This is a genomic window from Paenibacillus brevis (assembly GCF_018919145.1).
GTDB classification, from domain to species: Bacteria; Bacillota; Bacilli; order Paenibacillales; family Paenibacillaceae; genus Fontibacillus; species Fontibacillus brevis.
Genome location: NZ_JAHLQJ010000002.1, coordinates 115,344 through 173,014 on the forward strand (window position 1 = coordinate 115,344; position 57,671 = coordinate 173,014).

At 49.5% G+C, this 57,671-nt stretch carries 41 protein-coding genes (2 of these 41 cut by a window edge); 25 read left to right on the forward strand and 16 right to left on the reverse strand.

The features are described 5' to 3' along the window. Positions 1-262 carry the 5' portion of a hypothetical protein gene (locus KQJ23_RS02765; RefSeq protein WP_216477156.1) on the reverse strand. 191 nt of this gene lie to the left of the window's left edge, so 262 of the gene's 453 nt are visible here — the first part of the coding sequence; it begins with the start codon at positions 260-262; the stop codon falls past the left edge of the window. 214 nt (positions 263-476) lie between these two features. Between KQJ23_RS02765 and KQJ23_RS02770 the strand changes: the two genes are divergently transcribed. Next, a complete protein-coding gene (locus KQJ23_RS02770; RefSeq protein ID WP_216477157.1) occupies positions 477-1,892 on the forward strand; it encodes a hypothetical protein in 1,416 nt (471 codons plus the stop codon). 76 nt (positions 1,893-1,968) lie between these two features. On the opposite strand, the gene mgrA is transcribed toward KQJ23_RS02770, so the two are convergent. Further along, on the reverse strand, positions 1,969-2,958 hold the full coding sequence (mgrA, locus tag KQJ23_RS02775) for an L-glyceraldehyde 3-phosphate reductase (protein ID WP_216477158.1): 990 nt from the start codon (positions 2,956-2,958) through the stop codon (positions 1,969-1,971). A gap of 122 nt (positions 2,959-3,080) precedes the next feature. Continuing rightward, positions 3,081-3,959, reverse strand: a complete 879-nt coding sequence (locus KQJ23_RS02780) for an AraC family transcriptional regulator (RefSeq protein WP_249529461.1) — start codon at positions 3,957-3,959, stop codon at positions 3,081-3,083. A gap of 141 nt (positions 3,960-4,100) precedes the next feature. On the opposite strand from KQJ23_RS02780, the gene KQJ23_RS02785 reads away from it, so the two are divergent. After that, positions 4,101-5,363: an acyltransferase family protein gene (locus KQJ23_RS02785; protein WP_249529462.1), complete on the forward strand. Its 1,263-nt coding sequence runs from the start codon at positions 4,101-4,103 to the stop codon at positions 5,361-5,363. Positions 5,364-5,413: 50 nt separating this feature from the next. Continuing rightward, positions 5,414-6,154 (forward strand): Bax inhibitor-1/YccA family protein, encoded by a 741-nt coding sequence (locus KQJ23_RS02790; protein WP_216477357.1) that lies wholly within the window; start codon positions 5,414-5,416, stop codon positions 6,152-6,154. Positions 6,155-6,284: 130 nt separating this feature from the next. Here the strand turns inward: KQJ23_RS02790 and KQJ23_RS02795 are convergent, their stop codons facing one another. The 3 genes from KQJ23_RS02795 to KQJ23_RS02805 are packed head-to-tail and all read right to left on the reverse strand — an operon-like array spanning position 6,285 to position 8,102. After that, a complete protein-coding gene (locus KQJ23_RS02795; protein ID WP_216477159.1) occupies positions 6,285-6,926 on the reverse strand; it encodes a peroxiredoxin-like family protein in 642 nt (213 codons plus the stop codon). A 24-nt stretch (positions 6,927-6,950) separates the two neighbouring features. Further along, the gene (locus KQJ23_RS02800; RefSeq protein ID WP_216477160.1) at positions 6,951-7,463 is read right to left on the reverse strand and encodes a hypothetical protein; all 513 of its coding nucleotides are present in this window, start codon (positions 7,461-7,463) and stop codon (positions 6,951-6,953) included. Between the two features lie 57 nt (positions 7,464-7,520). Next, positions 7,521-8,102, reverse strand: coding sequence for a TetR/AcrR family transcriptional regulator (locus KQJ23_RS02805; RefSeq protein WP_216477161.1), 582 nt, complete (start codon positions 8,100-8,102; stop codon positions 7,521-7,523). Positions 8,103-8,514: 412 nt separating this feature from the next. Here KQJ23_RS02805 and rlmN point away from each other — a divergent pair, with 412 nt between their 5' ends. Beyond that, positions 8,515-9,594, forward strand: coding sequence for a dual-specificity RNA methyltransferase RlmN (gene rlmN, locus KQJ23_RS02810; protein WP_216477162.1), 1,080 nt, complete (start codon positions 8,515-8,517; stop codon positions 9,592-9,594). A 167-nt stretch (positions 9,595-9,761) separates the two neighbouring features. Next, complete coding sequence (locus KQJ23_RS02815; protein WP_216477163.1) at positions 9,762-11,300, forward strand: Ppx/GppA family phosphatase; 1,539 nt, start codon at positions 9,762-9,764, stop codon at positions 11,298-11,300. Here KQJ23_RS02815 and ppk1 read toward each other — a convergent pair. From ppk1 to KQJ23_RS02835, 4 genes are all read right to left on the reverse strand, one after another. Then, on the reverse strand, positions 11,242-13,371 hold the full coding sequence (gene ppk1 / locus KQJ23_RS02820) for a polyphosphate kinase 1 (protein WP_216477164.1): 2,130 nt from the start codon (positions 13,369-13,371) through the stop codon (positions 11,242-11,244). The genes KQJ23_RS02815 and ppk1 overlap by 59 nt on opposite strands. A 167-nt stretch (positions 13,372-13,538) precedes the next feature. Then, positions 13,539-15,401: a hypothetical protein gene (locus tag KQJ23_RS02825; protein WP_216477165.1), complete on the reverse strand. Its 1,863-nt coding sequence runs from the start codon at positions 15,399-15,401 to the stop codon at positions 13,539-13,541. Further along, on the reverse strand, positions 15,398-17,716 hold the full coding sequence (locus KQJ23_RS02830; protein WP_216477166.1) for a glycosyltransferase family 2 protein: 2,319 nt from the start codon (positions 17,714-17,716) through the stop codon (positions 15,398-15,400). The genes KQJ23_RS02825 and KQJ23_RS02830 overlap by 4 nt, the downstream gene beginning before the upstream one ends. Beyond that, positions 17,713-18,804: a bifunctional glycosyltransferase family 2/GtrA family protein gene (locus tag KQJ23_RS02835; protein WP_216477167.1), complete on the reverse strand. Its 1,092-nt coding sequence runs from the start codon at positions 18,802-18,804 to the stop codon at positions 17,713-17,715. Before KQJ23_RS02835 ends, KQJ23_RS02830 begins: the two co-directional genes overlap by 4 nt. A gap of 223 nt (positions 18,805-19,027) precedes the next feature. Here KQJ23_RS02835 and KQJ23_RS02840 point away from each other — a divergent pair, with 223 nt between their 5' ends. Together KQJ23_RS02840 and KQJ23_RS02845 are read left to right on the forward strand one after the other, a co-directional pair. Next, positions 19,028-20,281 carry a mechanosensitive ion channel family protein gene (locus tag KQJ23_RS02840; protein ID WP_216477168.1) on the forward strand — a complete coding sequence of 418 codons (1,254 nt, stop codon included), beginning with the start codon at positions 19,028-19,030 and terminating at the stop codon, positions 20,279-20,281. Positions 20,282-20,311: 30 nt separating this feature from the next. Beyond that, positions 20,312-22,222 carry a beta-N-acetylhexosaminidase gene (locus tag KQJ23_RS02845; RefSeq protein WP_216477169.1) on the forward strand — a complete coding sequence of 637 codons (1,911 nt, stop codon included), beginning with the start codon at positions 20,312-20,314 and terminating at the stop codon, positions 22,220-22,222. Between the two features lie 787 nt (positions 22,223-23,009). Here the strand turns inward: KQJ23_RS02845 and KQJ23_RS02850 are convergent. Beyond that, positions 23,010-24,272 carry an MFS transporter gene (locus tag KQJ23_RS02850; RefSeq protein WP_216477170.1) on the reverse strand — a complete coding sequence of 421 codons (1,263 nt, stop codon included), beginning with the start codon at positions 24,270-24,272 and terminating at the stop codon, positions 23,010-23,012. Positions 24,273-24,459: 187 nt separating this feature from the next. On the opposite strand from KQJ23_RS02850, the gene KQJ23_RS02855 reads away from it, so the two are divergent. From KQJ23_RS02855 to KQJ23_RS02880, 6 genes are all read left to right on the forward strand, one after another. After that, positions 24,460-27,024, forward strand: a complete 2,565-nt coding sequence (locus KQJ23_RS02855; RefSeq protein ID WP_216477171.1) for a DUF2339 domain-containing protein — start codon at positions 24,460-24,462, stop codon at positions 27,022-27,024. Between the two features lie 168 nt (positions 27,025-27,192). Beyond that, complete coding sequence (locus KQJ23_RS02860) at positions 27,193-29,397, forward strand: S41 family peptidase (protein WP_216477172.1); 2,205 nt, start codon at positions 27,193-27,195, stop codon at positions 29,395-29,397. A gap of 49 nt (positions 29,398-29,446) precedes the next feature. Then, a complete protein-coding gene (locus tag KQJ23_RS02865; protein WP_216477173.1) occupies positions 29,447-31,666 on the forward strand; it encodes a tetratricopeptide repeat protein in 2,220 nt (739 codons plus the stop codon). 152 nt (positions 31,667-31,818) lie between these two features. After that, the gene (locus KQJ23_RS02870) at positions 31,819-34,143 is read left to right on the forward strand and encodes an ATP-dependent DNA helicase (RefSeq protein WP_249529463.1); all 2,325 of its coding nucleotides are present in this window, start codon (positions 31,819-31,821) and stop codon (positions 34,141-34,143) included. Positions 34,144-34,243: 100 nt separating this feature from the next. Further along, entirely contained in the window at positions 34,244-34,687 is a 444-nt protein-coding gene (locus KQJ23_RS02875) for a MarR family winged helix-turn-helix transcriptional regulator (RefSeq protein WP_216477174.1), read from the forward strand. Positions 34,688-35,049: 362 nt separating this feature from the next. Further along, positions 35,050-35,655, forward strand: coding sequence for an alpha/beta hydrolase (locus tag KQJ23_RS02880; RefSeq protein WP_216477175.1), 606 nt, complete (start codon positions 35,050-35,052; stop codon positions 35,653-35,655). A gap of 60 nt (positions 35,656-35,715) precedes the next feature. Here the strand turns inward: KQJ23_RS02880 and KQJ23_RS02885 are convergent, their stop codons facing one another. Then, entirely contained in the window at positions 35,716-36,768 is a 1,053-nt protein-coding gene (locus tag KQJ23_RS02885) for an LLM class flavin-dependent oxidoreductase (RefSeq protein WP_216477176.1), read from the reverse strand. 307 nt (positions 36,769-37,075) lie between these two features. Between KQJ23_RS02885 and KQJ23_RS02890 the strand changes: the two genes are divergently transcribed. Both KQJ23_RS02890 and KQJ23_RS02895 read left to right on the forward strand, forming a co-directional pair. After that, positions 37,076-37,492 (forward strand): SRPBCC family protein, encoded by a 417-nt coding sequence (locus KQJ23_RS02890; RefSeq protein WP_216477177.1) that lies wholly within the window; start codon positions 37,076-37,078, stop codon positions 37,490-37,492. Positions 37,493-37,494: 2 nt separating this feature from the next. Next, positions 37,495-37,839, forward strand: a complete 345-nt coding sequence (locus KQJ23_RS02895; protein WP_216477178.1) for an ArsR/SmtB family transcription factor — start codon at positions 37,495-37,497, stop codon at positions 37,837-37,839. A gap of 281 nt (positions 37,840-38,120) precedes the next feature. Here KQJ23_RS02895 and KQJ23_RS02900 read toward each other — a convergent pair whose 3' ends face one another. Together KQJ23_RS02900 and KQJ23_RS02905 are read right to left on the reverse strand one after the other, a co-directional pair. Further along, complete coding sequence (locus KQJ23_RS02900; RefSeq protein WP_216477179.1) at positions 38,121-38,954, reverse strand: carbohydrate ABC transporter permease; 834 nt, start codon at positions 38,952-38,954, stop codon at positions 38,121-38,123. Then, positions 38,954-39,844, reverse strand: coding sequence for a carbohydrate ABC transporter permease (locus KQJ23_RS02905; protein WP_187375183.1), 891 nt, complete (start codon positions 39,842-39,844; stop codon positions 38,954-38,956). The genes KQJ23_RS02900 and KQJ23_RS02905 overlap by 1 nt, the downstream gene beginning before the upstream one ends. A 175-nt stretch (positions 39,845-40,019) precedes the next feature. Between KQJ23_RS02905 and KQJ23_RS02910 the strand changes: the two genes are divergently transcribed. From KQJ23_RS02910 to KQJ23_RS02935, 6 genes are all read left to right on the forward strand, one after another. Next, a complete protein-coding gene (locus tag KQJ23_RS02910) occupies positions 40,020-41,888 on the forward strand; it encodes a cache domain-containing sensor histidine kinase (RefSeq protein ID WP_216477180.1) in 1,869 nt (622 codons plus the stop codon). Continuing rightward, positions 41,866-43,518 (forward strand): response regulator, encoded by a 1,653-nt coding sequence (locus tag KQJ23_RS02915; protein WP_216477181.1) that lies wholly within the window; start codon positions 41,866-41,868, stop codon positions 43,516-43,518. Before KQJ23_RS02910 ends, KQJ23_RS02915 begins: the two co-directional genes overlap by 23 nt. 139 nt (positions 43,519-43,657) lie before the next feature. Then, positions 43,658-44,974 carry an ABC transporter substrate-binding protein gene (locus KQJ23_RS02920; RefSeq protein WP_216477182.1) on the forward strand — a complete coding sequence of 439 codons (1,317 nt, stop codon included), beginning with the start codon at positions 43,658-43,660 and terminating at the stop codon, positions 44,972-44,974. An 88-nt stretch (positions 44,975-45,062) separates the two neighbouring features. Beyond that, positions 45,063-47,180: a glycoside hydrolase family 36 protein gene (locus KQJ23_RS02925; RefSeq protein ID WP_216477183.1), complete on the forward strand. Its 2,118-nt coding sequence runs from the start codon at positions 45,063-45,065 to the stop codon at positions 47,178-47,180. 167 nt (positions 47,181-47,347) lie between these two features. Then, the gene (locus tag KQJ23_RS02930; RefSeq protein ID WP_216477184.1) at positions 47,348-48,637 is read left to right on the forward strand and encodes an NCS2 family permease; all 1,290 of its coding nucleotides are present in this window, start codon (positions 47,348-47,350) and stop codon (positions 48,635-48,637) included. A gap of 205 nt (positions 48,638-48,842) precedes the next feature. Next, a complete protein-coding gene (locus tag KQJ23_RS02935) occupies positions 48,843-49,376 on the forward strand; it encodes a hypothetical protein (protein ID WP_216477185.1) in 534 nt (177 codons plus the stop codon). Positions 49,377-49,923: 547 nt separating this feature from the next. On the opposite strand, the gene KQJ23_RS02940 is transcribed toward KQJ23_RS02935, so the two are convergent. Continuing rightward, entirely contained in the window at positions 49,924-50,652 is a 729-nt protein-coding gene (locus KQJ23_RS02940) for a GntR family transcriptional regulator (RefSeq protein ID WP_216477186.1), read from the reverse strand. Positions 50,653-50,786: 134 nt separating this feature from the next. Here KQJ23_RS02940 and KQJ23_RS02945 point away from each other — a divergent pair, with 134 nt between their 5' ends. The 4 genes from KQJ23_RS02945 (at position 50,787) to KQJ23_RS02960 (ending at position 57,458) form a co-directional block, all read left to right on the forward strand. After that, positions 50,787-52,517: a class I mannose-6-phosphate isomerase gene (locus KQJ23_RS02945; protein WP_216477187.1), complete on the forward strand. Its 1,731-nt coding sequence runs from the start codon at positions 50,787-50,789 to the stop codon at positions 52,515-52,517. Positions 52,518-52,532: 15 nt separating this feature from the next. Continuing rightward, positions 52,533-53,444, forward strand: coding sequence for an ROK family protein (locus KQJ23_RS02950; protein WP_283571146.1), 912 nt, complete (start codon positions 52,533-52,535; stop codon positions 53,442-53,444). Continuing rightward, positions 53,437-55,911 (forward strand): glycoside hydrolase family 38 N-terminal domain-containing protein, encoded by a 2,475-nt coding sequence (locus tag KQJ23_RS02955; RefSeq protein WP_216477189.1) that lies wholly within the window; start codon positions 53,437-53,439, stop codon positions 55,909-55,911. Before KQJ23_RS02950 ends, KQJ23_RS02955 begins: the two co-directional genes overlap by 8 nt. 152 nt (positions 55,912-56,063) lie before the next feature. Further along, the gene (locus tag KQJ23_RS02960; RefSeq protein WP_216477190.1) at positions 56,064-57,458 is read left to right on the forward strand and encodes a sensor domain-containing diguanylate cyclase; all 1,395 of its coding nucleotides are present in this window, start codon (positions 56,064-56,066) and stop codon (positions 57,456-57,458) included. Between the two features lie 80 nt (positions 57,459-57,538). On the opposite strand, the gene KQJ23_RS02965 is transcribed toward KQJ23_RS02960, so the two are convergent. Further along, positions 57,539-57,671 carry the 3' portion of a hypothetical protein gene (locus tag KQJ23_RS02965; protein ID WP_216477191.1) on the reverse strand. Its footprint extends 164 nt past the window's final position, so 133 of the gene's 297 nt are visible here — the last part of the coding sequence; its start codon lies off the right edge, out of view; the stop codon is at positions 57,539-57,541.

Consider the following 57,671-nt stretch of genomic DNA (forward strand, 5'->3'; position numbering starts at 1 on the left):
CAATAGTTGATAGACCCGATTCTTTTAATTTAATCAGAGATAAGCAATCAATAATTTCTTTGATTTTATTTCTTTCAGTTATGGATATTTCATTTTCATTCATCGACTTAATCATTTGTAATGAACTTATTTCCCCCACATTTAAGTCTTTTAATACAACTTCATTAAATGTAGTTCTTTTTGAATTTTCATAAAGAGTAAATAATGAAATAACTAATAACACTACAACTATTGCCGCAATAACGTATTTCGTTTTTTTCATAAATTATCTCCTCGTAACGAATAATCTTACAACTATATTACACATTTTATCCTTAAATATCCACCACGCAAAAATTGTTTTAACTAATACAGAAAATTCTTTCACGCTTGATCGCGGAGAATCAGCTCTATAAGAAAACTGCTTACCCCTGAACCCTTGCCCAGGCCCTTGCATAGCATATATCACCACTTTGACTGGGGAAGGGCGTGGTTATATGAGCGTAGAGCTGACGGCGCTGCATTATGTGTACTTGGCCTTTATAGTGCTCATTATGGGCTTTTTATTGAAACGACGGGATACGACGATGGTTTGTGTCGCGGGCATCTTTCTGCTTGGATTGATTGCGACAGAGGCGCTGGGAAGCTCGGTTTCAGGCGTATTTAATTCCTTTATTTATGCTACAAAGGAACTGCTCGGTACGATCATGATAATTTCGATAATCGTGGCCATGAGCCGAATCCTGATCATAACCGGTATTAACGAGACAATGGTTGCACCGCTGACCCGTTATATTCGAACCCCCGCGGTAGCGTATTGGGGCATCGGACTCATCATGATGGTCACTTCATTCTTCTTCTGGCCTTCTCCCGCAGTTGCATTGATCGGAGCTGTGCTGCTCCCGGTCGCCCTGCGGGTTGGCTTACCGGCGCTGGGAGCAGCCGTCGCGATGAACTTGTTCGGACATGGAATTGCGCTCTCGGGCGATTACATCATCCAAGGGGCGCCGAAGCTAACCGCGGATGCTGCCGGTTTGCCGGTGAGTGAAGTGATGACGGCAAGCGTACCATTAGTGCTCATCATGGGGGCAGTGACGACAGGCGTTGCCTTTTGGATGATGCGAAGAGATATACGAAATGGTACATTTCGTGAGGGACTTGTGGCAGGTGGTGGCGGGACGGCAGCGCTAGCTTCTTCAAGCCGTGGAGGAGAGGAGCAGGCTGTGTTGAGTCCTGCTGCTAGGAAAACGCTGGCCGTGATTATTCCGCTATTGTTCCTGGTTGATGTAATCGCGATGTTCTGGCTGAAGCTGCAGGGAGGGGATGCCACCGCACTTGTCGGAGGCACGGCAGTCTTGATTCTAGTTGTAGTAACGCTGATGGCCCATCGCAATCAGGGACTCGAGAAAGTAACGTCTTATATGATTGATGGGTTTACATTCGGCTTTAAGGTGTTTGGGCCGGTTATTCCGATTGCGGCTTTCTTTTATCTGGGAGATGCGGCCTTTGTCGAGCTGTTCGGCCAGACATTGCCTCAAGCATCGCACGGCATCGTGAATGATCTCGGGCTTGCCCTTGCGAACAGCGTACCCCTGAATGGCGCGGTTGGTGCGGTCACGGCAACAGCCACCGGTGTGATCACCGGTCTGGACGGCTCCGGCTTCTCGGGCATTTCGCTCGCAGGCTCGATTGCGCAGCTATTCGCGGCGGCCACGCACTCCAGTGCAGCCGTGTTGACTGCACTCGGGCAGGTCGCAGCGATCTGGGTCGGGGGCGGAACCCTGATCCCGTGGGCACTCATTCCGGCTGCTGCGATCTGTGGAGTCAGCCCTTTCGAGCTGGCACGGCGCAATCTGAAGCCTGTGCTGATCGGCTTGGGCATGACCACCATAGTGGCGATCTTCCTGGTGTGATCACAGCAAAATCCCCCTCAGCAGTGCAGGCCGCTGCTAAGGGGGATCCGTCTCATCTCACTCGATTCAATTTAAATTATCCTTTTAGAATTGCCTCGATGCGAGCCAACTCTTCCGCGCTCAACTCCGGTGCCTCGAGGGCGCCGACGGCATCCTCGATTTGAGATACCTTGCTGGCACCAATCAATGCGGAGGTCACCCGGCCGCCGCGAAGCACCCATGCAAGTGCCAGCTGCGACATTTTTTGGCCGCGTTCGGAAGCCAGCTCATTGAGCTGGCGCACCTTGGACAGCACATCCTCGGTAATTTGCTTCTCCGTCAAGAACACACTTGGTTTCGCCGCGCGTGAATCCGGTGTAATTCCGTTCAGATAGCGGTCCGTCAGGATACCTTGATGCAGCGGAGAGAAGACGATGGAGCCGATGCCTTCCTCATCCAGCACATCCTGGAGCCCATCCTCAATCCAGCGGTTAAGCATGGAATAGCTTGGCTGATGAATCAGACAAGGCGTTCCCAGCTCACGCAGAATACGGGCTGCTTCCTTTGTCTGCTCAGGATTGTAATTGGACAGCCCGACATACAGAGCCTTGCCCTGGCGCACGATCAGATCCAGAGCAGCCATCGTCTCCTCAAGCGGGGTGTTCGGGTCTGGGCGGTGGTGATAGAAAATATCTACATAATCAAGCCCCATCCGCTTCAAGCTTTGGTCCAAGCTGGATACCAGATATTTCTTGGATCCCCATTCGCCATAAGGCCCTGCCCACATATAGTAGCCCGCTTTGGTCGAGATAATCATCTCGTCACGGTACGGATACAGCTCCTGCTTCAGCAGGGTGCCGAATGTTTCCTCTGCGGATCCTGGCGGCGGCCCATAATTGTTAGCCAGATCAAAATGGGTAATCCCGAGATCAAAGGCGCGGCGGACCATCGCCCTGCAATTCTCCAGCGTATCCCCCCCGCCGAAATTATGCCATAGTCCGAGGGAAATCGCAGGCAGCTTCAGGCCGCTGTTGCCGCTGCGGTTATATTTCATGCTCTCATACCGTTGTTCGTTCGCCAAGTACATAGAATAACCTCCTCCAAGTATATAGATTCCATTCAGAAATGCGTAAGCGCTGTCTTCCTGTGCTTCGCGTCTATCATTGTACAGGATTGTTGTCAGGCTTCGTATGTCAGTATGACCGGAGTTTATAGCATAATGTCTGTTTTCTCCTGATGAAGACTTCGGTATTCCTTAGGTGACGCGCCTTTCACTCTCTTAAACATCCGAGAGAAGAGGAGCGGGTCTTCATAGCCTACAGAGCAAGCAATTTCGCCGATGCTGCAATCGCACCAGGAGAGCAGCTCGGCCGCCTTCGTCATGCGATAATTGAGCAGATATTTCTGCGGCGGCAAGCCGATGGTCTGCTTGAATAAGGCGGAAAGATATTTCCGGTCAAGCCCAAGCTTCTCGGCCAGCAGTCCGATGGTGACATTTTCACAGTAGTGGGCATGCAAATAATGCAGTGCCTGATCCACATGAGGATTTTTCGGCTTGGAACGGGTGAGCGGTTGGGCGAGAGGCGGAGCATAGTGCAGCAGCACACTGAAGAAATCATACAGGATGGACTGTAATGGCAGGTCCACCTGCTCTCCGGCGGTCTCAGCCGCAGCAGTCAGACGCTCGAACAATCCGGGCATGACGTGTTCATCCATAGGAAAGACGGGGCATTCCGGTGTCAGGCTTGTTCTGGAGAGCAAGTGCTCTACCTGATCTCCGGAAAAGGCAATCCAGCTATAATGCCAGGGCTCTCGCTCGTCCGCTGCATAATGCGTCAAAATATGCGGATAGGTCAGAAACGCCTGTCCTGCATGCAGACAATGACTGGCTCCTCCTGCCGTTAGGGCTCCTGTTCCGCTATGAATAAAGTGAATTTTATACGTGTCTCTAACCCCTGGCCCGAAGCTGTGTCCGGGTACGCACTGCTCCTGTCCCCAATAATGAAGATAGAGATCAGGATTGCTCCGGTAGGGGCGCTGCGGGTTAAAGTGGAATACGGCCATGGACATCTCTTCTTTCTCATTCATTACCATCTATTATACAAAATATTTCGTCAATCCGTATTCACCGGACTTCAGCTAAAAATTTGAACCTAAAAACAGAAAAATGGTACACTGCGTCAGGTCAGGTCCTATGGTAAATTAAAGAATAAACGGGAGGATCCTGATTTGAAACAATCATCTGCCAGACCCGGGATGCATTTGGCCGGAGCTGACGGCCTTCGTGCTGTGGCGTGCCTGGGCGTTATTTTTCACCATCTAGCTCAATTACTGAATATGAACCTCCAAACTCCAGCGATTCAAAACATCCAGTCTTTTCTGCTCATGGGCAATGCCGGGGTCAGTGTCTTCTTCGTGCTTAGCGGCTACCTGCTTGCACTTCCGTTCTGGTGCGGTTATTTGGAGCAGGGGGATTTTCCGCAAATGAAACACTATATCCTGCGCAGAGCCGCCAGAATTGTCCCGGGATACTACACCGCATTAATTCTGTGCATCCTTCTGGTACTCATTCTGGACATTCCGTCCGAGAGTTTCTGGCTGCGTTCCTTGGCAGGACTTACGTTCACCTCGGGCTTTCATTACGTCACCTTTTTTCCATCGGAAATTAACGGACCGCTCTGGTCCATCAGTTTTGAGGTGTTCAGCTATTTGCTGTTGCCCATGTGTATGCTTGGTCTGTTCCGTCTCTTCGGCAACCGACGCTCCTTTAAGGGAGCTATGGGGTATTGGGTTGGCGTGATGCTGGTTCTTCTCGCAGTCAATCAAGTCATTCATGCGTTGCTCACCCCGGAATGGGATATGAGAGGCTGGGATTACGGCTTGATCGGCGGTGCGAAATACTGGATGCCGAATTACAATCCGGTTGGATTCTTCGGTCATTTTGCCGTTGGAATTATCGCTTCCGGAGTAGTCTGCCGTCTTCAAAGCGCAGAGCGCATAGAATCGCTTCGCAAGCGCGGGGGCTTTGATGTGCTGGGCGGATTGTTTCTGTTGGGAGCTGTAGTTCTAATCTGGGCAGCACGGCATCAGCCGGAATTCAGCTGGAGTATTCAGCGCCAGCCGTATCTATTTCCCTGGTTTGCCCTGATGGTTGCCGGCTTTCTGGCGATGGCACCTTATTCCAGATGGCTGCCCGCTATTGTTGATAACGGATTTTTCCGCTATACGGCCAAAATCTCCTTCGGTCTCTATATTTGGCACAATCTGATTATGACCTTGGCCAATAAATACTGGATTGCAGACATGCACTATTTTGGAATCGGGGAAGTCGGACGGTGGACATGGATCGCGCTGGGCGTGTTAGTGGCCTCCTACTTAGTAGCGACACTGTCTTATTACTTGATAGAGAAGCCGGTGCTGGATCGGGCTCATTTGGCGGGGAAGAGATTGCCCAATCCTTCATCTGAAGGAGCAAAAAACGCAAATGCATGATTCTGGAAAATGTGATAAGCTGAGAAAAATACATACATGAGGTGAATGAATTGATTGGACGCAGCGGGAACCCTACATTAAGGGACGATACCTTTGAACGGCCGGAAATCTATAATGGCATGGAAGTCATGACGATTAACGGTACGGTCAATAAAGCGTTTATTACTTTGATTATTTTGATTGGTAGCGCATTTAGTACATGGATGTTATATTTCGATGGTTACAATGTGCTTCCGATGGCGATCGGCGGTGCATTGGTCGGATTCGTGCTGGCGCTGATTACGAGTTTCAATCCTAAGGCTTCGCCATTTCTGGTACCGATCTATGCCATTGCCGAAGGAATGTTTATCGGAGCGATCTCGGCTCAATATGAAGTGAAGACCGGCGGCATTACTTTGCAAGCGGCGCTTCTGACCATGGGTGTATTTCTTGCCCTACTGTTCGCTTACAAGACCCGTTTAATTAAAGCTACGGAAAATTTCAAGCTCGGTGTTTTTGCTGCTACGGGCGGGATCGCACTGGTGTATATCATTAGTATCGTAATGAGCTTTTTCGGTATCCGGATGCCGTATTTGCACGATTCAACCTGGATCGGGATCGGCATTTCGCTCGTGATCGTGATTGTAGCGGCGTTGAATTTGGTGCTTGACTTCGACTTCATTGAAAACGGAGCAGAGCAAGGCGCACCGAAGTATATGGAGTGGTACGGCGCATTTGGCCTGATGGTCACGCTGGTGTGGCTGTATCTTGAAATGCTGCGTCTGTTGGCGAAGCTATCCAGCCGAGACTAGTGAATATATAATCGTAAAAAAGAAAGCTTGATAAATCAGGCTTTCTTTTTTTACGGTTATGTTTTTTGTGAGAAGGATAAAAGCATTGAGGGCTCAGACTATGTCGGAAGCTACGAAGGTAGAGCCGGCATTAAAGCTTTCTCAACTCATACAGGATGTCTTCCGGATCCAACCGCTGCATAAAGTCCGGATTTACATAGGCAGAGCGGATAATTCCGGATTCATCGATCATGAAGGTGGAAGGAATCGGCAGAATCCAGCGGTCCGTTGCATTGTATTCCGTCAGGTCCATACCTATTTGCTTCATCATGTTTTGCATGTAATCCGGAACATCGTAAAGAATGTTATAGAATGCCGCCACTAGACCATTTGTGTCGCTAAGCACCTGGAAGGTCAGTTCTTCTTTCTCCTTCTGGGAAAGCGTATTGTCTGGGCTTTGCGGGCTGACTGCGATCAACCGGGCCCCAAGAGCTTCAATATTCGGAAGCACCTTCTGATAGCTCTTAAGCTGAGTGTTGCAGAACGGACACCATCCGCCCCGATAGAAGGTTAAGACAACAGGGCCTTTAGATAATTCATCATAGAGGTTTACCGTCTCTCCCAAGGCATTTTTGAGCGTGAAGTCCTTGGCCTTCTGCCCCTCCTGACGGCCGTAGGCTATGCCGGACTCCTGCTGCTCTTTGATCTGCCGGAACATCTCCGCTTGAATTTCCAATGGGGTATGTGCTATAAATTCCTGTTTGGCTTTGGCTAATGTTTGAGTGAGTGACATATCTTATCTGGCTCCTCCCTTTAGTTAGGCAGATATTTTAGTTGGCGGGTCGATTGCCTCAAGTCTGTTTTGTCTGCGCAAATGAATTACTTGGGCTGTTAAGCCAATAATAAGGATGACGAAGAGAGCAGCTTGGGAGCCAAGGAGAATTGGCGAGTTCAACTCGGTGACCAAGGGGTTGCCGTCTGGAACACGGGTCAGGGTTTCGGTTATAGCTGGCAACATCAGCAGAAACACCGTCAGGCTAAGGGAAATTGTCTCAAGGTATTTGCCAGCGCGTCTAAAGCTTGAAATACGTCCTGCACCATAGCCTGCAAGCAGCAGCAAGATGGTTGCGGTACCAATGACATAGCTTGCCGGGTTATGAGCGATAGGGAAGACTGTGATAGCCCCAATCAACATCGAAATGAGGTAAACGACGCCGGACTTTGACCAAGGCACAATCCGCCCATAGCGGGCAAGCATATAAATAGCCAGCGGGATGGCGGGCAAGCTACTAAGCGTATGCACCCAGCCAAGTAATGAAATTCCAAACATAATTTTCTCCTTTCAGTTCTTAAGGATACGGATGGTACTTTTTGTGTCCTCCAATCATTAGGTAAGTGCGAGTCGATCCAAAAGCGGGCCTGTTACGAGGCCGAACAAATTGGGATCGCCATAGGCGCGAGCAGAAAGCATCGCACCATGAATCGTCGCCATGAACGCTTCGGCCTCAGCACGAGGAGTGCTGGTCAGTTGAAGCTGTCCGAGCTGCGAGCCGCGTTCCAGCACGGAGGTCAACCATGCCGACAGGTAGCTGAAATGGGCCCGGACTTCTATGGCAACCTCTTCAGGCAGGGCAGGGATTTGGCTTGCCAACAGCGCGCACACACAGATCGGAGCGCTAGCGTCCGCGATGCATGCTTCCCAATAACCCGTGTAGGAACGAAGCTGTTCAAGGGGAGCGGGTACATGAAGCCCGATATTTTCCAACCCCGCTTCGGCTTCCTTCCGATACTGATCAACCAGTGTGCGAACCAGGTCGACCTTGCTCGGGAAATGGTGATGGATGCTCGCCTTGCGAATTCCAACCACATCAGCGATGTCGGCATAGCTAAAACCGTTATAGCCTCCGGAGATGATTAAAGTGCGAGCACAAGTCAGGATGTCATTATAGGTAGTGGATGAATTTTTCATATCCTCAGTCTACCTTCTAGTAGGTTGGTTGTCAAGCGGCTAAATATTAAATTTATCGCGCCTTTAAATTAGAGGGAAATTCGTTATCGACTAAAGGCGATTGCTATTTGTTAAAATACATTCCGGGGGCTGGAAGGTTCTTTTGCTTGTGTTCATATTCAAAATTTGGGACAATAGTACAGATCGCTGCTCTAGCAAGGGTTGGGGATCAAATGGAATACCGGCTTTATGCGGCTGTTTGTGTAAAAATAGCGCAGAGAGAGGATTACCGAGATCATTTGTGCGGATTTCCGTATAACTTGATCATCCCATCTGCCCACGATAATGAGCCACGGCTTACGGGTCTGGTGACGGATCTATTAAAATCTTACGGCACCTTATATTAGTTATTGATAGAAAGAGGCATCTGCATATGAACAAACCTTCTATATATGGCATGACATTGGAGCAGCTCGGTCTGTGGCTGGAGGAGCGCGGTCATAAGAAGTCGCGGGCCCTGCCGGTCTGGGAAGCACTTTACCGTGAACGGGTCAGCGGCTTTGAAAAGATGCGCGAGGTAAGACCGGAGTGTCTGGAGCTGCTGAAGGAGCACTTCTCTCTCCAAACGCTGGAAGAGCATACCCGTCAGGAGTCCTCGGACGGTACGGTGAAATTCCTGCTCCGTCTGGAAGACGGCAACCTGATCGAGACGGTGCTGATGCGCCATAAATTCGGATTATCCGTCTGTGTAACGACCCAGGTCGGCTGCAACATTGGCTGCAGCTTTTGCGCGAGCGGCCTGCTCAAGAAGAGCCGGGACCTAACCTCTGGGGAGATTACCGGTCAGATTCTCAAAGTGCAGCGCTATCTGGATGCCGCCGGGGACGGGGAACTGGTCAGTCATATCGTTGTGATGGGAATCGGTGAACCGTTCGATAACTTTACGCATTTGACCGCCTTCCTGCGGACGGTTATGGATGCGAAGGGTCTGGCGATCGGGCCGAGACATATCACGGTGTCGACCAGCGGCCTGGCAGACAAAATCCGTGAATTTGCCGATTTGAATCTGCGGGTCAACCTGGCCGTATCGTTGCATGCGCCGAACAATGATCTGCGGACCAGCATTATGAAGATCAACAAGGCCATCCCGATTGAGAAGCTGATGCAGGCCATCGATTATTATTTGGAGAAAACGAATCAACGGATTACGCTGGAGTATATTTTGCTGCGGGGGATCAACGATCAGCGTGAGCATGCATTGGAGCTGGCGGAGCTGGTCGGCGACCGCAGACCGTATGTGAACGTCAACCTGATCCCTTACAATCCTGTTGACGAGCATAGCCACTACCAGCGCAGTGAGCAGGATTCTGTTCTGGGCTTCTATGACATGATGAAGAAACAGAATGTCAGCTGCAGTATCCGGCTGGAGCACGGCACCGATATCGATGCCGCCTGCGGTCAGCTTCGCAGCAAGCAGATTAAGAAGGATAAGAATCTGGCTGCAGCCAATTAAATAGAACCAGGAACAGGCTCGTGCCCGATGGTGCGGGCCTTTTTCGATTCCCGGATATACCGATATGATACAGGTGGAAAAAATAATCAAGAACAAGTTTAAATTCGCCTCTATTTAGGGTAAAGTGAGATAAAATAGTTCAGAAAATACGGGAGCCACTACATACCATGCAAAATAATTACGTGAATATTGGGATTATCGATATCGGATCTAACTCCATCCGTCTTGCCATTTATGAGTCCACGGCAGAAGGCCGTGCATATAGGTTGATTAATGAATTCAAGGAATCGGCCCGGTTGAGCGAGAAAATGGGTGCGGACGGCGTTATGCAGCAGGAAGGAATTCTCTCTATTGTGCCGATCTTGCGGCAATTCAGCGAGGTATGCTCGGCTTATAACTGCTCGAAGATTCGCATTGCGGCAACAGCAGCTATCCGGAATGCAGGGAATACCTCGGAGATCAAGGCCATCCTGGAACAGGAGACCGGGATGGAGATTGAGGTTCTTTCCGGTGAACAGGAGGCGTACTTCGGCTTTATTGCCGTAGCAGGAGGCATGGCTGTCGAGGATGGCTTCATTGTCGATATCGGCGGCGGGAGTACCGAGATTACGTTATTCCGAAACCGGCATCTGGTAGGCAGTGTTTCCCTGCCGCTGGGAGCAGTAAATGCCCAGGTTCAATTCGGGGAAGGAGAGGAAACCTGGACAGAAGAGAGCTGTAAACGGCTTCGCAATGCCGTTGGGCAGCTTATGGAACAAGAGTCTTGGATGGAGAGTCATTCGGGCTTGCCGCTCATCGGCCTAGGGGGGACGATTCGGACGCTTAGCAAGATGGATCAACGGCGACGGAATTATCCGCTGCGATTGGCCCATCATTATTGTGTGGAGCCGGAGGGCATTCAATATTATGCCGAGACACTGCCTCAGCTTTCGTTAGAGAAGCGCAGAAAGATCGATGGCCTGTCCAAAGCGCGAGCCGATATTATCGTTCCCGGCCTTTTGATTCTGCAGACCGTGTTTGACCGCTGTCAGGCTTCGTGCTGCTTGGTCAGCGGTACGGGATTACGTGAAGGATTGCTGCAGGATACGCTAGGCATAGACATCCCTCCCGCAAGCGAGGTACTGCAAGGGCAGACGGAATCCTTGCTGGCCTTCCATACCCGCACGCCCCAAGCCCATTTCCATCAAATTAGCCGCTATGCGGAGCAGTTATACAGAGCCGTAGATAAGGATGCGGATCCTGCGGTCACCGGGCTGCTCAAGGCTTCGTGCATGCTTTACAAAATCGGCGGAGCAATTCGCTATCACCAGTACGACAAACATACTTTGTATTGGTTAACCCATGCGCCACTTGGTGCGCTCACTCATCGTGAAGCGATATTGTGCGCCTTCATCGCGGATTTCCCTTCTAATCATGCCAAAAAGTTGAACTTTGAAGAGTATGAGGAACTGTTGAAGGAGAAGGATGAGGAACAGATTCTGAGACTGGGATCCCTGGTGGAATTATCCATTGCCCTGGATGCAGGGGAGACGCAGAATATCGAAGCGATGGAAACGGAGATTACGGAAGATACCTTATTGTTGAAGCTAAAAAGCCGCAGCCATCCTTACCTGGAGACCAGGCAGTTGGAGGCTGCGGCCAAGAACTTTAAGAAAGCTTGGGGAAGGAAGCTGGAATGGGAGCTTCAACCGGCTTCCATGCGATGATATTAAGGGCTTCGAACTGGCTGCGAAGGGCTGGTTCGGAGCTGCGGATCGGCTCGTATTTGCCGTTAGGCAACAGCTTCTTGGCCTTCACATTATCGGCCAGCGTCAGCTTGATAATTTGCTCCAGAGCCTCCCGATTGGATGCGCTGGTCACCGGACACATGATCTCAAGACGCCGGGTCAGATTGCGTGTCATCCAGTCTGCGCTGGACAACCAGACCTCCGGATTTCCGCCATTTTCAAAATAGTAAATCCGCGAGTGCTCCAGAAACCGGTCCACGATACTGCGTACCTTGATCCGTTCACTCAAGCCCTCGACACCAGGGCGCAAGCAGCATACACCGCGAACCACAAGCTCGATATCCACACCGGCGCCGGAGGCCATGTATAATTCATCGATCATTTCCTGATTGGATAAGGAATTCATTTTGGCAATAATTTTGGCTGGACGTCCTGCGGCGGCATGCTCTGCTTCTCTCTGAATCAAGCTGAACAGCCGATCCTTCATCCCTGTAGGAGCCACCGTGATGGCCTGCCATTGGTCGGCATCGGAATATCCGGTAATCAGGTTAAATAGCTGGGAAGCATCTTCCCCGATCGCCGGATTCGTTGAGAACAGACCAATATCCGTGTAGAGCCGGGCTGTCGTATCGTTGTAATTTCCGGTTCCCATATGGACATAACGTTTCAATTCCCGCCCTTCCTGCCGAATGACAAGAAGGACCTTGGCATGGGTTTTCAGCCCGATCAGCCCGTATACGACATGGCATCCGGCCTTCTCCAGCTTTCTTGCCCACGCAATATTCCGCTCCTCATCAAACCGTGCTTTTAGCTCCACGACCACGGTTACCTGCTTGCCCGATTCCGCAGCTTTAGCCAGCGCCTGAATGAGCGGAGAGTTACCGCTGACCCGGTATAAGGTCATTTTAATAGCCATAACAGCCGGGTCCTCCGAGGCTTGGACAATAAAATCCGTGACCGCGTCAAAGCTCTCATAAGGATGATAGACCAGCACATCTCTTTGCTTCAGGACATCGAAGAAATCCTCATTATCCACGAACTCCCACGGATATACCGGATCGATCTGAGGATAGCGCAGCCGGGAATAGCCTTTTACGGCACCGGGCAGCTTACCCAGAAATCCCAAGTCAAGAGGGCCGTCGATCTCGAACACGGCGTCCTGAACCTCGAACTCCTCTTGCAGCACTTCAAGCGCATAAGGATGAAAGCCTTCCTCGATTTCGAGACGGACGGGTGCGCCCCAGCGCCGCTTGCGCAGCTCCTTCTCGATCTCTTCCAGCAGGTCCTCGGCGCCTTCTTCATCCAATGCCAGGTCAGCATTGCGAGTTAGCCTGAATTCATGCACTGCAAGTGGAATATAGCCGCTGAACAGCGTCTGAATATGATGACGAATCAGCTCTTCAATCAGAATGAAGGATTGCTTCTTGCTATTGGAGTTATGCGGAAGCGGGATGATGCGAGACAGGTTGGAAGGAATCTGAACAATTGCAAAGTAAGGCTCCTGGTCCTCCGCATCATTCTCCTGAACAGTCCCATTATCGCGCATGAGTACAACCGCCAAATAGACAAAGCCGTTGTGAACAAGCGGAAAAGGGCGGCTCTGATCGACGGCCATCGGGGTGAGTACCGGGAATACGATATCATGGTAATATGTCTCCATGGATTTGCGCTGCACTCCGTTAAGCTCAGCATAGTCAAGGAAGACGATGTTTTCTTTTGCCAGTTGTCTCAATATATCTCTAAAAGTCCGGTATTGCTCGGACACCATGGCCGATACCCGGGAAATCAGACGTTTATACAGACCGTCAGGGGTATAGCCGGAGAAGTCCTTCTTGGAATATCCGGCACGGATCTGGTCCTGAATACCGGCCACGCGAACGCTCATGAACTCATCCAGATTACTCGACACGATCGATAGAAATTTAGCTCTTTCCAATAAGGGTGTAGTGACATCCTTCGCTTCCATCAACACGCGGCGATTAAATTCGACCCAGCTAAGATCACGGTTCAAATAACGGGGTCCTTGTTTTTTATAATCCGTAAGCTCCATATGACCTTGCCTCCGTTAAGTACACGTTCAGAATATCTTTTTATTGTACATAAACTGAAAAAAAGGAGGTGCTTCGTTTTGTAAACTCTGTGTAAAATCTTCAATTCTACGTAAAATTCCGAAGGAAAAGAGCTTATTTTGTCAATAATCTGTAATTTTATGGAACCTTAATTATCAGTTTGCTCTCTTGTAAGCTGAATCTGTTCCCCGGTGCGGATAATCTTGTAAATTCCCTCCTGCATTTCAAGCCCATAATGCTTCTTCAGTAGCCGGTTCCCGTCAGGGTCACTCTCTACCACGACCAAATAATCGTATCCGCTCAGCAGGTTATCCATATTATCTTCATAGAACAGCACGATTCCATCGACGTTCGGGGCGTACAGGTAGTATCTCCCGATATACTGCAAGTAATAATTCGTCACCTGCATGTCCGCATCCGAGCTATAGAACAAATAACGGCTCTGATCCTCCTGGCCGTTGTCATACCAACGATCTCCAGTCACCTGCTGCACCTTGTAGGGAAGCGTGCTATCGTAGTCCTTGGCGATGGATTGCATGCCGTTAAACTCCGACAACAGAAGCGTCACGGCGATGGCCGTACAGGCCCAAATCCCTTTTTGATAATAGCCTTTGTTCCGCACGCTCTTGAAGGCACGATGATGGGGGACCTCCCCAAGCTTATAATGAAAGGACCGCTCAATATCGACGGTGGCGCACAGTACCAGGCCCCCGGCGAACAGGACCACGATACTGGAGGCATAACGCTCGAAGCCGGCCAGTACAATCGCTTCATCCAGCGGCATGGAGAAGAGGTACAGCCCCAGAATTCCCGCATAATACAGAATAACCATGAGATCGAGGGCGATGAGCACCTTCCACAGGTTCCATTTCTTCTTCAATATGAATGCTGCAAATATAGAGGCCAGGATCGCAGCAATTTGAAAAGCGGCAATACCAAGTGCGGGCCGGGTAGACAGGTCGGTCGCGGAGCTCAAAAACAGGGAGATGATCTCCGACATCTGCTCCGGGGTCTTCCCCGTTTGAAGGCCGGCGGCAGCCACGTCAAACTTATTTTCAACCCCATGAAAGACCGTCTTCATCCGCCAGTCCCAGCCGAAATAAGGCAGCAGCGACCCGAAGAGCGAAGCGATGACTGCCGGAGCAAGGCGCAAGATGGCGCGGCCCCCGCTTCTTAGCCAGGCATAGACCAGGTACAACAGACCGATGGCGGCAAAAATTACCCCGGTGCTCTTGATGACCGTCAGCAGGCCCGCAAGCGGAATAACGACCAGGCAGGCCATCTTAAGCCGGCTGCGGTAATGATGAATTGCCGCAAAGATCGCCAGCGTATAGATCGGCAGCAGAAAGTCCACGAGCAGATTGCTGATGCGGATCGTAATATTAAAGAACGATAATGAAGACAGACCTAATCCGAGAAAAGCTGCGAGCAGGAAGCGTTTCTTTTCCGAGATGATCCCGAACATGGCGTAGAAGCAGGAGAAGATCAGCAGCCCTTGGGCAAGCAGCATGACAGGCTGGGCATGGCCCGCAAACCGGCACACATAATAGAGAAAGGACGAGGTGCCGAGCGGGTAATTTTTGAAATCGATCAGCGGGGAGTCCGGCCCCGGAAATGCGTTGGTGCTCAGCATCTGCTTCAGGACGATAGCCCAGTGGGAGAAGTTATCGTAGTGCGTCAGACGGTTCTGGAACAGGACCAGCAGGAACAGAAGGCTGCCTGCGAAGAAAGCGAGCTGATAAACGGACGGCGGCGTACGGCGCGCGGCTCTCCGGCCTGTCCGCAGGAACAGCGCGGCAATCAAGGCCAACAGCCCGAGCCCTAACACGACAAGACTGCCTGTCCGGAGCTGATCTGCCAGCCCGCAGAAGAACACGATCACGGCGATCGAAGAGAACACGAATACGGGAATGAATTCCCATGGCAAGGCCAGCGTTCTCCGAACGAACAGCATGTAGCCAGCGAAGGACAGAATCAACAGGACTGCGGTTATCCATGGAAAAGAAATCATCGCGCGCTCTGCTCCTCTCTCGTTGCCGCAATTTCAGCATGTGCATGCGGGTTGGTCAAGTCCTCCAGCAGCTGATCAAGCAGACCCAGTTCCTCCAGGACATCGATATTCTCGACCGCCAGCAGCGCCTCTCCGTGGATCGTTGCTTTTCCCGTATAGCGTACCTGTATCTCGATCCGGCTGCGCGTAGCAAAAGTCACGGACGTTCCGACGGGCATCTCTCCGATAAAGCCTGAGGCGGTGAAGTAATCATAATTGAAGCTACGCAGCGTGCAAATCACCCCGTTAGAGAAGAACGCAGACAATCTGAGGGGTATCCGCGGCCGGGCACGTTGATCGGACAAGGGTGAATCGATCCTTTTTTTTATATTGCGAAGCATATCGTCGTAGGCCGTATCCCACAAGTTCATCTGCTCGGGCAGCGAATGCCTCCGGTCATAGATGATTTGCATATATTGACGCTTGTCCTGCTCGCTGAGCGGCTCTACCTTGGCAGAATAGCGCCAGCCCTGGCCGTCAGGCTTCACATAGACGATGACCGCCTTCAGCCTGGCCTTGTATCGCATTGTCCGCACGGTTAGAATCAGATCTTTTTCCTGCGGGAGATAAAGCGGTTTTCCTATATAGAGGGCGATGCCCTGCTCCGAGACGTCGACGGTACGTACCCGGTAGTCCACCGGACTGCCTTCCCAGGTGATCGTCACCTCTTCATTAGCACGGATGCGTTCGGATTCGCGGTAAGCACGGCGGCCGATCATGAAGAACAGAGCATAGATCAGCGCGACCATATTATAGACGAGCCAGAACAGGATGACACTGCTGTATAACAGCGCAAGACCGTACTTTCCATAGGCGAACCGGACGATTGCCGCACCCGAAAGCAGCAGCAGAACGAGATGCGGCAGGGCATAGATCAGGGAAGTTACCCATTGTCGCTGGTTGTTCTTGCTTTTGTTCTTGTTCGTGACCTTGAACTTGCGTTCATGGATTCCCAATGTTTCTAGCAGGACAGGTAGGATTAAATAGGGCATGAATATGGTGTCTATGACCTGGCTCCATCGCTGATTGCGGATATTGCTGGACAAATAACGCATCGACATGCTGTAACAGAAATACGAAGGCAGCCAGAAAATCAAAATTCCCCAAAAGCCGGTATTTACGATTTTAAAATCAAATAACGCAAACAGAATCGGCGCCAGAATAAAGATTAACCGGTTAAAAAAGGACCACCAATACAAAAAGCTGCTTAAATAGGTTACTCTCGTCCAGACGGGAAGCTTCCTAGATACGATGGCACGGGTGTTCTGCAAGCTTTGAATAATGCCCCGCGCCCACCGGGTACGCTGCTTTATCATGCTCTTAATGGTTGTCGTGGTCAGTCCGGCGGCCTGCACTTCATCTGTGGCATAAGTAATATACCCGGCCTGCTGAAGGCGGATGCTCGTCTCAAAGTCTTCAGTGATGGTCTTTAAGGGAAACCCGCCGATCTCCTCCATCGCTTGCCGGGAAATGACCGTGTTGCTGCCCGTATAAGCCACCGCATTGGAGGCATTGCGCAAAATGTTGACTTCCCTTGAGAAGAAGTCCTGTTCGTTCGGGATCTCTTGCTCCGCATACAGGTTGAATTGGAATAAGTCCGGGTTATAGAAGCTCTGCGGAGTCTGAACCAGCCCGATCTTGGGGGATGCGCTGCGCTTGCCCTTCCGGCTGCGGGGCAGCCATACGTCTTGGTCTTGCATGGACTTGCCGATCAGGAAATAGGGTACCGTCTTCATCAGGAACGTATGCTGTGGGATCATATCCGCATCAAAGGTTGCGATCAGCGGGGAGGAGGTTTTGCTGAGCGCGTTGTTATAATTGCCTGATTTAGCTTCCTTATTGTCCGGAAAACCCAGGTATCCGACACCGAACTGCTTGGCAAGCTCCTCCACCTCGGGCCGTCCTCCGTCATCACATATATAAATATGAACCTTTTGCTTGTCGGGATAGTCCATGAACGTGCAGGCATTGACGGTCTTGTACAATAAATCGACCGGCTCATTATGCGTGGCGATGAACACATCCACATCCGGATACTCCTCCTCCGGAATGACCGGGAAATCCAGCGTGGAGCGCTTCTTCTGCATTTTCTGAAAAAAGAGCTCAAAGGTCGTCAATACGGTGAGCGCCTCGGCCAAATACAGCAAGATTCCAAATACAGCATTCAACGGGCCTTCATCGAAGGGAAGGGTGAAGATCAACCGCCACAGCAAGTAGATGGACATTAAAATGATCGTGACGATAAACAGTGCATGCTGCCGTTTTTCATTCTTCAAGGCAACCGATGCCCCCTTGCTGCAAATACCCATCGCTGCTGTACCTGGTAGCTTAGCAGGAACAGTAAAGCATCACAGATGAGCTTCGCTATTTTTTCATCGAATAGGAAAACAGTATGAATCATATATACTCCGCCGCTGGAAAGCATAATCACGAGGGCGCACAAGGTTAGATAACGCCACAGGCTTCCGCGGCTGCTCTTTTTTCGGAATACCAAATGCTTGTTCAGCCAGTAGTTAACGCCGATGGAGACGGCTCTGGCCGTCACTGTTGCAATCCATATTCTTAGAAAAGCCTGATCCTCGAGCATTGGACGCAGAGTATCCATTAATAGCCAGGCAATGCCAAGATCAACCACCGAGCTGCCTAATGAGGAAAGAATAAATTGCAGAAAGCCGGTAAAAAGGCCCCTCATGACCCTGAGGCTATCCCGAATTGCCCTGAAATGCGTCCCTGTATTCCCGTGTTCATAAATAACCTGAATCGGTAAAGTGGCAATCGGAACGCCGGCATGGATACAGGAAATCAGCATCTGCAGTTCATATTCAAACCGGGAGCCGCGAATGTTCCCGAAAAAGGGAAGCAGTTTAGGGCCAAAAGCGCGAAGCCCGGTCTGGGTATCCGACAGCTGCTTGCCGTACAATAAGGCGAACATGGAGGAGGCAATACGATTGCCAACCAATGACTTAGGCGGAATTCCGCCTTTGCTGAAATCCCGAACACCTAGAGTCAGCGCCTCCGGACGGAGCGCGGCTTCCCTTGCAAGCCGGTACACGTCCTCCGCTGCATGCTGTCCATCCGAATCAGCCGTCACAATGCAAGCCGCATCCTGGAGCTGCCGTTCAATATACAGAAACCCGGTCTTGAGTGCAGCTCCTTTGCCCAGATTCTCCGTGTGCCGCAGCACGATGCAGCCTTGATGGGACAGTTCCGCGAATAAGGGCTGAAACTTCTCGCCGGAGCCGTCATCTACAATGACGATATGCGCAAAGCCGTATCCCTGGAGCTGCTGTACATAAAAGGGAAGCTTCTCATCCGGTTCAAGGGATGGAATAAGAATAATTGTATTGCTGATTGTGTTTGTCATGTCCACCTCTAAAAACTTGTATAAATTTAAATATAAGACAAATTTCGACAAATTCCAACACCGTACAACAAAAATAAACAAATCATTATTTTATAAAGGGGGACAATAGAAAGATGTTATACTAATTTATAAACCACAAAAGTTGAAGATAAGGAACTAGGTAGAAAGGCATAAGTGTGAAATGTTCTATCAAAATTATAATTTGAAGAAGATGGAGGCGAATATGGATTTTTTTAAAGCAATGTTCGAGGATATCGGGGTGGGGAATGAGACAGCATTGTATCTGACCAACTTGCTCTTGATCGTAGCAATCGCCGCATTGTGTATAGTTGCGCACTTTGTGACCAAGAAGGTTGTATTAAAGATCCTCACGAAGGCGATTCATAGCAATCGATTCCAGTGGGATAATATTTTTCTGGAAAGAAAGGTTTTTCATAAGCTATCTCATTTTGTTCCTGCAGTGATCATTTATAACTTTTCGTCGATTTTCCCTGCCTATCAGCAGGTTATTATAAAGTGTGTCGGAATTTACGTCATTATCGTTGCCATATTAGTGATCAATGCTTTTCTAAATGCGGTTAACGATATATACCGGACCTATGAGGTTTCCAAGTCTCGCCCGATCCGGGGCTATATCCAGGTTGTGAAGATCTTTGTCTACATTATCGGCGGAATTCTGATTATTTCGGGTATGATCGGGAAGAGCCCGTTGCTGTTGTTAAGCGGAATTGGCGCACTTTCGGCAGTGATTATGCTGGTCTTTAAAGATTCCTTGCTCGGGCTGGTTGCGGGTATCCAATTGGCTTCCAATGATATGGTGCGCGTCGGGGATTGGATTGAGATGTCGAAATATGGTGCGGACGGAGATATCATAGATATTTCGCTCAATACGGTCAAGGTTCAGAATTGGGATAAGACCATTGTGATGATTCCGAGCTATGCGCTGATTTCAGATTCCTTCAAAAATTGGCGGGGCATGCAAAATGCGGGCGGCCGGCGGATCAAGCGCTCCTTATTCATAGACACCGGCAGTATCACCTTCTGCACGGAAGAGATGATCAGCAGGTTCAAGAGCATCCATCTGCTCACAAATTATATTTCAAGCAAGCAACAGGAAATTGAAGCCTACCATGCAGATAGGCAAATCGATACGTCCAATAGAGTCAACGGAAGAGCTCTTACGAATATCGGAGTCTTCCGAATGTATATTCAGATTTATCTTCAGAATCATCCGCAGATTCATCAGGACTTAACGTTGATTGTCAGACAACTGGAGCCAGGGGAGACAGGGCTGCCGCTGGAGATCTATGCGTTTACCAATGATACGCGATGGGCTGTCTATGAAGGAGTACAATCCGATATTTTTGATCATATTCTGGCGATTGCACCGGAGTTTGGCCTGCGTGTGTTCCAGAATCCTAGCGGGAATGATATTAAGCAAGGCTTGAATGTAAAGCAAGAACAGTATTCAATGTAATTAGAACGGCACAGGTGAAGGAGGATCATTATGAAGCTGCATTTTACAGGGGAACTATCCGATCTATTGTCCGGCATTCATGCGCTGGCGCCGGAGCTCGGAATCAAACAAGCTGAAGAAGGTCTGGAGGTCGAGGTATCCGCCTCGAGCCAGGGCCTGGAGGTAGGACTTGCTCAGGGCAAGGCTTACATAAGACACGAGAAGAAGCATCAATTCTTCCGGGGATTGGGGTTACTGATCCAGCATGCGGGAAGCAAAGCTGCATTCGAGATTAAAGAAGAGCAGCATCTCTCGACGATCGGGCCGATGTTTGACCTGTCGCGTAATGGCGTGCTGACCCTGGAGAGCTTTAAGTTCATGCTGCGCAAGATGGCGGTCATGGGACTGAACACGGTTAAGCTTTATATGGAGGACACTTACGAGCTGAGTAATGAACCGTATTTCGGCTATATGCGGGGCAGATACAGCTATGATGAACTGAAGGAAATTGATGATTATGCGGATCAGTTCGGCATTGAGGCGTTCCCGAGCATTCAGACCCTGGCGCATCTGGAGGAATTCTTGAAGTGGGAGCCAGTGGCAAAATACAAGGATACAAAAGGAGCGCTCCTGGTCGGGGATGAAGCCGTCAATGCGCTGATTGAGCAAATGATCGACTCTGTAAGTGCGCCATTCCGCAGTAACAAGATTCATATCGGTATGGATGAAGCGGAAGAACTCGGACGGGGCAAGTACCTTGACCGCAATGGGTATCATGACCGGTTCGATATTATGACCCAGCATCTGGAACGGGTACTGGCGGCTACACGCAAGCGCGGTCTGGAGCCGATGATGTGGAGCGATATGTTCCTGAAGCTTGCCTCGAAGAGCGGGGACTCCTACTATGAGGAAGGGACAAGTATTTCTAAAGAGATGGCCAACCGGATTCCGAAGGATGTCAGCATGGTCTATTGGGATTACTACCATACTGAGCAGGAGGATTACGAGAAGCTGATCGCGAAGCATCGTCCGCTTGGGTGTAACCTGGTGTTCGCTGGGGCGGTCTGGGTCTTCAACACCTTTGGGGTGAACTATGGCTTGTCGCTCAAGGCTACGGATTCTGCGCTTCAAGTGTGCAAGAGAGAGGGCATCACCGAGATCTATGCCACCATGTGGGGGGATGACGGCAATGAGAGCACGCCGCTAGGGGCATTGCTAGGTCTGCAATTCTATGCGGAGCATGCCTATACTGCGGGCTCTCCCTCCTGGGAGCAGGTAGCTGACCGGGTGAAATTCTGTACCGGCATTGAAGCCGAGACCTTCCTTCGCCTGAAGGATCTGGATGAGACGCCAGGAGCAGTACCGGGCAATCACAAGCAGAGTAATCCGTCAAAATTCCTGTTGTATCAGGATGTATTGCTAGGCCTGTTCGATAAGCAGATCGAAGGATTGCCGATGGCCGATCATTACGCGAAGCTGGAGCAGGAATTTGCAGCTAATCGTGTGAAGGACGCCGAGCTGGACTATATCTTTGATGTGCCGCAGAAGCTGTGCGCGGTGCTGAAGCAGAAGAGCGAGCTGGGCATTGAAGTGAAGCGGGCTTATGATGAGGGCAATCATCCGGAATTGAGACGGATTGCAGAAGAGGTGCTGCCGGCTTTGATCAAGGCAGTGCAGGAGCTCCGCCTGGCGCATCGCAGCCAGTGGTTCCGTATCTTCAAGCCATTCGGCTGGGAAGTCATCGATATCCGCTATAGTGGCGTAACGGGACGTCTGGACACGGCGGGGATGCGTCTGCTCGATTATGTCGAGGGACGGGTCAAGCGGATTGAAGAACTGGAGCAGGAGCGGCTTGTCTACAGCGACAACAATCCCTTCAATGAGCGTGGGGCAGGCTGGTGCAGCTATTATTACCGGATGGCCTCGCCGAATGTATTCTTCCATGTATTGAATCCGTTGTAGAACTAAAGAGGGTGCCCCCCAAAGCCAGATTAAATGCCGGGTTGGGACACCCTCACCCACTTCACCAGAATATAAAAGACAAGTGCAAAAAGTCATTAAAAATGTTGGTGTGGGAACTCATGTGGCGATTATAGTGCGAAAAGGCATTAAAATTACTGGTGTGGGAGCTCGTATGGCGATTATAGTGCAGAAAAGCATTAAAATTACTGGTGCGTGAGCTCATGTGGCGATTATATGCAGAAAGGCATTAAAATTACTGGTGCGTGAGCTCATGTGGCGATTATAGTGCAGAAAAGCATTAAAATTACAGGTGTGGGAGCTCATGTGGCGATTATAGTGCAAAAAGTCATTAAAATTACTGGTATGGAGCTCATGTGGCGATTATAGTGCGAAAAGGCATTATAATTACTGGTGTGGGAGCTCGTATGGCGATTATAGTGCGAAAAGGCATTAAAATTACTGGTGTGGGAGCTCGTATGGCGATTATAGTGCAGAAAAGCATTAAAATTACTGGTGCGTGAGCTCATGTGGCGATTATAGTGCAAAAAGTCATTAAAATTACTGGTGTGTGAGCTCATGTGGCGATTATAGTGCAGAAAAGCATTCAAATGCTGGCATGAGATCCCATGCGGTGGGAATTAGAGCTGCAAGAGCAAGCGAACGAAGTTGGGCGGAAAAGGGTTAGTGCCTTTTCTCGCCCAATTTTTAATTTGCGGACTTATCGGACTACTCCCATTTTTAATTCGCCGCTTTTAATAAGCCGCCAAGACAAATAAGCCCGCCTGTTCTAGAGCAGCTCTTTTCTCCGCTTCAGATACATATAGAGAACCACGCTCGCCAGGGAACAGACGAGGGCGCATACGCCGATAAATCCGTAGCCGGCCTGCAGACCGCGCAGCAGTCCAAGCTGGACGTTATCCCCCTGCTCGAAGAGCTTGCGGATTCCGGTGATGATGGCGCCAATGGCATAATTGCCGAGCATGCTGCCGACCCCCATCAGCGTGACGATGAAGCTGATGGCCGTATCGCTGTTGCCGCGATAACGGTCTGCGATGAGCGCCATGACGGTCGGATAGACCGGGGCGATGCCCACGCCCGCAAGCGCGAACAGGAAGGCTCCCGGTTCACCGGTAAGAATGGCAATAAAGGTCGAGATGGCGGAAAAGCCGGCGAGAATGATTAATGACAGGGTATAGCCGATCTTATCGGTAATGGGCCCGAGCAATAGCCGAGCGAGCGTGAAGCAAAGGAAGAAGGCAGACAGCATCCCTGAGGCTGCGGTGGAATTCCATTGATAGGCCTTTTCCAGATAGTTAACGAGCCAGCCGCCTACGGCCATTTCGGAGATAACGCCAAAGGACAAAATGACAACCAGCATCCAAATGACAGGATCGCGCATAAATTGCTTGACGGAGATTCTCTCTACAGTGTCCTGGGATGCCGGTGGAGTAAATCTCCCAAGTAGAGCCGGAATAACCGGAATAAGAGACAGCATCAGCACGATCAGGTACATTCCCCGCCAATCCAGGACATGGCCGCCGATCGATACCCGCATCAGCCCGGTAGCCAGCATTGGTGCGACGATGGAGCTGAGACCATAGAAGAAATGGGCCAGGTTCATCATCGTCCCCGTATTCCGCACAAAGATCTGCGCACCAAGCACGGCAAGCGCGATCTCCAGCATACCGTTGCCGACGTACATCAGGAAATAGGAGCCCGACAAGGTGGAATAGGTCGGTGAATAGAACATCAGCACACCGGTCAACGCCATTAAGACGAAGGAGGCGATACTGATCCATCGTACTCCCCATTTGTGGATCAGAAGTCCGGTAAAAGAGCAGGCCAATAAATAGCCGAGTGAATTAAGCGAGAGCAGGGTGCCAATCTGCATTTCATCCAGGAAGAAGTCGCTTTGAATCCGAGGGATGGCAGGTCCCTTCACATTTTCAGAAAATCCAAAGATAAAAAAGCCGATAAATACAGTAAGTATCGGGAAGATCAAGCTCTTCCATTTTTGCTGACGTTGTGCAACAGCGTTTGAAGTTGACATGTTGCCTCCGGTTATTAAATGGTTAATGATGGGTAGCCCAAAATGTCAATGACAGGCCGAACAGGTGCAATCGTATCATATTTTACAAGCTGCAACCATAGCCTTATTTTATGAAATTTAGAGGCTTAAGCCGGTTGTTATGTAGTAGAATGGATAAAACCACCAAATCACCCATGGGAGGGGAATCATGGATACCTACAGGCAAAGGCTGGAGCAATTGCGTGATGCCCAGCAAGGAATTGCCCGCGAATATCAGCAGCTCCTGAGCGAGTATGAAGCGAATGACATCGTTCGCGAGAATGAGCGGCTGCGCGCCGGATATACGGAATACAGGCAGCAAGCGGAAGAGCTGGCGGCTCGAATGCATGTTTTGAAGGAAGAGAACCGCAAGCTCCGTCAGGCCTTGTCCGAGCAAATGCTGGATGAGCGAATGGATTTCATTCGGGCCTCCAAGCAGAAGCTGGACACTTATTTTTCTTCTGCGTCACATAGCCATGTGAACAAGCTGATTGCGGTTGAACAGTCTGCAAAAAGTAAAATTGAACATCTTTATACGCAAGCGGGGAGTTTCTTAGCCGCGGATCAGGAAGAGATGAGCGCTAAGCTTGCTCAATTGCAGGCCGAGCTGAATGGCAAGATGGCGGCTCAACGCCAGGCGCTGATGACCGAGCAAAGAAGGCTTCAGGATGATATTACATCCAGCTACGATCAGATGGCTTCTGAACCGTTATCTGAGGAAGTGTTCCAGCGGAGGGTGAAGCAAAACCGTCTAGAAATGAAAATCGGGTTAAACCTGCTCAGCAAGCTCGGCATATTGATGCTTCTGCTTGCCGTAGGTGCGGCTTTCCGCTATACATATCTTCACTGGTTTAATGAAGGGATGAAGGCGGCGGCCTTTTTCCTGCTTGGACTTTTGATGATGGCCGGCGGAGAATGGCTATTTCGGAAAAAGAGACAAGTATTTGCGCTCAGCCTCCTTGGCGGCGGGATATCAGTACTTTATGGCTCAGTCTTCTACAGCTACTTCCTACTGGAAATATTTAGTCTCCCCGCAGGGATGGCGGTATCCGTTCTGATTACAGCAGCGGCTGTAGCTTTATCTCTGAGATATCAGTCGCGTACCATCTGCAGCTTCGGTCTGGTCGGGGGATATCTGCCGTTCTTCTCCTATATGTTTGCGTATGGAATGGAAGGAAAGGCCGTCTATGTCGCGATGGGCTACTTGTTCCTGCTAAGCGTCCTAATCCTTGCCGTATCGCTTAGTAAACGCTGGACCATTGTTCATTACATAAGCTTTGGACTGCATGTGATTTCTATGCTTATGCTAGTCTATCAAGCAGAACTCCCGGCGATCGGGATGCTCTATGCGGTGGCTTCCTTTGCCCTGTACCTGGGTGTGACGTTGTATCTTCCAATGAAGCAGCAGGTGCGTTTGAGCGGAATGGATTTTGCCTTGCTGGCAGTGAATACAGCAATCAATTGTATTGTTCTGTATAGCTTGCTCTACAGCGCTGGATGGGAGAAGCTGGACGGCTTGCTGTCGCTGATCTTCTCCGCTGTATATCTTGTGCTGGGGATTATCTCGCAGCGTCGTCTGCCGCAGGAGAGAGGCACCCGGATTCTGTTCTATGGGACTTCGGTAGCCTTTTCCCTCTGGATCATTCCGTTACAGTTCGGTATCCATTATGTGTCCGTTGCCTGGCTGCTGGAAGCCCTCGTCCTCTCTATATTGGGCCATTTGTATCAATCCCGAAGAGTAGAGCGGATCGGCTGGATCGTTACGGCACTCTGCGTCTTCTCGTTCATAGCTGTCGATATCTTGCTCGTATTAGTGGATATAAGCCCGATAGACTTTGAATGGAAGTATACTTTTCTGTCGCTAGGTCTGCTGGGGTTAGCCTTATTCTATGCTTTCAGACTGCGTCTTCCGGATGTGGAAGGTCGTTATGGCCGCGGAGAAAAGGATAGCATATCTGCTATAAGCAACACGGCTCTTGTTAACATCTGGTTCTATGCGCTTTATGAATCTGGAGCAATGTATGAAAGGTTCATGCCGTACAACTCATCGCTGTATGAATTTTTCCAATTCCTGCTCTTGGCTTGCGTCACCCTAGTTCTGGCCTATGCCCTTTCGGCCGTATCGGTCCTGAGAAATTCCTTCGTGACCTATTACTCCCGAATTCTATACGGAATCGGTTACCTCATGTCCATTATCATTACGTTGACTCTTCCGGCACTGAGTCCTGCCGGGGTTCCGAATGGCGCGGAGAATATCGCGGGACTGCTTATTCTGATCGCGCTTCAGGCGATGGTGCTCCTTAGCGCACGGGATCTCCTGTCCGACCTGTTTCTGTCGCATACAGGGAGAAGGGAATGGTATCCGGTTCTGTTGGGACTTTACTTGCTGGGCATTATTACAGCGTTCCTGGGTGTTCAGCTCCGGCTTGGGTCGATCGGCTGGCTGTTCAGCATAACCTATCTTCTGCTGGCACTGGGGTACATCGGGTACGGATTCCGCCGCAAATACTTGCAGATTCGTAGAATCGGTCTGGGTCTCACCCTGTTCTCCACGGGAAAAATGCTCTTATTCGATCTCAATCTGATGACGACCGGAAGCAAAATCATTGCCTTTTTCGCGTTCGGTGTCTTGCTTCTTGGGATCTCTTATCTCTATCAACGGGTATCAAACTCGCTTGAGGCCGTATTGGAGGGGTCGGAATCGGAGTTTGATTCAGAGAATCTTCCAGGGTAACATGTTAAAGCTCATTTCGAGGCTCGCCAGGACTGGCGGGTCTCTTCTTGCTTTCTGAGCTTCTCCGGGCTTTTATTATAATGAATTAAAAGGGAAATTAGGGCAGCTGTCGAAAACTTAGGGAAAAAGGAACAGAAAAGTGGAGAGGAACGATCATCATTGAAAATCATGTCTAAAATTATCGGGGGGATTTTGGGCCTTCTGGTATTAGGTCTGCTTGGCGGATGTATGGAGGATTCCATGAGTGATCCTTATGCACTGCCTGCTGATATGGAGGAAATAATTACATTGCTGAATTCCAAAGCCATGACGGCGATGAACGAAGAAGAGTATGAGACGGCGTTAACTCATATGAGAAAGGCGATTTATTATGCCTATGAAGTTGATCCGGAGCTGGAGACACTCAGTCAGGAAAAGCTGGTACCGGAACTGTTGAATTCGACCTTTACTAATATGAGCAATGCCTTGTATTTAGCCGGTGAATATGAAAGTGCATTTGCTTTTGCCGAGAAATCACTGCTCATGTTACCCAATTATGATGATGAGTATGTCACTCTGGGAAATGTGTTGTCTGAAATAGGCAGCATTGACGAAGCTGTGTCTAATTATGAGCAGGCGCTTGAGCTGAATAAGAACAGCTCAAATGCCCATTATGGTCTGGGAATGATTTATTATTACGATTATGAGGATTACACCGAGGCTCTGAAGGAGTTCAACAAATATTTGAAGGAATATCCAAGTGATCCCGATGCCGCTATTATGCGGGTGTATACATTGCTTCAATTGGGACGGCAGGAGACGGCAGAGGAATACGCGAGGAATTATTCCAAGAAATATACCTTTGAATTTAAAAAGTATGAAGTAATGGGAGCTTATCTGGAATGGACGGGCAAGGATAAGGAAGTGATTGCCTTCTATGAAGATGCTGCCGAACACCTGCCTGATCATTGGAAGGCACAGCTCAAGCTTGGCGAGGTTTATTATGATTATGATGAGTATGAGGATGCGCTCAAGCAATTTAATCATTTGGTTAGCGCATTTCCTGATAAGCCGGAGACGCTGGAAAAGCTCTTTTCGGTGTATAGTGTTCTTGGCGATATCGAAGGAGCTGAGGCGCTGTATGCCTCGTCAGAGCACCCGGAGTCTCTAACCATGTCAATGGGGACATTCTATGTGGATCAAGGAATGTATCGAAGGGCACTGCCTTATTTTGAAGCCTACATAGAGGAGTATCCCTCCAACGAAGCGGGATATGTAAAATATATTCAAACCTTGAATTGGGGGAAGCGTTATGCCCGCTGTGCAGAATTTGGCGAGCAGACGCTGCAATCCATATCTCCCCTCTGGTCGGATATCCCCTGGTATACGGGAGATTGCTTGACCGAGCTTGGCAAGGATCAGGAGGCCATTGCGTATTTTGAACTGGCTGCCAAGGCAGATCCGGAGGATAACGAATCCTGGTCGTGGCTTGCAATGGCACATCTTCGTCTGGGAAATGAGGAGAAGGCCAAGGAATATAGTGAGCGCGCATTAGAAATCTATGAGTATGACAACGTTGCCCAATCAGTGCAAGAGGAACTCCTAAGCCACAATGAACCGCTAGGTGCCCGGATCAAACAATTTTTTATCGACAACTATCTCTATGAGAAAGATGCATCCAAGCTGGAGGAAAGATTGGAGCCCCTGGATGCGCCAGATCTAGCGGCGGCTGAAATTGCCAGTATTATTGATCAGGTCAGACAACCGGAGGATCGCTTTACCTTTCTGATTTATGGCGAGCTTTATGAGCAGATGAGCGGGGCAGGGGATAGTGATGTCATCTTCAAGGATCTGGGAGATATCAGTTACTTTAAAATTGAAGACTTCACCAAAAGCACGGATGACCAATTTATACGCCTGCTGGATGATATCTCTTCTACGGAAGAGAAGACATTGGTACTTGATCTGCGGAATAACGGGGGAGGGTTAACAGAGAGTGCGAATAATATGCTGGATGTCCTGCTCCCCGATCTTGTAACCAGTACGCTGATTTATCGGGATGGGTACACCTATAGCTATTATTCTGATGCAGATCAGGTCAGGTTTGGCCGCATCTTTCTCTTTGTCGATGAGAATACGGCAAGTGCCGCCGAAATGCTCACGCTCGGGCTCAAGACATATGCAGAGAATGTGACCGTGATCGGACGTCCTACCTTCGGCAAGGGTGTGGGTCAGCTGGTTTTTGAAGACAAAGCAGAGAAGGTCATGCTGTTCGCCGTGAACCATTATTGGAACGTAATGCAGAATAACATTGCCATTTCGAAGATAGAGCCGGATATTCGAGTCTCGGGGAATCAGCTGGAGAGCTTCTTAAAGAAAATCCCTAAGCCTTGATCTAGCAGTCATTCAATCAATAACAAAATTATGGGATGGGGCGAGCAGGTTGAAAATCATATCGCGTCTTCGGTATATCTGTGGTCTTGTGCTAAGTCTGGGATTGATTGGCGGTTGTTTGAATCTTCCCTCGGCAGAGCCTTACCGAGTACCGGCAGAGCTGGAAAAGAAAATTAATGATCAGAATGAACAGGCGGTCGCTCTCATTCAAGAGGGAAGATATGAGGAGGGCATAGTATATCTGGAAGAAGCTGTCGCCTATGTGTACGAGGCAGACCCTGAGCTTCGGGATTTGACTCAAGAGAAACGAGTCCCATTTCCGCTGGATACCCCCTTTAATAATTTGAGTTGGGCATACCACGAGCTCGGGGATTATCAACAAGCGTTAGCCTATGCGGAGAAATCCATATTGTTGCTCCCTAATGATGATGTGGAGTATACCAATAAAGCAAATGCGCTATACCATCTGGGTAGAACAAGCGAAGCATTGACAAGCTATGAAAAGGCAGTCGATTTGAACAGTGAAAATGCAAGAGCGCATTATTGGATCGGCCTGATTTCCTACGAGATGGGCGATTACGAGGCTGCTCTGAAGAAGCTGAATAAGTACTTGGATGCCCATCCGGATAATGGTGATGCGGCTTCGATGCGAGTATATACACTGCTTCAATTAGACCGGCCTGATGTAGCAGAGGAATATGCGGATAATTTTCTGAAACGTTATTCTAATACCTACGAAGGCTATTGGGCAATGGCTGCTTATCTGGAAGAAACTGCGGGGTACGACGAAATTTTAGCGTTTCATATCCAGGCGGCAGAGCGGTTCCCTTCGGAGTGGGTAGCTCAGGTTAAGGTAGGCCAGACGTATTATGATCATGGCGACTACGAGTCTGCTTTAAAGCAATTTAAAAGCATGACTCTCGTATTCCCCCAAGACCCTGAGCTGGAGGGGCGGTTGATACGTACTTATAGCGCTCTGGGAGATCGGGAAGGGGCAGAAACTGTATATATGAATTCAAATGCTCCCCAGCAATTGCTTGCGGCCATGGGGCAGCTATACCTTGATCATGGATACTACACGAAAGCGATCGAATTTTATGATGCGGTCAATGTAAACCAACCCTGGAATGAGACGGGATATGTGAAGAAGCTTCAAGCACTTTCCTGGGGCAAGCGATATGTGCGGTGTGTGGAGCTAGGGGAGCAGCTCTTAAAGACAACGGAGCCCTCTTCAGCTGAAATTCCTTGGTTTACAGGGCGGTGTGAAATGGAACTCGGTCAGACTGAGAAGGCAGCCGAGCACTTTAAGCTGGCGACTGAGATAGACGCTGAAGATGGCGAATCTTGGTCACAACTGGCGCTGGCTCATTTTACGCTCGGCCATGAGCCGGAGGCTCGCGAATACAGTGAACGCGCCTTGGAGATGAATGCGGAGGACCCGACGGCCTCTTATGTACGGGAAGCTCTGGATGGCAGAAATCAGTCGCTTGGATCTCGAATCAAGGCATTTATGAAGGAGAACTATCTGTACGGTAAAGACTTGGCTCAGTTGGATCGCAGTTTGGAGAGGCTGGATTCACCTGACCTTTCCCTATCTCAAATGGCAACAATTATCGATCAGTCAAGACAGTACGATGATCAACTCACTTTCTTGGCGTACGGGGAGCTTTATGAGCAACTGACCAAGTCCGATAAGGGAGGCGGAGTGTTTCATAAGGATATTGGCCAAATCAGTTACTTTAAGTTGGATGAATTCTCCAGAACGACCGATGACCAGTTTATCAAGCTAGCCGACGATATTCCTTCACCGGAGGAAAAGACGCTGATACTGGATTTGCGTGGGAATGGAGGCGGATTGACGGAGAGTGCTAACAATATTCTGGACATCCTTCTGCCCGAGCTGACTACAAGCACGCTTATCTATCAGGATGGAGCAACATACAGTTATTACTCTGGTCCAGATCAAATTCACTTTAGTAACATTGCTATCTTTGTCGATGAAGATACAGCGAGTGCAGCAGAACTGCTCACGTTAGGGCTCAAAACCTATGGTGATCATGTCAGCATCATTGGACGTACAACCTCTGGCAAAGGTGTCGGGCAACTGGTAATGGAAGATAAAGAGCATCAGGTGTTATTGTATGTGGTGAATCACCGTTGGAATGTGCTGCAGAGCAATATTGCCTCTTCACGGATCGTTCCGGATGTGAAGGTAACCGGGAACGAGCTTGAAGACTTTATTGCTAGAGTGAAGATTCCAAGAAAATAAGGTGCGGCAAAAAGCCTGCCCCTTTCCCGTAAAGGAAGGAGCAGGCTTTTTTGTACAGCTTAACGGGACAACGCATAGCCCGAGTGGAGGGAAATATGATACAATTGGAACAAATGTTCGATTGTTCGGGTAATTGCAGATGAAGGGATGGCATGACAGCTTTGAAAAAACGGAATCAGGAAATGGAATCCTCCTCTTCGATTCGAATAGCAGTTCGTCCCTTGGTGGAATATGTGCTGCGCGGCGGAGATTTGGACAGCGGGTTCGGCCGTCCGAATGCCCTTGTGGAGGGAACACGGGCACATCAACAGGTGCAGAAGGAATATGGCGAGCTGGATCAGAGGGAAGTGTATCTGTCGGCAGAGGTTCCGTGTGAAGAGCTGGTCTTCTTGGTAGAAGGACGCTGTGACGGCCTGCTTGCGCAGGAGGACGGCTCCCTGATGATTGATGAGATCAAATCGACTTCCGGGGAATTGGCGTTTATAGAGGCGGAAAGCTATCCGGTACACTGGGCGCAAGCGAAGTGCTATGCCTTTATGGCAGCACGGGAGCGCGGGCTCACGCATATGTCGGTACAGCTTACCTATATGCAGCTTCCATCGGGCGAGCTAAAGCGGTTCAGGAAGCAGTTCGGCTACATGGAGCTGGAAGCCTTTGTCCATGAGGTCGTTGCTGGTTATGCTCCATACGTCCGGCTGAGGATGGTCCATCGCGATCAGCGCGATCAGAGCATTCCGCCGCTGGCATTTCCCTATCCGGATTATCGAGCCGGGCAGCGCAAGCTGGCGGGAGCGGTATATAAGTCGATTCAGGAGAAGGTTAATCTGTTTGCCAAAGCCCCTACGGGCATCGGGAAGACCATCTCGACGATCTTTCCGGCCGTTAAGGCTATTGGAGAAGGGCATCTGCAGCAAATCTTCTACTTGACGGCAAGGACGACTAATCGTGCTGCGGCAGAAGCCGCCTTTTCTTTGCTGGTGCAAGCCGGACTGCGGATGCATGTAGTCACACTTACGGCGAAGGAGAAGGTCTGCTTCCAGGAGAAGGTCAGCTGCAGGAAGGAGGATTGTCCGTTTGCCGACGGGTTCTATGACCGGGTCAACGGGGCAGTGCTGGATATTTTAGCGAATGAAACCATGATCGGCAGGCAGGTCATCGAAGCCTATGCCCTTAAGCACCGGGTGTGTCCGTTTGAATTCTCGCTGGAGCTGGCTTATGCTGCGGATGCGGTTATTTGTGATTACAATTATATCTATGACCCTAGAGTCTCGTTAAAAAGAATGCTTGGAGAGCAGAAGGGCAAGGCCGTGCTGCTGGTGGATGAGGCGCATCATTTGGTGGACCGGGGCCGGGATATGTATTCAGCAGAGATCACCAAACGCCCCTTTCTTGAGCTGCAGCGGGCATATAAGGGTCAGCATGAGGGTGTATATCGTGCTGCCAAGACGATAAACAGCTTCTTTGTCGCGCTAAAAAAAGAAGCGGATGCTTCCAGCCCGGTTGATTATCAGAAACCGGAGACCCTGCTCAAGCTGGCTGAGGATTTCTTGGCGCAAGCAGAACAGGAGCTGTTTGCACCTGTAGCAGCAGGTGTCTCGCCGGAGAGCGCCGGCCTGCTGCTGGAAACCTATTTTACGGCAAACAACTTCGTGCGGATCGGCAAGCTTTATGATGAGCGGTATGTCAGCTATACCGAATTGACGGCGGGAGATGTTCGACTAGTTCAGTTTTGCCTGGACCCCTCGCAGTTAATTCGCGAAGCGGGCAAGAGCTTCCGCTCAAGTATCTTTTTCTCGGCGACCTTATCGCCGCTGCATTATTTCAGGGATATGCTGGGTGCTTCTGAGGAAGACTATACTCTGAGCGTGCCATCTCCTTTTTCGCGTGAACAGCTGCAGGTGCAAATTCATCCGTATTCGACCAGATACCGGGATCGGGAGCGAACGAAGTCTTCCATTGCAGGAATGCTGCGGAAGGTGCTCGTGGAACGGCCGGGCAATTATCTGTTGTTTTTTCCTTCGTACGTCTACATGAGTCTTATCTATGAGGAGGTTGCTGCTGAGCTGCCGGATCAAGTAAAGCTTATGATGCAGACGGGCTCCATGACCGAGGAGGAACGGGAGAGCTTTCTGGCTGCTTTTCAGGCGGAAGGGGAACAGACCTTGGCTGCATTTGCTGTGATGGGGGGCATCTTCTCGGAGGGAGTCGATCTGGTAGGAGACCGTTTAACCGGAGTGGCCGTAATCGGAGTCGGGCTGCCGCAGATTGGCATCGAGCGGGATTTGATCCGCGATTATTTTCATACGCGGGACAAGGACGGTTATGATTATGCCTATGTCTATCCCGGGATGAACAAGGTGCTCCAGGCCGGAGGCAGACTGATTCGCTCTGAGCAGGACCAGGGTCTGATCATGCTGGTGGATGATCGCTACCTGCAGCCGCATTATGCCGGATTGCTGCCGGAGGAATGGAAGTAGTCCATGGTGGCGTGTTCGAGGTTGCTGTCTTGACAACTCAAACTAAATTTATTATCTTTATATTAAGATATAACAAATTTTGAAGCAAGGAGGGTTCCCTATGAGCTATCCACAGCAGGATGCTTTGAACCTTCATATTGCACTGACCAGAGCCAGTCAATGGGTAAATGCACATACGGAGAAGGATATTCGCGGCTTTGGTCTGACGCGGACGGAATTTGGAGTGCTGGAGCTGTTGTATCATAAAGGTCCTCAGCCGATCCAACAGATTGGCGGCAAGGTGCTGATGAGCAGCGGGAATATTACTTATGTAGTGGATAAGCTGGAGAAGCGCGGCTTTGTACGGCGTAATGCCTCGAAGGAAGACCGCCGTTTGATTTATGCGGAGATTACGGAGGAAGGCACCGCATTCATACAAGAGGCGTTTCCCAAGCATGCAGAGGTGATCGCTGAAGTCATGTCCGGTCTTTCGGAAGAGGAGAGACGGATGGCCGCAGAGCTGTTGAAGAAGCTTGGCAGACATGCACAGGCTACCTTTAAATAGTCCTGTGCTTTTTTGAAACATTTATCTTAATGTTGAGATTATTATATTTGAATTAAATAAATCAGGAAGGAATGAAGAGGAGCTAACAGTACCTGGTTCTTCGGCGGAGTGGCCTATATAGTGTGCGGTACCTGAGAAGACGGCTTGATTAATGAAGGATGGAAGGGAATTTTACGCGATTGGGCAGGAAGGGTCTTTTGCCCGATTCCAATCTATGGGAGAATTAGGTAATATAATCGATATCAACATTGAACCCATGCAGTATGGTGCCGGGGGTGCGGGAACGGTATATGAGAAGATAGAGAAATCATAGAAGCAAACTTGGAGCCGATTCAGGTTCGGATATTGGAGGGAGACCAGGAATGAAGCATGTATTTCAACAAGGGATCGATGCTAAAGCACCTGTACTGCTGTTATTGCACGGAACCGGAGGGACAGAACAGGATCTGCTCCCGCTTGCCGGAATTATCTCGCCGCAATCGTCTGTACTCAGCCTCCGCGGCAGCGTCCTGGAGAACGGGATGCCCCGATTTTTCCGTCGTCTGGCCGAAGGCGTATTTGATGAAGAGGACCTGGTCCTGCGTACCAAGGAAATGCATGACTTTCTTGGTGAAGCGGCGGAGAAATACGGATTTGATCGAGGCAATATCGTAGCGATTGGCTATTCCAATGGCGCTAATATTGCAGGCAGCCTGCTCTTTCATTACAGCGCTGCGCTGCGCGGGGCGATTCTGCATCACCCGATGGTTCCGCGAAGAGGCATAGAGCTGCCAAAGATGAACGGGGTTCCGGTATTTATTGGAGCAGGGACGAACGATCCGCTCTGTTCTCCGCAAGAGACAGAAGAGCTCGAGCGGCTGCTTGCCGGAGCAGGGGCGAAGGTCACTGTACAATGGCAGTCCGCCGGCCATCAGCTCACTAAGGGAGAGATCGACGCGGCATCCGCGTGGTATCAGCATAACTTCTAAATATAGCAGTAGCAGCCCCGTCAGCATTTGTGCGACGGGGCTGCTGTTATTCATACCAACTTATTTCATCAATTCTGCCAGCAGCTCATAGGAATGCAGCCGAGCCTGATGATCATAGACTTGTGTGGCTACGATCAGTTCGTCTGCAACGGTCTCCTCCAGGATCTGTTCCAGCTTCTTACGGACGGTCTGTGGCGAGCCGATAGCCGCGAAGCTAAGCTGACGCTGGACGAGCTCCTTCTCCTGGGGAGTCCAGATGGCGTCCATCGAATCGACCGGCGGGCGAAGCTGTCCCGGCTGGCGGCGAATCAGGCCCAGGAACTGTTGTTCCTGGCTTGTCGCCAAACGCCGCGCCTCCTCATCGCTGTCCGCCGCGATGACATTGACCGCGACCATCGCATAAGGCCGCTCCAAGTGCGGCGAGGGCTCGAACCGGGAGCGATAAAGCTCCAGCGCCGGGATCAGATAGTCCGGCGCGAAGTGACTGGCGAAGGAGAACGGCAGGCCGAGCACGGCAGCTAGCTGAGCGCTGAAGCCGCTCGAGCCAAGCAGCCAGATCGGGATGTTCAGCCCTTCGCCCGGAACGGCCCGGACCCGCGGCGGCAGAGCAGGACCGTCGCTGGGCCGGAAATATTCCCGGAGCTCGCGGAGCCGCTCCGGGAAGTCCTGGCCGTCGCTGCCCGGACCGCGGCGCAGAGCCTGCGCCGTGAGCGGATCTGACCCGGGCGCGCGCCCGAGTCCAAGGTCGATCCGCCCCGGATACAGCGACTCCAGCGTGCCGAACTGCTCCGCCACTACAAGCGGCGAGTGGTTCGGCAGCATAATGCCGCCCGAGCCGACCCGGATCGTGCTCGTGCCCGCGGCGATATGGCCGATGACCACGGCCGTCGCAGAGCTGGCGATGCCAGGCATGCCGTGGTGCTCGGCCAGCCAGAAGCGGTTATAGCCCCAGCGCTCGGCATGCTGCGCCAGATCAAGCGAACGGTTTAGCGACTCTGTAGCCGAGCCAGAGACCGGAATCGGAGCCAGATCCAGAATGGAGAGGGGAAGCGACGTTGCACTGCCATCCGCACGATCTGCTTCCGTGTGAAGGTGATAAGTCAAGTCAGACATAGAACAAAGACCTCCTGTATTCAAATTTGCGGTCCGTATAGGCTGATCGCAAGTATAGCTGGATTGCTTGATTGGACACTATCATACCAAAAGTAAGTTGATGAGTAAAACTCCTTATGACGGCTTGGTTGATTCAGAGAAAACCTCGACCAACCGCAATCGTAAGCAACTTCCACGTTGCTACCAGCGTGCATAATCATTAATTCAACCTATATGGAAACCAAATGGTTTCATATTTCTCGTATAAGGAGTATAATAAATGGAAACCATAAGGTTTCATGTATTAAATCTGAAAGGGAGTATCTTAATGTCTACTCAAGCATTACCCGATATCCGCAAGACAATTCTTATACAAGCTCCGCTTCAAAAGGTGTGGGAAGCCGTATCCACCCCCGAAGGGCTGGCAGCCTGGTTTATGCCCGGCAACCTGCAGCCGGTGGCAGGTCATGAATTTATTCTCGAGGCAGGACCCTTTGGCCAATCCCCTTGCAAGGTGCTGGAGGTTGAGCCGGAGAAGCGGTTGTCTTTTACCTGGGGGAAGGATTGGACACTAACCTTTGAACTGGTGCAGCAGAGTGATCAGGTTGAATTCACGCTGATTCACAGCGGCTGGACAGCTGAGCAGTTGACTGAATTCGGGGAACCGCACGAACTGGTAAGAGGCCGGATGGATGGAGGCTGGAGCGGTATCGTGAAGAAGCTGTCCGCCTTCTTGGAGAGCTGAGTATGTCATCGTCATCGGCAGCACAGAAACAGGACATATTTCAGGCGGTTGCGGATCCGACCCGGCGGGAGCTGTTAAGCCTGATTGGCGAGAGGGAAGTGCCGCTCAAAGAGCTGACACCGCACTTTCCCATGAGCCGTACCGCCGTATCCAAGCATTTGCATGTCCTTGCCCATGCAGACCTCATCCGGGAACGCAAGGTGGGCCGAGAGACAAGATATCGCGTCAATGCGGACCCGCTGCTTGAGATCAAGCGTTGGCTCAACTATTTCGACCGCTTCTGGGATAATAAGCTGAACATCCTGAAGCACTATGTAGAGCAGGACCCATCTTCATCAGAAAAATAAAGAAGCAGCAGCCAAGCCGGAACTCTGGCTTGGCTGCTGCTTTGCTATTCTGGCGCACCTATATAAGTTGAACAGAGGAGTTTGCGAAGAAGAGCATAAGTGTGAAGTGTTACAAGCTTTCTGTAAGAAAGCTGCTTCGGAAGCATAAAGCCGAGGCGTTCGCCTTTGTGAGCCGATTTCTAGCTTATGAATGTCTAATTCGGTCAGAGAAATCCGCGAACAACAGCGATCGCAAGCACACTTTACACGTTGCCCCCTCGTACATCATTAGTTCAACTCCCCTATCCCTTCACTGCCCCTGCTACAACGCCTTTTACAATGTATTTTTGCAGGAATATGAATACGATAATGGATGGAAGTACAGCCATAACCATGGCCGTCATGGCATACTGCCAATCCGAGGTATATTGGCCGACGAAGGTGTAGGCCGCCAGCGTCAGCGTCTTGGTTGAAGGCGATCCGTTGACCATTAAGAGCGGGAGCAGGAAGTCGTTCCAGATCCACATCACATCGATAATAATGATGGTCGTCGTTACGGACTTCAAGAGCGGGAAGATCACGCTGAAGAACAGGCGGAACCCGGAGGCTCCATCAATCGTCGCGCTCTCGTCAATTTCCCGGGGAATCCCCTTCACGAAGCCGTGGTAAATGAACAGGGCCAATGGAGCCCCGAAGCCCCAGTACAAGAGGCCAAGCCCCCAGGTGCTTTCCGACAGATTCAGACTTTTAGCCATTTGCAGTACCGTCAGCATGATCGATTGGAACGGGATCAGCATCGGCATAATACAAATGAAGTAGATCAGGGAGCTGGCCCGGGATTTGGTTCGAGCCAGCTTATAGGCTGCAATCGAAGAAATCAGAACAATCCCGGCGAGTCCGAGTACGGTTATGACTGTGTTGTTCAGGAACAGCCTTGGATAGTTGATGTACTTCCATACATAAGAGTAATTCTCGAACGCGAGCTTTTTAGGCAATGCGATGACATCGGTCATCAGCTCGGAGAAGCTCTTCAATGAATTGATGATGGTCAGGAACAGCGGATACAGGAAGATCAGGGAGATCAGCACCATGACAATTTCAAGCAGGATGATTCTCCAGTCTCTCTTCTTTTTCATTAGGCTTCAACCTCCCTGCGCTTGAATATTGTCAATTGAATCACCGTAATGATCAGAACAGCGATGAACAGAATCAAGGCCTTTGCTGTACCGTAACCGTACAGATTGTTCTGGAAGGTATCCCGGTAAATATCGTAGGCCACGCTATAGGTTGTCCCTCCGGGTCCTCCGCCGGTCAGCGACAGAATTACGTCGAATACCTTGATCGAGTTGGTCAGCGCCATAAAAACAGAGATCGTAATTGAAGGCGCAAGCAGCGGCAGTGTTACATTAAAGAAACGGCGAACCGGTCCAGCGCCATCCACTGTGGCCGCCTCCTTGAGATCATCGGGAACCGACTGAAGCCCGGCAATGTAGATGACCAGATAGAAGCCAATGGATTGCCATAACGATACGAGCAGGATAGAAATGAAAGCCAAATTCTGCTCGCCCAGCCAACTTAGTCCGAACAAGCCCCAGCCTGTACTGGCACCCAGGGATTCAAAGCCTTGCATAAAGATGAACTTCCAGATGAAGCCGACAATAACCAAGCTTAAAATATAAGGAATAAAGAAGGCAGCTCTTAGCCAGTTCGTGCTCTTCAGCTTCATATCGAGTACAAGAGCAAGCAGGATGGCGAGCACGTTCACCAGAATAATATAGGCCAGTGCATACTTGATCGTGAACCAGGCTGCATTGGAGAAGTTCGCATCTCCCATGAAGATTTGTTTGAAGTTATCCAGCCCTACGAATTTCGGGTGCTTGGATATCCCGTTCCATTGGGTTAAGGAATAACGAATCGTCATCATGAATGGATAGTAAAATACGACAATAATGCTGACCAATATCGGCAACGTAAATGCGCCAAATTCCAGTCTCTCAGCTCGTCTTCTTCCACTTTTCAACTGTATGCACCTCTTTTGTCAGACGAAATTTGTAAACCGAGCATTGCAGATATGCTGTGCTATAGTGTAAGTATAGTGTAGTTATTAGGATGCCCTAAATGGATTTAAGAAATCAGTTAAGGGTAAAAAGGTGAACTGAAAATATCCCGCACCTAACCCCCTAAAATAAAGGATGAGGCATATGATCGATGGACTGAAACGCGCTCTGCGGGCAGGATATGCCCGTTTATCCGGACGATTGGCGAACAAGCTCATACTGTTCTTCTCCACGATCATTATCCTGGTTGTGGTGTCGTTGACCCTCATCTCCGGTCATATGCTGCGAAAGGAATCCGTCGCTAACAGTATTGAAAGTACGGAGAACAACCTGAAGCTCGTCAACCAGAATCTGGAAGATTATCTGGCAGATATCGAGCAACTGTCTCTTCCGCAAATCCGCTATGATGAGTTGCTTCAAGCCATCGTTAATGAAGACACGGACTACGCCTCCAAGATGTACCTGGAGCAGTACCTGCGCTCTCTGTTCTACTCGCGCTCCGATCTGAACGGTATTTTCCTGTATTTGATCGAGCAGGAGAAATACTACTCCATCGTCCGGGAGGGCTCCGATACAAAAGTCCGGACAGGCTTTCAAAGCGGGATTGCGGCTCAGCCTTGGTTCGAGCAAGCAATGGACAGCCCGAAGAGCCGTTCCTTCCAATCCTTTGTCCAGCCTAACAGCCAAATCGGATATATGACCTTCAAGGATCCAGGGCTAATGGCTTACCATCGGGTCATTCGCTCCATTGCTTCCCGAGAGCCGCGGGCGGTCATCTCATTTTATATTCAGCCGGAAGTCATCGAAGAGATCCTGCAGGACATTCCCATAGAACAAGGGGAGCATCTGATCTTTTTGGACCCGGATAACACCCCTTTTTATGCGGATGACCTTTCGTTCTTTGAGCAAATGAAGGATACGAGCCAGTGGGATTACCTGGATCCCAGCGAAAGTGACGGCGATAGCGGTAATGGCAGCGGTCCAATCATTTGGAGGACTCCCGAGGGAAGCCAGTACCTGATCGTCAGCAATACGGGAGAGAAGGAGAAATGGGAACTGGCTAAGCCAATCCCCTACAGCAATATCTATGAGCCGGCCAGACAAGCGAGGAATGTGGGCTTTTTGATCGGCGCCGTATTTTTGATTCTGTCGATCATTCTGGTTGCCTGGATATCCAATGCAATCACCAGACCGTTATACCGGTTATCCCGGCAGATGAGGAAATTCAGTGAGGGTACCTTTGATGCAGTAGCCTTGGTAAGAGGACAGGATGAGATCGCCGACCTGAACCGGCACTTCAATAAGATGGTATTCAGAACAAACGAACTGATTAATGAACGTTACAAAATGAAGCTGGTAGAGAAAAATGCGATATTAAAGGCGCTTGAAGCCGAGATCAATCCCCATTTCCTATACAATGCTTTACAGGCCATCTCCACCAAGGCACTGCGGAGCAAGGATTTCGAGGTAGCGGATATGATCGGAGCGCTGGCATTGACATTGAGATATTGCATTGGAGGCAAGGATATCGTATTTGCGCGGGAGGAACTGCAGCATATCGACCGTTATCTGGCATTGCAGAAGGCGCGCTTCGGCGACAGGCTTGAGGTGGAGCTGGAATGGGACGAATCCCTGAAGTCACTGCAGATTCCGAAGCTGTCCCTACAGACGTTGACCGAGAATTCCATCAAGCATGCTGTCGAGAAAATGTCCGGCACGGTCAAGATCGGAATCAGTGCCGCATTTACGGAAGGCCACTTTGTCATCACCGTCGAGGATAATGGGCCCGGCATCCCGCAAGAGCGGATCGATCAGCTTGAGGCTCTCTTTCAGAAGGACTGGGAGGATACCCAGGAGAGCGAGAATATCGGACTTAAAAATTTGAATACGCGGCTCAAGCTGCTATATGGAGAACATGCCGGGCTTAAAATTTGCAGTACAGATCATGGAGTATCCATTACAATGATGATTCCGCGGGGTGAAGATAGCGATGTACAAAGTATTGATTATTGATGATGAACAGCCGCTGCGTGAGGCGATTCAGATATTAGGCGAATGGGACAGGCTGCAGGTCGGAGAGGTGCTGGAGGCAGCTGATGGACAAGCCGGATTGGATATGCTGCAAGCTTACAACCCTGATCTGGTCATGATGGATATGAAAATGCCGGAAATGGGCGGCTTGGAGCTGCTGAAGATCATCGAGCAGGAGTATCCTCAGCTTCCCGTCATCGTCATTAGCGGGTTCAATGACTTCGAATATGCGAGACAAGCCATCCGGTCCAATGCTCTGGATTACTTGCTCAAGCCTGTCAATCGGCAGGACTTGAATCAGGCTTTGCAAAAAGGGATCGATTTGCTGGAGGCCAGAAAGCAGGATCGCAGCGAATCCATTTCCCGCAACATTACGTACAACATGTCGCTGCCCAAGCTGAAGGAGAAGCTGTTTCTCTCCCTCATTGAACGCAGCTATAACAAGAGCACCGACCAGGCTTCCATGTCTTTGATCGGTGCCGACGATAAAGGAAGATATTATGGGGTTCTAGTATTAAGAGTGCTTAACCTGAAGGCGGTATGTGAACAGAGATTTAATTCGGACACAGAGCTTCTTTCCTTTGCGGTAGCCAATGTATTTAACGAAATGACGGAATCGGGGCTCACCTGTTTCAGCTTTGCTAATCCCAAGGGAGAAAGGGAGATGATCGCCGTCTATGACGGAATCGGTGCAGACGCCAGGGAATGGCAGTTCCGTGCCGGACAGTTGCTGCGAAGTGTAGTTACCCAGCTCCATACCTTGTTCGGTATTATATCTGTCGGCGGTCAAGGCGCTCCGGCACTGGATCCCAAGAAGCTGGCGGACTCTTATGAAGAAGCAAGAATTCGCGTATATAGCGTCGACCTGCTCAAGCTGTCCGGACGATCCTTCGTGGGCATGACAGAGGATCGCAGAGCGCTGGAAATCCCTTCGCTTACCAGCCGGGTGACACTGATCAAGAGCAGTCTGGAGAATGGAAACCAGCATCAGGCCGCAACCTTGGGCAGCGATTATCTTCGTCAAATTAAGTCAACCGCATTTTTCAGAATCGGAGATGCGGACCGGCTGCTTACCGAGTTGGTCGTACTGTTCAATGATGTGGCCCGGGAGCATGGTGTAGCCGAAGAGAATATGCCCAACCCTGGGGAGAAATCGTTGAGAGCCTTTGGCTTGAAGACCGACTTTTCCAGCTATGATGAACTGGAGAATGTGTTTGCAGGCATATTGGAGTACTACAGTGCGCTTATTATGCAGGCGGCTTCCAGTCCGCGTTCCTTTGATGCCCAGCATATTAAAGACTTTATTGACAACCATTATTATGAAGACATAAAAATATCGTATTTTGCCGAAAAATATTATCTAAGCAGGGAATACTTAATGAAGCTGTTCAAGCAGCAGTTCGGGTACGGAATTCATGAGTATGTCCAGAAAATACGGATGGATAGAGCGCGGAAGCTGCTGGACAATCCTGCGTTGAAAGTCCAGGAAATATCGGAAATGCTGGGCTATAAGGACAAGAACTATTTTAGCAAAGCCTTCCGGAACTACTATGGAACCTCGCCCTCCGAATACCGGAACCAATTAAGTGAGGATCAGGATAAAAAGGATTAAGGGTAAGAAAGCGATTTCACTTTTTTACCCTTAATTCGCCACTTATCTACATTTTTATCCGGAGGCTCTCTCACTACAATGAGGAGTATAACAGTTAATGCAATTCCAACACTAACTACGAAAGTGGGGGTACAAAAGGATGAAGAAAAAAAGAGTATGGGCAGGCTTCTTCAGTTTAGCGTTGGTTATGGGGTTGTTATCCGGATGCGGAGGCAATAACACCGCAAGCAATGGGGGTACCAATTCAGAAGGCACGGCAACCGGGGACAATAGCAAGCCGGTCACCATTTATATGTTCACAGCTTCTCCGGAATACACAGATGCGTTTAACACGTATATATCGGAATATAAAAAGGTTAAACCGAATGTGACGATCAATCTTGAGATTATGCAGGCCGACTATAATACGGTACTGAAGTCGAAGATCGCTGCAGGGAGCACGCCGGATGTATTCCAGACAACGGCAGGCGGAGATATTGATACCTTCGCGGATTACAGCGCGGATCTGACGAATGAACCGCTCGCCTCGGCGATGACCGATGCGGTTAGGTCGAATATGACTTCTTCGGATGGCAAGGTGCTGGGTCTTCCAATTAAGGGGAACCTGTTCACCCTCATCTACAACAAGAAATTGTTTGCAGATGCAGGCATCGAATCCTTCCCGAAGACAACGGCTGAGCTGGATGAAGCGATCACCAAGCTGGAAGCCAAGGGAATCACTCCATTTGCTAATGCCTACAAAGAATGGTGGGTATGGAAGCACATCTTCCAACACTATGTAGATGCAGCGGCGAAGGATGCAGGCATGGAGCCTAAAGACCTGGTGAGCAAGTTCATCAGCGGAGAAGCAAAAATCAAGGACTATCCGGTTCTGTATGATAATTTCTTCTCCTTCATCGATACGACGGTTGCGCATGGTACAGACAAGCCGCTGGAACGCGACAGCAATGCTGAGGTAAGTGACTTTGCATTAGGCAAAGCAGCGATCATGACGGGTAAAGGCGCATGGGATGAGGAAGCCATCAAGAAAATCACACCGGACTTCGAGCTTGGGATTGCAGGCTACCCGGTAAGTGATGATGCGGCAGACTCCTTCATTATTACAGGAGCCGACCAAGCGCTGCGGATTAACAAAGACTCCAAGGTCGTGAATGAAACGATTGAATTCTTCAACTGGCTGTATACTTCGGACTATGGCAAGAACTGGTTCTCCGAAGTAGCAAAGGTCATTCCTCCGATCAAGGATGCTCCGCTTCCGGATCTGGATATGCCTAAGCAAATGGAAGAAATTCTGAAGACGGAACCGTCAGGCGACCTGTCGGTGAACTACTCGCTGGATACCTTTCACCAAAAATTCGGTGAATTGATGCAGGCCTATATTGGCGGCAACAAGACGAAGGACCAGGTCATTCCTGAAATCGAACAGGCTTGGGTGCAATTGGGCTCAGCTCAATAATACAGTGGATCTATAGCGTCAATTCGCCGCAATGCTCGAAGGGGTGCTGCGGCGGATTGAACTATTTTTTTATAGGCGGGTGTTAATAATGGCACAGAACCTGGTCATTGTAGAAAACGGACTTCATCTTGTCATTGAAATTACAGATCAGCTTGATGTACGGCTGCTTCATTTTGGCTCGACGCCTTACCAGGCCTCCTTTATCGAGGAGAAGCAAAGACCCGGCTTTCGGCTGATGGAGTTGCAGTTAACCGGCGAAGACCGGGATGAATACCATGGGCGTACCCATCGGGCTTCTTATCCCGGATTGCGGATGAAATACGCAAGTCATGAGGATAACCGAAACGGCATGGGACGTAGACTGGCTATCACTTTAGCCGATGATGAAACAGGCTTGAAGGCGATTCAACATTTTCAATTTCTTGATGGCATCGGCATGCTGCGCTCATGGGTGGATCTGGTACATGAGGGCAAGGAGCCGGTAGGGGTAGAGTATGTGTCTTCATTTGCGCTCACGGGTGTTGATAAAGAGGGCGTGCTCTCCCGCGATGAGAAATTAAGGCTCTTTATTCCGCACACCGGCTGGCAGAGCGAGCTGCAATGGCGGTCTTACAGTCTTCCTGAGCTGGGGCTGTCTCATGTAACGGACCGGTCCTCCAAACGGATTGCTTGCAGCAATACAGGCTCGTGGTCAGCTGCCGAGCATATTCCGATGGCCGTGCTGGAAAATCAAGAAGCCGAGAGCACGCTGGTATGGCAGATTGAGCACAATGGATCCTGGCACTGGGAGATGTTCGACCAATTCGATTATGTCACCCTGCTGATCAGCGGGCCGACCGAGCACGATAATCAATGGTGGAAGCAGCTTAAGCCAGGTGAGAGCTTCTCCAGCATCCCTGTCGCGGTAGGGGCGGCGAATGGAGGCTTTGAGCAGGCGATTGGGGAATTGACCCGCTATCGCCGCGCCATTCGCCGGCCGAATGAGGATAATCGCAAGCTGCAGATTATTTTTAATGATTATATGAATTGCCTGTGGGGAAGTCCTACGACGGCCAAGTTGCTGCCTTTAATCGACGCGGCTTCTGAGGTAGGCAGCGAATACTTCTGCATTGACGCCGGCTGGTATGCGCCGGGTGAATGGTGGAGCGGCGTTGGCGAGTGGCTGCCATCGGAGGAGCGCTTCCCGGAAGGGATCAAGTATGTGCTCGACTACATCCGCGGCAAGGGAATGGTTCCCGGTCTCTGGCTGGAGCTGGAGGTCATGGGGATCCATAGTCCGAAGCTGAAGGACACCGATGACAGCTGGTTCTTCATGCGGCATGGCAAGCGGGTGATGGACCGCAGCCGCTACCAGCTGGACTACAGCAATCCGAAGGTTGCCGCGTATGCCACGGAAGTCATTCGCCGGTTGGTGGAGGATTACGGCGTCGGCTATATCAAGATGGACTATAATATCAATGCCGGTATCGGTACAGAACGGGAATCGGACAGCTTCGGAGACGGGCTGCTTCGTCATAACCGGGCTTACCTGGCTTGGCTGGATGGCATTTTTGCCAAATATCCGGCTCTGGTGATCGAGAATTGCTCCAGCGGCGGAATGCGGATGGATTACGCCATGCTTAGCCGATATAGCATTCAATCCACCAGTGATCAGGAGAACTATGTGAATTATGCGGCGATTGCGGCCACGGCCCCATCTGCATTGACACCCGAGCAAGCGGCGGTATGGTCTTATCCGCTTCAGGAAGGTGATGATGAAGAAGTCGTCTTCAACATGGTTAACGCCTTGCTGCTGCGTGTGCATCAGAGCGGGCACCTTGCGGAATTGAATCCTAGACGCAAGGAACTCGTGAAGGAAGGTCTCGATTACTACAAGACCATCCGGTCTGAGATTCCCGAGGCCCTTCCGTTCTGGCCATGGGGGCTGCCGACACAGCAGGATGAATGGATTGCCATGGGGCTTCGTGCAGATGGGCGGCAGTTTATTGCGGTGTGGCGAGCCCGTGATACGGACGGTAATGGAGATCAACCTGCAGCGCGCGTGCTGGACCTGCCGGATCTGATTGGGAGGAAGGTCAACGTCCAATGTGCTTATCCGTTGAATTTTGCTGGTGAACATGCCTGGGATGCGGCAGAGGGCAAGCTTTCGGTTACCCTTCCGGCAGCAAGAACAGCGAGACTTTTCGAGATACGGATTGAAGAATAACCGCATATATCTATGGTCTTTTAAGGCTGGTTCGTGAACAGTTTTCGACTGTTTGCGGACCAGCCTTCTGTTTGTTTGCTTAATTCCTTGACGAAGATAGGGGATAGAAGGACAATACAATAGTTCGACATCTTTTTTGTGACATGATGAAGGGAGATTTATGTTCGATGAAAAAGTTTTTTAAATTGGAGCAGCATGGGACCAGCGTGAAAACGGAGCTGCTGGCCGGGCTTACCACCTTTCTGGCGATGGCCTATATTCTTGTCGTTAATCCGGCTGTTCTATCGGCCGCAGGCATTCCGTTCGATCAAGTGTTTATGGCCACGGTGATTTCCGCTGTCATAGGCACTCTGTTTATGGCGCTGTTCGCGAACCACCCGATTGCGATTGCTCCGGGGATGGGTTTGAATGCTTACTTCACAAGCGTCGTAGCGACGACCGGCTTATCCTATCAGGTTGTCCTGGGAACAGTCTTTCTGGCGGGACTGCTGTTCCTGCTGCTCAGTCTGACCTCTCTGCGCGAAGCGCTGATCCGGGCGATTCCGGACAGCCTTAAATATGGAATTACCGGCGGAATCGGTTTGTTTATTGCTTTCCTGGGTTTAAAAATGTCAGGCATTGTGGTAGCAAACCCCGACAATCTGGTTACATTCGGCGACCTGCACCGTTCAGTCACATTGCTGACGATTCTGGGTCTATTCATCACTTTGATTTTAATGGCTCGCCGGATTCCGGGAGCTTTGTTCATCGGGATGGCGATTACTGCATTGATCGGCTACTTCACCGGTCAGCTGCATTTTGACGGCTTCTTCTCTGCGCCGCCGCTCCCTGTCTTCTTTGATATGGATTTGCCGGGCGTATTTTCGCAAGGGCTCTACACCACGGTATTTGCCTTCCTGCTCGTAACTCTGTTTGATACCACCGGGACATTGATCGGCGTTGCCGAACAAACCGGTGCGATGAAGAATGGCGAGCTGCCGCGTGCGAAGTCGGCTCTGCTGGCGGATGCAACCGCAACGACGATCGGTTCCATGTTCGGCACGAGTCCTACCACCGCCTATATCGAATCGACCACAGGCGTTGCAGCAGGCGGGCGTACCGGGCTTACCTCTCTGGTCGTCGGCTGCTTGTTTGCCCTGTCTATCTTCGTCTCGCCGCTCGTCGGTGCCATTTCCTCGCTTTCCGCCATAACCGCGCCTGCGCTCATTATTGTAGGATGCTTCATGATGGAAGGCCTGGCAAGAATCCAATGGAAAGTCTTCGATGAGGCTTTCCCTGCGTTCGCTATCATGCTGATGATGCCGCTCACTGCCAGCATCGCTACGGGGATCGCAGTCGGATTCATTACTTATCCTGTGATGAAGTTTGTCAGCGGCAAGGGCCGCGAGGTGCATCCGCTGCTCTATATCTTTGGTCTTATTTTCGTGATTCAGCTCGTGTTCTTCCCGGCTCATTAAGCCGCTGAGCGCCGTAGTATCCGGTAGAAATAAAGAATTTATTGTTACCAGGTCTTAACCTCGCTGTGACCTATTTCCGGTTTTTTCATTATATAATGAAGGTAAGATATAACCTCCGGTGTTTGAAATTCCGGAAAATGGTTATTTATTCTTATCATGTCATGGTGATTTTGAAATTGCCGGAGACTGGAAAGGCGGGGTTAAGATGAAAAAAAGGTTAAGTGTCGTGCTCGCTCTGTTCCTTGTTGTCGTGATGTCTTCGTTGGTTACGTCGAGTTCGGGCGCTGCAGATCGTAAAGACAGCTCTGCCCGCCCAGCCATTCGGGATGGACAAGAACTTACCGTATATATAGACCAGTTGAACCTGACGGATGAGGGAAGCGGCGAGATCGTCGTAGACCCGGTTCAATGGTATACAGGGGAAGAGGCGAAGGCTGAATTCGCCAAATACGAGCCTGATGCAGGAATTGACGGACCGCCGGACGGTTACTTTATTGTCAATGAGAGCGAGCTCTTGCTGCCACTGGCCGTGGCGGAGGACGCTGTAGTGATTATGCAGGTGTATGACCGGACCGGAGATTTTGCCGATGTCGGCATTCAGTGGAATGAACGCATTTCGTTGTCGAAGCTGGACACCTTGCTTCACCATACCGATATAGTGGATGTCCGCGATTTTCCGTATCATTTGACGATCGAGGATGGGAAGGTTACTAAGATTGTCCAACAATATATCCCTTAGAGGAAGTTCAAAAAACCGGCTTTTGATCACGAGGTATTTCGAGATGTTGATTCGACGTCGAATCTTGCGTTCACCCTCGAAGTCCGGTACTCATGTAGGCTTCTCCTACACTCCGTTCCTCCTTATTCGGGTTCACGCAAGCTTCTCGGTGCTGAAAAGCCGATTGTTTGAACACGTATTGTAAAGAGGAAGTTCAAAAATCGGCTTTTGATCACGAGGTATTTCGAGATGTTGATTCGACGTCGAATCTTGCGTTCACCCTCGAAGTCCGGTACTCATGTAGGCTTCTCCTACACTCCGTTCCTCCTTCTTCGGGTTCACGCAAGCTTCTCGGTGCTGAAAAGCCGGTTGTTTGAACACGTATTGTAAAAGAGGAAGTTCAAAAATCGGCTTTTGATCACGAGGTACCTTGAAGCTCACAGCAGCATTTTAATACTATATAGGTTGAACTATAAAACTACGTTGCCCTCAAAACGTAAAATTTAATAGTTCAACTTATATAGTAACAACAAAGACCTGGGGATTCGTCCCCAGGTCTTTTCTTTATTTACTTTTTCGAAAAGTCTAAATAATATCTATATTTCTTTCCAATGTAATAGCACTCAGTGTATTCATGAAATTGAGAAGCGGAAGAACTGGTGAAACGGACTCTTTTTAAGACGGGCTCATGCTTGGTCATTTTCAATATCCGCTGCAATTCGCTATTGGCGAGCATGGCCTCTACATACTCGCTTTCCTTATTCATAACGATATGAAACGTCTTCAAATACTCATAAAATGACCCGTAATAATCCTTCGGAGACAGTGAAAAGCCTGGTCGGTAAGGGACGTATGTTTTGAAGTAAGCGAGGAAATCATCATCAGATCCCCTGATGCGAGTTAACAGGAGAACGTCTTCGCCTGGATTTATTTTTAAATACTTGGCGATTTGATAATCGGCTGGAATCCTTTTAACTTCCGCTTTCATTGTGATTAGGAGTTTTCCCTGTTCCAACAGCTCTTGAGTGAAGCTCTTGACCATGGTAAAGTAGTCCGCATTTTCTAGCGAGAAGCGATTGACGAAGGTTCCTTTTGCGCGTTTGCGAATCAATAGATTATCTCGCACCAACTCGTCAATTGCTTTTCTAATCGTGATACGGCTCGCATGATAAATGTCGCACAATTCCATTTCAGTGGGAATGCGTTGTCCTTCTACCCACTTTTCTGTCCGGATATTTTCTCTGAGAATATTGGCGATTTGAATATACAAGGGTTCGGAAGTCGTTTGCTGTTTCATCTTCAGGCTCCTTTTTGTCCTATTGTTATAACAATAGAGGATAAGGCTTGATATCAAGGCTTTAAAAATAGACAAAAAACACGGTGTGAACATGTTATCGTGTAAGTGAAATACAAATCAAAGGGGATTGCAGAATGAAATATGATTTCTATCCTGCCGTCAAGGTCAAGGGTGAACATCGAGCGTTCTTTCGTTATGATGTCATTGTTCAACAAATAATGCAAGAAGTGAAAGCTAAAGGTCTTAATGTCATAACAATTGAAAATTATCCTGTCGTAGATGAGCAAGAGCTGCTTGAAAAATTGATCCGGCCTTTGTCGCCGGACCTGGTCATTCATAGTGATGCTGTTTTTGTAGATGATGCATCGTTTGAGCAAATGATTGCGCGCAATTTGACGAGTGACCGCGTCTTTGGCGTGATGAGTAACCACTGCATGGAAGAGTTCGTTGATTCGGCTAAACTGGCAGCTGTTCAAAGGCAAATTGCCGGGGCGAGACCGGGTTTAGTTCTGATTTATGGTGTGGGCGCCAGCCTCGTTACAGCCCCGGACTTGTTGATTTATGCGGATTTATCACGCTGGGAAATTCAAACCCGATATCGATCGGGAAAATTCCCGAACTGGAAAGCACATAATGCCGGCGAGGATTGGCTGCAGATGGCCAAACGCGGTTATTTCTTTGAATGGCAAGTAGCAGACCGGCAGAAAAAAAGGGCTCTCTCCAGAGCTGATTATGTACTTGATACACATAAAGCCGAGCCGGTAATGCTGACCGCATCCAGTTATTTTAAGGCATTAGAAGAAGCTTCGAGACAACCCTTTTCACTTGTTCCGTTTTTTGACCCTGGTGTTTGGGGCGGACATTGGATGCAAGAGACGTTTGATTTTAGAAAAGAAGAAGTGAACTTAGCTTGGTGCTTTAACGGTGTGCCTGAAGAAAATAGCTTGCTGCTGGACTTTGGTGAGGCAGCCTTTGAAACACCGGCAAACAATCTTATGTTCTTTAACGGAGAAGAAGTGTTGGGCCCTCGTGTCTTCGGACGGTTTGGGGCGGAATTCCCAATTCGCTTTAATTTTCTGGATACCGTTGGGGGGCAAAATTTAAGCTTACAGGTTCATCCGAAATTGACCTATATCCAAGATACCTTCGGCGTACCTTACACCCAGGATGAAAGTTACTATGTTCTGCATGCTGGGGAAGGAGCGAATATATATCTGGGATTTAAAAACGGGACAGAAAAAGAAGCCGTTATGTCCGCGCTTAAGCGGGCAGAGGCTGGTGAAGAACCTTTTGATGATCAGCAATTTATTTATCAACAACCGATCAACAAGCATGATCATTATCTAATTCCAGCAGGAACCATACATTCCAGCGGCGCAAATAGCGTTGTATTGGAAATCAGTTCAACACCCAATCGGTTCACGTTTAAACTATGGGATTGGGGGCGGGTTGATTTAGACGGCAAGCCGCGAGCTGTTCATTTGAATCATGGTGAACCCAATTTGGATATGCGCCGGGATGAAGAGTTTGTTAGGAGGGAATTGATTAATCAATTCGTTGTTGTTGCAGAAGGAGAAGGTTGGCAAGAAGAAAGAACTGGACTACACGAGTTGGAATGGATCGAAACACGGCGGCATACCTTTTCGCAGCCCGTCGATCATCTGAACCATCAAGGGGTCAATGTATTGAATTTAGTCGAGGGCGAGGAAGTAACGATTGAAAGCCTGGATGAATCATTTGCTCCTTTTGTGGTTCACTATGCTCAAACGGTGATTTTACCGGCAACGATTCAACGGTACCGCGTCACACCAACGGGAAAATCGGCTGGGAAAACTTGCAGAACGATAAAAGCGTTTATTCGATAGAAATCGAGGTGCAGGATGAAACCATGTTATTTGTTGTTAGATGTAGGGGGCACGGAGATCAAAATCAATGCATTGGCAGGCAACCAATGGCTTTATTCCAGCAGTCGCCATGTTCCCTCCTTTGCCAGCGAGACAAAATTGGTAATTTTGGAGCATTTGCAAAAACTACTGCTGGAAACCATTAAGGAAATCGAACAGCGAGGAGATCCGTTACAAGCGATCGGGTTTGCTTTTCCCGGACCATTCGACTACGAAAACGGCATTAGCTTGATGAAGGATTTTAGAAAATACGACGCTCTTTATCTGGTAAATCTTAGACAATGCGTGCAAGAGTGGCTAAAGAATAGCGGGCGAGCGCAGGTGCCGGTTATTTTCGGGAATGATGCAAGATGCTTTGCGCTAGGGGAATATCATGCAAATTCATTTATTCAGAAGGGAATCTATTTGACCTTGGGGACAGGCTGTGGTTCGACCTTTATTGAACATGGCTGTGTCGTTGGACACAGATACGGCTTGAATGCGGAAGGGATGCTGTATGATACACCATTTAAAGAAGGAGTACTGGATGAGTATCTTTCTGTCAATGGGTTGCGACAACTAGCAGAAGACAAGAACTATCCGTTTGACAACGGGAAGAAATTAGCGGAATCTGCGTTGGACGGCGATAAGGAAGCGGCAGCCATTTTTCAAGCCTTTGGCCAGTTGCTCGGTGAGGGAATATCGTCATTCGCAGCAGTTTTTGAGCCGGAGGAAATTGTTTTTGGGGGTCAACTTAGCAAGAGCATGCCTTTATTCAAAGAATCGCTGCTTCAAGAGTTGCAACCTGTTCAGCCAAACGTCCGGGTGTCGGAGGATCCGGCGAAATCTACGCTAAAGGGCTTGTATAGGATTATTTTAGATCAGACAAGGGGAGAAGAAGATGTCTAAAAAAATATTGTACTTGGTTCATCATTCACATACGGATATTGGATACACCGATAGACAAGAGAAAATCAGCCGTTACCATGTGCATTATATCCGAAGCGCGCTGCGTTTCTTGGAGAAGATCGAGAACGGGGAAGCACCGCAGTGGGAAGGGTATAAGTATACCTGCGAAAATTACTGGCAAGTAGAACAATTTTTAGCACAAGCGGCACCCGAAGAAATCCGTACTTTTGAAAAGTATGTTCAGCGCGGCTTCATCGATATTTCGTTAACGTATTTGAATTTGACAGAATTAGTCGATTTCGCGATTTTGAATAAAAAATTTAAAGCGGCCAGAGATTATGTCAGCCGGTTTGATCGAACCTTTGATTCGGCGATGACTGCGGATATCAACGGCTTTTCGTGGGGCTATGCAGAGGCGATGTATCAAAATGGCATCCGTAATTTCTTTTCATGTCTGCATACCCATCATGGGATGTTTCCGCTATTTAAAAAACAGACTCCTTTCTGGTGGGAGACGCAAGACGGCAACAAGTTATTGGTTTGGAACGGGGACCACTATCAAATAGGGAACGATTTCTTATTTATTCCTAACTCCGACCAAAGCAAACAATACGGCGTTGCAGGTTTTTCCGAGCAAGATTGGGAGGACCAGCTAAAAATCACGGAATCGCGTGTGTTCGAGTTCTTTGAACTTTTAGAAAAGGAAGGGTATGAATTTGACTTTTGCCCGGCGATGATCAGCGGGATTGTTACGGATAATTCGCCTACCAGTCCCCGTATGATGGAAGGCATCCATCGTTGGAATCAGTTGCATGGCGAGAGGATTACGGTCGAATTAGTCACACTGAATGAATTTTTTGAGCAATTGAGAAAAAGAGAGCTAAACATCCCTACCTACAAAGGAGATTGGCCTGACTGGTGGGCAGATGGAGTCGGCTCTACCCCTTCCGGAGTAAAGCTGTATCGTGAAGCGCAACGCAATTATCGCTTGATCAACAAGCTGGATCCAACGGGCGTGTTGGCTGACCAAAAGCAGTTGCAAGCGGCAGAGGGTCAGCTTATGATGTATGCCGAGCATACGTGGGGGTTTCATTCATCCGTCTCGGAGCCTTGGGATGCTTTTGTCAACCTATTGGATATGCGCAAATCCGCCTATGCTATTAACGGCCATCGATTAATGGCGAATCATTTAGATGATGTTTTGGAAGCTTACGGAGAAGCGCCTAATCAGTTAGACCGCGAGAGTTTCTTTAAGGTCATCAATCCGCATGATGAACCGGTGCATGCTTTGACCAGTGTCTATGTGCAGCATTGGCAAACGGTGGATGATTCCTATTTCACTTTGTTAAATGATTTTGTGGAAGTGGTGGATTGCGTAACAGGGACTGTGATTGATTCGCAGGTATCGCATAGCTCACGGGGGAAGAAAGTCTCGTTCTATCTGGATATGGCGCCAAAGGAAGAACGCATTGTGCGTTTGAGAAGAAAAGTCGTGCAAAAGGCAAATTCCAAATACTACAATCATGCCCATATTGGAGCGGAACGCATAGAAGACATTGCCCCATACGATGGATTTTCTCATGATGTTTCTGTCTATGGCATTAAAACGGATCATTTAAATGTAATCATCGAACCTGGCAAAGGCATTACCTCGATTGTTGATCGTACCACGGGCGCACAGCTGCTTCATCCGAATGCGGTCCATGCGCCGTTCTCGGGGGTTTACGAGATGACACCAAATGATCCGAGTCCTTATATGGTTCGGAGTCGAATGGGGAGGAACCGCAAAGCACCTGCAACATTGAGGGAGCATGCAAAATTAACTAACGTTCGGCAACTGGAGGATGGAACTTTATTTGCTAAAGTATTGCTGTCCTATACATTAGCAGGAACCCAAATGTATGATGTGATACTGACTGTTTATAAGAGGACTCCACAGATCGATGTCACAATTCGTGTGCAAAAGAATATGGAGTGGGCACCTGAGAATCTTTATGTGTCCCTGCCGTTTACTTATGGCTCTCCAGCAGAAACAGACTGCTATTTTGAAAAGTCAGGGTCAATCTTTCAACCGGGAATCGATCAATTGCCGGGTACGAATACATCCTTTTATTTACTCGATAATGGCGTCTGCCTAAAAAATAAGAACCATCATCTTTTCGTCGCCATGAAAGATACGCCGCTTGTGACATTTGGCCCATTGGAGAGCAGTCTTGTCGAATTGTGTAATGAGAAGAGCGCGAGGAAAAATAAAGAGGTCTTGTATTCCTGGGCGATGAATAATTTCTGGGAAACAAATTTTAAAGTGGATTTATCAGGATTTTATGAATTGGATTACGCAGTCTATCTCATTCAACAGGAAAATGCCGAAGTTGCAGGCATAGTCAGCCGTGCACGCCATTTAGTTGAAGGCCTGGCAGCCGTAGCCTACAATCCAACGGTAGCAGAAAAGGAAAGCTTCATATAGAATCGGATCAGTGATCGGATGCACGATGTGTATCCGATTTTTGCTGTGCGGATATATAAAAAAACTATACCCTTATAATTCCCAAAGGTGTAATATAGAAGGAAGCACTTAGTTCTTTTATACTATTTATTTGAGAGAGTGTGGCTAGGGAAATGAGTAAACTGCAAGAAACTCAGCGCAGAAATATGCTGATGATCAAGCTTGTTTGGGGCTTTTATATCATTACTGTCGCAGTGAACTTGATTGTCGATCAAAGTGTATATGTACTGAACCCGCCGGTAGGCTTGCTGCTGGGCGTTGTTCTAACGTTCCTGATCATGCGGCGTATAGCACCGGAAGCCACAATGCTCCTGCTGATTACCGCGTTGTATACCTTCCTGCTGCTTCTAACGATCAAACACCCCTTTGTCGTCAACATGATCTTCCTGGGACTGCTCCCGATGATTACGCTGCTCTATATGAATCTGAAAGCAACACTTCTGTCGGGCACCCTATATACGGTTACCTCCAGTTATCTGTTTCTATTGAAGCATGATGACTTGTTCCCTGGCGCAGATAAGACGGATGTGGTCTATTTCATGATCTATGGGGTGTTTGCATGCGCTTTCTCTATTCTCTTTACGAAATTCGTGCAGTCGATCTGGAAGGGAGCACAGCAAAATGCAAGGCAGCTAGGTCATGTGCTGGACAGTGTGGATATCGCTACCTGGACGCTCGATATGAATGAAGACAGTGTTCTCGTATCGGAAGGGATAACGCAGATTACAGGCTATCCGGCAGAGCACTTTCGAACCAGCTATCTTGCTTTGACGGGAATTGTAATCCCAGAGGACCAATATTTGATTGCACAGGCCCAGAAAGAGCTGCTCATTAATAAACGAAGCGTCACGATTGAATGCCGCATTCAGCGTGTTGACGGTTATTATCGGTGGATTCAGGTTCGAGGTACGCCTCATTATAATGATTATGGGCATTTGGAACGGCTGGATGGAGTTATCATCGACATTACTGAACGCAAGCAATTGGAAGATCGGGTGGCGTACCTTGCCTATCATGATGAATTAACGACACTGCCTAAGCGGGCGCTCTTCAACATGCAGTTTGAGCGCTGTATTGAAGAAGGAATATCGAAGCTGACCGTTTTGTTCATCGACCTGGACAATTTCAAAGAGGTAAACGATGCTTATGGCCACAGTGCCGGAGATATGCTCCTTAAAGAAATTGCCGGAAGGCTGTCGGGGATCATTCGAGATTCGGATATGGTCTGCCGCCTGGGAGGAGACGAGTTCCTGCTGCTGCTGGTAGGCAGTGATGCGAGGGACGCTTCCAGAGTGGCAGAGCGGATCATCGAGAGTCTGTCTCGTCCGTTCTACTACATGGGATGCTCTCTTATTGCGACTCCGAGTATTGGCATCTGTGCATATGAGGGTGGGCCATGCGATCTGGATAGTATGATCCGCAGAGCGGATGAGGCTATGTATGAGGCCAAAAGGGAAGGCCGGAACCAGTATTCGATATTTACCGAGATCACCGAAATTGCAAGATAAACCAAGCGTACTTACATAAGCGCTAATCATAGCACAGCCTTGAGACGATCCGTCTCAAGGCTGTATTCGTTGCAGGAGTTCTAATCCCGGTTACCAAGCTTGCGGTCATAGTAGATCGCGCCAAGCCATTGGCCGGCGGCAAATAGAACAAGCATTCCGAGCAAGACAAGAAATCGGTTATCCCCCTTGCGAAGAATAAGCTGGAGCATGAAG

Excerpts from the sequence above, each read along its gene's own strand:
- KQJ23_RS02805 (WP_216477161.1), bottom strand. The coding sequence starts at position 8,102 with ATGAAAAATTCATCCACTACCTATAATGACATCCTGACTTGTGCTCGC.
- KQJ23_RS02845 (WP_216477169.1), top strand. The coding sequence starts at position 20,312 with ATGAAGCTGCATTTTACAGGGGAACTATCCGATCTATTGTCCGGCATT.
- KQJ23_RS02925 (WP_216477183.1), top strand. The coding sequence starts at position 45,063 with ATGGCACAGAACCTGGTCATTGTAGAAAACGGACTTCATCTTGTCATT.
- KQJ23_RS02875 (WP_216477174.1), top strand. The coding sequence starts at position 34,244 with ATGAGCTATCCACAGCAGGATGCTTTGAACCTTCATATTGCACTGACC.
- KQJ23_RS02935 (WP_216477185.1), top strand. The coding sequence starts at position 48,843 with ATGAAAAAAAGGTTAAGTGTCGTGCTCGCTCTGTTCCTTGTTGTCGTG.
- KQJ23_RS02885 (WP_216477176.1), bottom strand. The coding sequence starts at position 36,768 with ATGTCTGACTTGACTTATCACCTTCACACGGAAGCAGATCGTGCGGAT.
- KQJ23_RS02825 (WP_216477165.1), bottom strand. The coding sequence starts at position 15,401 with ATGATTTCTTTTCCATGGATAACCGCAGTCCTGTTGATTCTGTCCTTC.
- KQJ23_RS02930 (WP_216477184.1), top strand. The coding sequence starts at position 47,348 with ATGAAAAAGTTTTTTAAATTGGAGCAGCATGGGACCAGCGTGAAAACG.
- KQJ23_RS02870 (WP_249529463.1), top strand. The coding sequence starts at position 31,819 with ATGACAGCTTTGAAAAAACGGAATCAGGAAATGGAATCCTCCTCTTCG.
- KQJ23_RS02895 (WP_216477178.1), top strand. The coding sequence starts at position 37,495 with ATGTCATCGTCATCGGCAGCACAGAAACAGGACATATTTCAGGCGGTT.
- KQJ23_RS02800 (WP_216477160.1), bottom strand. The coding sequence starts at position 7,463 with ATGTTTGGAATTTCATTACTTGGCTGGGTGCATACGCTTAGTAGCTTG.
- ppk1 (WP_216477164.1), bottom strand. The coding sequence starts at position 13,371 with ATGGAGCTTACGGATTATAAAAAACAAGGACCCCGTTATTTGAACCGT.
- KQJ23_RS02780 (WP_249529461.1), bottom strand. The coding sequence starts at position 3,959 with ATGAATGAGAAAGAAGAGATGTCCATGGCCGTATTCCACTTTAACCCG.
- KQJ23_RS02960 (WP_216477190.1), top strand. The coding sequence starts at position 56,064 with ATGAGTAAACTGCAAGAAACTCAGCGCAGAAATATGCTGATGATCAAG.
- KQJ23_RS02855 (WP_216477171.1), top strand. The coding sequence starts at position 24,460 with ATGGATACCTACAGGCAAAGGCTGGAGCAATTGCGTGATGCCCAGCAA.
- mgrA (WP_216477158.1), bottom strand. The coding sequence starts at position 2,958 with ATGTACTTGGCGAACGAACAACGGTATGAGAGCATGAAATATAACCGC.
- KQJ23_RS02795 (WP_216477159.1), bottom strand. The coding sequence starts at position 6,926 with ATGTCACTCACTCAAACATTAGCCAAAGCCAAACAGGAATTTATAGCA.
- KQJ23_RS02890 (WP_216477177.1), top strand. The coding sequence starts at position 37,076 with ATGTCTACTCAAGCATTACCCGATATCCGCAAGACAATTCTTATACAA.
- rlmN (WP_216477162.1), top strand. The coding sequence starts at position 8,515 with ATGAACAAACCTTCTATATATGGCATGACATTGGAGCAGCTCGGTCTG.
- KQJ23_RS02815 (WP_216477163.1), top strand. The coding sequence starts at position 9,762 with ATGCAAAATAATTACGTGAATATTGGGATTATCGATATCGGATCTAAC.
- KQJ23_RS02880 (WP_216477175.1), top strand. The coding sequence starts at position 35,050 with ATGAAGCATGTATTTCAACAAGGGATCGATGCTAAAGCACCTGTACTG.
- KQJ23_RS02900 (WP_216477179.1), bottom strand. The coding sequence starts at position 38,954 with ATGAAAAAGAAGAGAGACTGGAGAATCATCCTGCTTGAAATTGTCATG.
- KQJ23_RS02945 (WP_216477187.1), top strand. The coding sequence starts at position 50,787 with ATGAAATATGATTTCTATCCTGCCGTCAAGGTCAAGGGTGAACATCGA.
- KQJ23_RS02840 (WP_216477168.1), top strand. The coding sequence starts at position 19,028 with ATGGATTTTTTTAAAGCAATGTTCGAGGATATCGGGGTGGGGAATGAG.
- KQJ23_RS02940 (WP_216477186.1), bottom strand. The coding sequence starts at position 50,652 with ATGAAACAGCAAACGACTTCCGAACCCTTGTATATTCAAATCGCCAAT.
- KQJ23_RS02955 (WP_216477189.1), top strand. The coding sequence starts at position 53,437 with ATGTCTAAAAAAATATTGTACTTGGTTCATCATTCACATACGGATATT.
- KQJ23_RS02770 (WP_216477157.1), top strand. The coding sequence starts at position 477 with ATGAGCGTAGAGCTGACGGCGCTGCATTATGTGTACTTGGCCTTTATA.
- KQJ23_RS02850 (WP_216477170.1), bottom strand. The coding sequence starts at position 24,272 with ATGTCAACTTCAAACGCTGTTGCACAACGTCAGCAAAAATGGAAGAGC.
- KQJ23_RS02920 (WP_216477182.1), top strand. The coding sequence starts at position 43,658 with ATGAAGAAAAAAAGAGTATGGGCAGGCTTCTTCAGTTTAGCGTTGGTT.
- KQJ23_RS02835 (WP_216477167.1), bottom strand. The coding sequence starts at position 18,804 with ATGACAAACACAATCAGCAATACAATTATTCTTATTCCATCCCTTGAA.
- KQJ23_RS02915 (WP_216477181.1), top strand. The coding sequence starts at position 41,866 with ATGTACAAAGTATTGATTATTGATGATGAACAGCCGCTGCGTGAGGCG.
- KQJ23_RS02950 (WP_283571146.1), top strand. The coding sequence starts at position 52,533 with ATGAAACCATGTTATTTGTTGTTAGATGTAGGGGGCACGGAGATCAAA.
- KQJ23_RS02860 (WP_216477172.1), top strand. The coding sequence starts at position 27,193 with ATGTCTAAAATTATCGGGGGGATTTTGGGCCTTCTGGTATTAGGTCTG.
- KQJ23_RS02910 (WP_216477180.1), top strand. The coding sequence starts at position 40,020 with ATGATCGATGGACTGAAACGCGCTCTGCGGGCAGGATATGCCCGTTTA.